Source organism: Nodosilinea sp. FACHB-141 (assembly GCF_014696135.1).
Taxonomy (GTDB): Bacteria; Cyanobacteriota; Cyanobacteriia; order Phormidesmidales; family Phormidesmidaceae; genus Nodosilinea.
In genome coordinates this window covers 1-41,026 of record NZ_JACJPP010000016.1, presented here as the reverse complement: position 1 = coordinate 41,026, position 41,026 = coordinate 1, and the positions used below count along the sequence as shown (strand labels likewise).

34 protein-coding genes, 1 tRNA gene, 1 rRNA gene, 2 pseudogenes and 1 CRISPR repeat array are annotated in these 41,026 nt (G+C 55.9%); of the genes and pseudogenes, 16 read left to right on the top strand and 22 right to left on the bottom strand.

The annotated features are described in order from the left end of the window. Window positions 1-179: 179 nt before the first annotated feature. Window positions 180-350: pseudogene (locus H6F59_RS27705) on the top strand (alpha/beta hydrolase); the annotation flags it as partial. Between the two features lie 220 nt (window positions 351-570). Here H6F59_RS27705 and H6F59_RS27700 read toward each other — a convergent pair. The 3 genes and pseudogenes from H6F59_RS27700 to H6F59_RS17940 all read right to left on the bottom strand — a co-directional run. Further along, a pseudogene (locus H6F59_RS27700) lies at window positions 571-975 on the bottom strand (acyltransferase); the annotation flags it as partial. A gap of 1,474 nt (window positions 976-2,449) precedes the next feature. Next, on the bottom strand, window positions 2,450-2,653 hold the full coding sequence (locus H6F59_RS17945) for a hypothetical protein (RefSeq protein WP_190703202.1): 204 nt from the start codon (window positions 2,651-2,653) through the stop codon (window positions 2,450-2,452). Between the two features lie 467 nt (window positions 2,654-3,120). Then, window positions 3,121-3,735: direct repeats of the CRISPR family, unit length 37 nt; unit sequence GTCACAATCAATCACCCTGGCCAGGGGAGGTTGAAAG. 275 nt (window positions 3,736-4,010) lie between these two features. Then, a tRNA-His gene (locus H6F59_RS17940) sits at window positions 4,011-4,083 on the bottom strand. Window positions 4,084-4,297: 214 nt separating this feature from the next. Here H6F59_RS17940 and H6F59_RS17935 point away from each other — a divergent pair. From H6F59_RS17935 to H6F59_RS17910, 6 genes are all read left to right on the top strand, one after another. Then, window positions 4,298-5,038: a TIGR04283 family arsenosugar biosynthesis glycosyltransferase gene (locus H6F59_RS17935; RefSeq protein ID WP_190703201.1), complete on the top strand. Its 741-nt coding sequence runs from the start codon at window positions 4,298-4,300 to the stop codon at window positions 5,036-5,038. Between the two features lie 386 nt (window positions 5,039-5,424). Further along, complete coding sequence (locus H6F59_RS17930; RefSeq protein ID WP_242021551.1) at window positions 5,425-7,224, top strand: DUF4394 domain-containing protein; 1,800 nt, start codon at window positions 5,425-5,427, stop codon at window positions 7,222-7,224. A 109-nt stretch (window positions 7,225-7,333) separates the two neighbouring features. Beyond that, complete coding sequence (locus H6F59_RS17925) at window positions 7,334-8,557, top strand: DUF4331 domain-containing protein (RefSeq protein WP_190703198.1); 1,224 nt, start codon at window positions 7,334-7,336, stop codon at window positions 8,555-8,557. Window positions 8,558-9,011: 454 nt separating this feature from the next. Beyond that, a complete protein-coding gene (locus H6F59_RS17920) occupies window positions 9,012-10,067 on the top strand; it encodes a lipopolysaccharide assembly protein LapB (RefSeq protein WP_190703196.1) in 1,056 nt (351 codons plus the stop codon). After that, window positions 10,064-11,554: a nickel/cobalt transporter gene (locus H6F59_RS17915; protein ID WP_190703191.1), complete on the top strand. Its 1,491-nt coding sequence runs from the start codon at window positions 10,064-10,066 to the stop codon at window positions 11,552-11,554. Before H6F59_RS17920 ends, H6F59_RS17915 begins: the two co-directional genes overlap by 4 nt. 75 nt (window positions 11,555-11,629) lie before the next feature. Continuing rightward, complete coding sequence (locus H6F59_RS17910) at window positions 11,630-11,911, top strand: hypothetical protein (RefSeq protein ID WP_190703188.1); 282 nt, start codon at window positions 11,630-11,632, stop codon at window positions 11,909-11,911. On the opposite strand, the gene H6F59_RS17905 is transcribed toward H6F59_RS17910, so the two are convergent. After that, a complete protein-coding gene (locus H6F59_RS17905; RefSeq protein WP_190703185.1) occupies window positions 11,901-12,608 on the bottom strand; it encodes a DUF547 domain-containing protein in 708 nt (235 codons plus the stop codon). The two genes, H6F59_RS17910 and H6F59_RS17905, sit on opposite strands and share 11 nt — an antisense overlap. Window positions 12,609-12,640: 32 nt before the next feature. Here H6F59_RS17905 and H6F59_RS17900 point away from each other — a divergent pair, with 32 nt between their 5' ends. Continuing rightward, entirely contained in the window at window positions 12,641-13,153 is a 513-nt protein-coding gene (locus H6F59_RS17900; protein ID WP_199325861.1) for a rhodanese-like domain-containing protein, read from the top strand. 16 nt (window positions 13,154-13,169) lie between these two features. Here the strand turns inward: H6F59_RS17900 and H6F59_RS17895 are convergent, their stop codons facing one another. The 7 genes from H6F59_RS17895 to H6F59_RS17865 all read right to left on the bottom strand — a co-directional run bounded on the left by H6F59_RS17895 (window position 13,170) and on the right by H6F59_RS17865 (window position 19,841). After that, on the bottom strand, window positions 13,170-13,820 hold the full coding sequence (locus H6F59_RS17895) for a TIGR04282 family arsenosugar biosynthesis glycosyltransferase (RefSeq protein ID WP_190703182.1): 651 nt from the start codon (window positions 13,818-13,820) through the stop codon (window positions 13,170-13,172). A gap of 307 nt (window positions 13,821-14,127) precedes the next feature. After that, the gene (locus tag H6F59_RS17890; RefSeq protein ID WP_199325860.1) at window positions 14,128-15,462 is read right to left on the bottom strand and encodes an HhoA/HhoB/HtrA family serine endopeptidase; all 1,335 of its coding nucleotides are present in this window, start codon (window positions 15,460-15,462) and stop codon (window positions 14,128-14,130) included. A 263-nt stretch (window positions 15,463-15,725) separates the two neighbouring features. Next, window positions 15,726-16,655, bottom strand: coding sequence for a 30S ribosomal protein S6--L-glutamate ligase (gene rimK, locus H6F59_RS17885; protein ID WP_190517925.1), 930 nt, complete (start codon window positions 16,653-16,655; stop codon window positions 15,726-15,728). A gap of 14 nt (window positions 16,656-16,669) precedes the next feature. Next, complete coding sequence (locus H6F59_RS17880; RefSeq protein WP_190703179.1) at window positions 16,670-17,161, bottom strand: ATP-dependent zinc protease; 492 nt, start codon at window positions 17,159-17,161, stop codon at window positions 16,670-16,672. A gap of 41 nt (window positions 17,162-17,202) precedes the next feature. Then, on the bottom strand, window positions 17,203-18,939 hold the full coding sequence (locus tag H6F59_RS17875; protein WP_190703176.1) for an alpha/beta hydrolase: 1,737 nt from the start codon (window positions 18,937-18,939) through the stop codon (window positions 17,203-17,205). Between the two features lie 50 nt (window positions 18,940-18,989). Next, entirely contained in the window at window positions 18,990-19,478 is a 489-nt protein-coding gene (locus tag H6F59_RS17870) for a low molecular weight protein-tyrosine-phosphatase (protein WP_190703172.1), read from the bottom strand. A gap of 18 nt (window positions 19,479-19,496) precedes the next feature. Next, entirely contained in the window at window positions 19,497-19,841 is a 345-nt protein-coding gene (locus tag H6F59_RS17865; RefSeq protein ID WP_073611026.1) for a YbaB/EbfC family nucleoid-associated protein, read from the bottom strand. A 413-nt stretch (window positions 19,842-20,254) separates the two neighbouring features. Between H6F59_RS17865 and H6F59_RS17860 the strand changes: the two genes are divergently transcribed. Together H6F59_RS17860 and H6F59_RS17855 are read left to right on the top strand one after the other, a co-directional pair. Then, window positions 20,255-20,572: a DUF1825 family protein gene (locus H6F59_RS17860; protein WP_190517934.1), complete on the top strand. Its 318-nt coding sequence runs from the start codon at window positions 20,255-20,257 to the stop codon at window positions 20,570-20,572. A gap of 177 nt (window positions 20,573-20,749) precedes the next feature. Then, window positions 20,750-22,057, top strand: a complete 1,308-nt coding sequence (locus H6F59_RS17855) for an ATP-binding protein (RefSeq protein WP_190703168.1) — start codon at window positions 20,750-20,752, stop codon at window positions 22,055-22,057. Window positions 22,058-22,140: 83 nt separating this feature from the next. Here the strand turns inward: H6F59_RS17855 and H6F59_RS17850 are convergent, their stop codons facing one another. The 8 genes from H6F59_RS17850 to ptsP form a co-directional block, all read right to left on the bottom strand. Beyond that, entirely contained in the window at window positions 22,141-22,575 is a 435-nt protein-coding gene (locus H6F59_RS17850) for a VOC family protein (protein ID WP_190703165.1), read from the bottom strand. Between the two features lie 87 nt (window positions 22,576-22,662). Beyond that, window positions 22,663-23,079, bottom strand: a complete 417-nt coding sequence (locus tag H6F59_RS17845) for a VOC family protein (protein WP_190703163.1) — start codon at window positions 23,077-23,079, stop codon at window positions 22,663-22,665. A 71-nt stretch (window positions 23,080-23,150) separates the two neighbouring features. Further along, entirely contained in the window at window positions 23,151-23,780 is a 630-nt protein-coding gene (locus tag H6F59_RS17840) for an N-methyl-D-aspartate receptor NMDAR2C subunit (RefSeq protein WP_190703149.1), read from the bottom strand. A 130-nt stretch (window positions 23,781-23,910) separates the two neighbouring features. Next, window positions 23,911-24,108 carry a hypothetical protein gene (locus H6F59_RS17835; protein ID WP_190703146.1) on the bottom strand — a complete coding sequence of 66 codons (198 nt, stop codon included), beginning with the start codon at window positions 24,106-24,108 and terminating at the stop codon, window positions 23,911-23,913. A 362-nt stretch (window positions 24,109-24,470) separates the two neighbouring features. Further along, a complete protein-coding gene (locus H6F59_RS17830) occupies window positions 24,471-26,159 on the bottom strand; it encodes a SulP family inorganic anion transporter (RefSeq protein ID WP_190703143.1) in 1,689 nt (562 codons plus the stop codon). Between the two features lie 232 nt (window positions 26,160-26,391). After that, window positions 26,392-28,227: a PTS fructose-like transporter subunit IIB gene (locus H6F59_RS17825; RefSeq protein WP_190703139.1), complete on the bottom strand. Its 1,836-nt coding sequence runs from the start codon at window positions 28,225-28,227 to the stop codon at window positions 26,392-26,394. A gap of 186 nt (window positions 28,228-28,413) precedes the next feature. Continuing rightward, entirely contained in the window at window positions 28,414-29,370 is a 957-nt protein-coding gene (gene pfkB / locus H6F59_RS17820; RefSeq protein WP_190703136.1) for a 1-phosphofructokinase, read from the bottom strand. Then, window positions 29,367-31,817, bottom strand: a complete 2,451-nt coding sequence (ptsP, locus tag H6F59_RS17815) for a phosphoenolpyruvate--protein phosphotransferase (RefSeq protein ID WP_190703132.1) — start codon at window positions 31,815-31,817, stop codon at window positions 29,367-29,369. The genes pfkB and ptsP overlap by 4 nt, the downstream gene beginning before the upstream one ends. A 481-nt stretch (window positions 31,818-32,298) precedes the next feature. Here ptsP and H6F59_RS17810 point away from each other — a divergent pair, with 481 nt between their 5' ends. The 5 genes from H6F59_RS17810 to H6F59_RS17790 all read left to right on the top strand — a co-directional run bounded on the left by H6F59_RS17810 (window position 32,299) and on the right by H6F59_RS17790 (window position 37,514). Continuing rightward, the gene (locus tag H6F59_RS17810; RefSeq protein WP_190703129.1) at window positions 32,299-33,474 is read left to right on the top strand and encodes an ABC transporter ATP-binding protein; all 1,176 of its coding nucleotides are present in this window, start codon (window positions 32,299-32,301) and stop codon (window positions 33,472-33,474) included. A gap of 72 nt (window positions 33,475-33,546) precedes the next feature. Then, window positions 33,547-34,851: a PotD/PotF family extracellular solute-binding protein gene (locus H6F59_RS17805; protein ID WP_190703125.1), complete on the top strand. Its 1,305-nt coding sequence runs from the start codon at window positions 33,547-33,549 to the stop codon at window positions 34,849-34,851. Window positions 34,852-34,986: 135 nt separating this feature from the next. Next, the gene (locus tag H6F59_RS17800) at window positions 34,987-35,841 is read left to right on the top strand and encodes an ABC transporter permease (protein ID WP_190517960.1); all 855 of its coding nucleotides are present in this window, start codon (window positions 34,987-34,989) and stop codon (window positions 35,839-35,841) included. Between the two features lie 145 nt (window positions 35,842-35,986). Further along, window positions 35,987-36,802, top strand: coding sequence for an ABC transporter permease (locus H6F59_RS17795; RefSeq protein WP_190703122.1), 816 nt, complete (start codon window positions 35,987-35,989; stop codon window positions 36,800-36,802). A 61-nt stretch (window positions 36,803-36,863) separates the two neighbouring features. After that, on the top strand, window positions 36,864-37,514 hold the full coding sequence (locus tag H6F59_RS17790; protein WP_190703118.1) for a bifunctional 4-hydroxy-2-oxoglutarate aldolase/2-dehydro-3-deoxy-phosphogluconate aldolase: 651 nt from the start codon (window positions 36,864-36,866) through the stop codon (window positions 37,512-37,514). Here H6F59_RS17790 and H6F59_RS17785 read toward each other — a convergent pair. Beyond that, complete coding sequence (locus H6F59_RS17785) at window positions 37,511-37,864, bottom strand: DUF565 domain-containing protein (protein ID WP_190703114.1); 354 nt, start codon at window positions 37,862-37,864, stop codon at window positions 37,511-37,513. The two genes, H6F59_RS17790 and H6F59_RS17785, sit on opposite strands and share 4 nt — an antisense overlap. Before the next feature lie 71 nt (window positions 37,865-37,935). After that, window positions 37,936-40,113, bottom strand: coding sequence for a pentapeptide repeat-containing protein (locus H6F59_RS17780; RefSeq protein WP_190703110.1), 2,178 nt, complete (start codon window positions 40,111-40,113; stop codon window positions 37,936-37,938). Between the two features lie 261 nt (window positions 40,114-40,374). On the opposite strand from H6F59_RS17780, the gene H6F59_RS17775 reads away from it, so the two are divergent. Next, window positions 40,375-40,782 (top strand): hypothetical protein, encoded by a 408-nt coding sequence (locus H6F59_RS17775; RefSeq protein WP_190703096.1) that lies wholly within the window; start codon window positions 40,375-40,377, stop codon window positions 40,780-40,782. Between the two features lie 138 nt (window positions 40,783-40,920). Here H6F59_RS17775 and rrf read toward each other — a convergent pair. Beyond that, window positions 40,921-41,026, bottom strand: a 5S ribosomal RNA gene (gene rrf / locus H6F59_RS17770); the annotation flags it as partial.

Sequence of the window (41,026 nt, the reverse complement as noted above, 5' to 3'; positions counted from 1 at the left end):
GCACCGATACCCTTCAAGCGATTGCCAAGAAGAACGCTTATGTAGAGCAAGAAACGGCACAATGGCGCGCGCTAGCTGAATCGACTGATTACAGATAACAGGCGCAGAAGGGTGACGAAGGAATGCTTTCAAGTTCTCGGTGGCGAGGTCGCATCCTACCGAGAACTTGGGCGTCCTAGTTCATCTATGGAGATCGCGACTTAAACATTCCGGCAGCTGCCCTCTCCTTCATGGCGGAGCGCGCCAACTCGAAGGAAACGGTGTTCGTCAGTGGCGTATCCTATGTTGTGATGGTGTCTCATCCAGATGCCGTCGCTAGACTCATCGAGCACGCTGCGATCGCAGCGTAGAAAGGTTGGCTGTGCCGCAAAAACTTTTGAATCTCCCTTGGCAGCTCTTCCGTGAAACGTTCCAAAATTTGTCCAACACTATCCTGGACTATTACCACTCAACTACTCTAAAACCTCTTGGTAGCACCGGTGAAATCCACCAAGGACCATCAGTGAGGACCACCAAACATCCGCACAAAACAAAGTCCTCCAGACACGATCTGAGGGGCTTTGCTTACAATCATCTTTCATCTACGACGCTTTTCGTGAGCAGGTCGCGATTACCTAACTCCGAATGAATTTTATCTCTATCCGCGCCAGTAGAGAGTTGTTTTTTACGGCTTTTAATTACTCTAGCGGGTATCCCTACAGCTACCGAGTATGGTGGGATATCACGGCTAACAACGGCACCAGCTCCAATCACACTCCCTGTGCCAATAGTTACTCCGTCAAGCACTTTAACTCCCGTGCCTAGCCAACAGTCATCTTCAATTGTTATTCCTACCGTAGTTAATGGTTGAGAATGTATAGGTCTTGTTAGATCGTCAAACCCACGATTGTTGGCATATATGCAGCAGTGCGATGCAATCATACAATTTCTGCCAATATTAATTGCTCCAGGACCTGCTAAGCAGCAGTAAGGCCCTAACCCCGAGTTTTCTTCCAATAACAATGCCACTTGACTGACCCTGATGGTCACAATCTCTAATGCTCACACCGAGGTCAATAGCTGCATTAGCTCGAATTTGAATGAGATTACCCCCACTATGAATCTCAGCATATTGATTAATCCAAACACCTTTCTCAATAGCGATTCAATTTGTGCCACTGAACCTATCTCTTGAGCCAACTGTTGCAGAACTATCTAATTGCCTAATAAGGGCCGAAATCCTATGACTCTCATTACCTTTCCAGCTTTTGTTGGAATAGCGCTTAAGCTCCCTGTCATAATTGATTCGAGGCCCCGTCTTAAATAATTCATGTTTCTAAATTCTCAGTTTCTTGATTTACTTAATTCGCAGATTCATCTTTTAAGGCAAGCTTATTCGCAATTTTCTTGCTCCCAGAGAACCTAGGCATACATCAGCTATATGCCAGCACTTCACGACGTAAATTTGTCCGCTGTCGCAAAGTCATTGCTTACCACAGGCGCGACGATAGTCGAAGAGATTTCGCCTTTAGAGTACTAGTTCTCGATGGCATAAACTATGCCGACCTAAGTTCAGCCTAGGCAAGGAGTTTAAGTCTCTTGTCTATCAATAACCAGATTTTTGCTGTACAGCACCAGAATGTTTATCCCTGTGCTACCGCATCCCTAAGAAGCAAATAATTTGCTACCACAAGTCAATTTGACTCTTAAGGATAGAGGTAGTTACAGCATTAGTAAGCTTGGCCAATGGCAAAAATAATATCAACAAGGCGAAAAGCTGATATTGCTTGACTTAGCTAGCTTTAGTCCTAAGCGGGATCAGAATTGGAACATCCTGGAATGCTGAAAATGCTGCTCTCAGTCCATGAGAGCATTCGCATTTCTTCTAGAAAATTCTTGTTTAAGGGGGAGTCAAGCCGCCTGGAATTCTCACCGGCATAACTTATAAGCATACTCGGTTTAAGCGGGCCAAGCGCAACCCTTTCAGCAAAGGCTGATATATATTTGTGTAGAAGTATGACTTGTTAAAGGTTGGCATAAACATACATCAACTTCATACATGCTTTACGTTGTTGTTAAGCTAACAATTAAACGTAAGGCAAAGGGTTTGGTTTAAGCTTACTGCTAAACTCTTTCAACGACAACCTATACCCCACGTCATCGCCCTATTTCTCCGGCAACGGCGAGAACAAGGTAAACAATTCCATAATCGCCATGAAGCTCAGCGCCAGGGCAAGAACACTCTAACCTGGGTGAGCATGTCGATCAGCTTCTAGCGAAGGCTGTGGTGGCCACTGCCCAGCAATACGGAGCGGGCAGTATTGCCGTTCCCAGGTAAGACAACATCCGTGAGATTCTCCAAGCCGAAATTGAGGCCAAAGCCGAGCAAAAGGCCTTAGGTTCAGTAGAAGGCCAGAAACGCTATGCCAAGCAGTACAAAAGCAGCATCCACAAGTGGAGCTACGGCAGACTACTGGCTCAAATCGAGAGCAAAGCCGCTCAGAACAGGCTTGTCGTAGAAGCCGTTAAACAGCCCTGGCAGCAGAATGCTGGTGAGATGGCCAAGGCAGTTGCGATCGCAGCCTATGAGTCCAGACAGACAGTAGTATCTTAGAACTAAAGCCTGTACTACAATGGGCCAAAAGCTTTGAACCTGGAAAACTGAATAGTTCAATAGCGCCGCGACTCATGCTTTAGCCTCTGAGTCGTGTGAAATAAGGGTTAGTTTGGCTGTTAGAAGACAGCCGTGCTTTCTGGCCCTGGTAGCTACTCGCCCTGATGCTGTCGGACGAGAGGCTTAGGCTTCTCCGAAGAGATTAAGTCGTAGTTGACGTGCTAGTAACCTCAATTATGGCGTAGGTGCGCTCCCAGCAATAGGGGTGCGGATGTACTGCTGTAGCGGCTACCGAATCACCTCCGAACAAGGAGGAACTCGCTCCAATACTGGGTTTGAGGGACTTTCTCAAGGTGCAATTCTCCTGAGCGATCCGCGTAAAGGCTGAAATGCTTATCAAACAGGCATTCCAGGTCTTTGTAGAGGTTAAAAGCTCCACTAATTAACCAGTACAGTCGGGATGGATGAGCCGATCCGCGCAAATGACTTCTGAAAGCCTTAATCTAAGAGCTTTTGAGAAGTCTGCGGTCACAATCAATCACCCTGGCCAGGGGAGGTTGAAAGAAATACAAAGTTCCCAGCAACCTACGCCCGCGGAGGTCACAATCAATCACCCTGGCCAGGGGAGGTTGAAAGTACCAGCGTGCTCGCTTGCGTGAGCGCTGCATAGGCCGTCACAATCAATCACCCTGGCCAGGGGAGGTTGAAAGATTGAGCAATTCACTGGCGGCGACATTACCCCTAAGTCACAATCAATCACCCTGGCCAGGGGAGGTTGAAAGCACGAGTAGTCCGCCGGTGAACCTACATCGGTATGTCACAATCAATCACCCTGGCCAGGGGAGGTTGAAAGACTAGCAAAGATGCCGGTCCATTAACGACTTCAGTCACAATCAATCACCCTGGCCAGGGGAGGTTGAAAGACAACTAACGGCGGCAGTGGAGGCCAACGAAATTCGTCACGATCAATCACCCTGGCCAGGGAAGGTTGAAAGGCCATCTGGTCGTCGCTGGCAAATATACAGGTGGCACAGGTCACAATCAATCACCCTAGCCAGGAGAGGTTGAAAGGGCTGTGCCCAGTTCCACGCGAGGTCTTCAGCTAGTCACAATCAATTACCCTAGCCAGGGGAAGTTAAAATTGTCCAAGTTTAGCGAGTTGAAAGAAGGCAGTGGATTGTGATTTCTACAGAAACCGGTCCCAAAAGCACTGCAAATCATAATATTGCTCAATAAAAATAAGCTCGTGTAAAGTCAGTGCTCTGCCTTAGCAGGGAAAAGTGGCTTTCATGGAAAGCCTCGCCCCTCTGTAACTCTTTACCAGCAAAGGTTACAGAAGGGCGAAGGACACTTAAACTGACGCTGTGACAGCTAAATTGTCGCCACGGACAGATAAACTGTCGTTCAACAAAACAAGGGCGGATGATGGGGCTCGAACCCACGAATGGTGGAATCACAATCCACTGCCTTAACCACTTGGCTACACCCGCCGTATTCGCGATACTTAATATAGCATCGATGATTACCTCAGTGCACGACTGAGCTAACTTTTGTTCTGATCGTTTCCAAAGCCGAGATACCGTAGCATATAGCAGACTAAAAACATTTGAGGGGACTGAGGTTCAGCCTGGTGAGGGTGGCTGTTTTTGCTTTTGGGCGGCAAAGTTATGCCGTATTGGGGTTTATTCATCTTTGGGGTGTACCATGCCGGTTTCTATCATCATCCCCACCTGGAATGAAGAGACCTGTCTGGGCCGTACCCTAAATGTGTTGCAAGGTCTCAACCCACCTCCGCGCGAAATTTTATTGGTGGACGGGGGCAGCCACGATCGCACCCTAGCGATCGCCCATGCCTGGACCGATCGCCTGCCATTAACGGTGCTCCAAGCTCCAGCTCCGGGGCGATCGGTACAGATGAACTGGGGAGCCGCTGCCGCCAAGGGCGACGTGCTGTGTTTTCTTCACGCCGACACCCTCATTCCCGACGACTTGGTACAGGTCGTAGAAAGCACCTTAGCCAACCCGACGGTATCTGGCGGCGGATTCATTTCTCTAATGACCGGACCGCAAAAAATTCGCTGGGGCATTTCGTTGCACAATGCTCTCAAAACCTACTACGCGCCGCTGCTGTTTCGGCCCCATTTATTTGTGCGTGGGCTGCGCTTGCTGTTTGGCGACCAGGTCATGTTTTGCCGCCGAGCTGACTTTATTGCCTGTGGCGGCTTCGACCCTGCCCTGCCGATTATGGAAGAAGCTGACCTATGCCTCAAGCTTTGCCGCCGGGGTCGCCTGTGCCAGCTTAGCCGGGTCGTTCAATCCTCGGACCGGCGGGTGGCTGCATGGGGAACTTTAAAGGCCAACGCCATTTATTTGATGATCGGTGTGCTGTGGGGCATTGGGGTACCTGCTACTACCCTAAATCGATTCTATGAGGAGGTTCGTTAGGTCGGCGACGGGTAAAACTCTCAAGCCGCTTCCATAAAAATGGCCTCATAGTGATGGCTGCTGCGCTTAAGCCATCCAGTCAGTACTACCAGCAAAAACTGAGGTAGTGCGTGGTGTACAGCGATCGCGATCAAAGGCAATGCAGACCGTTCTAGCTGCTCGGCGACGACCGTAAATTTTTAATAGCTAGACCAAAACCAACGACGCACAACCATTTCGACGGTTTAGCCAAGGCGAAAGAACTTCGCCACGGAAGATGTGTAAAGTTTCTTTACGTATTTCCGGGTTTAAATCTGCCTTACAAAGTTAAGCGTAGTTGCCATGAAAACCTTATCCAGCAGGGTTGACTTGAACCTTGTTCAAGTGCCCGGCATAGGAGCGTTTGCATGAGCCCCCTTGATGCTGAAGCCCCCAATTCTGAGACCCCCTCGGCCCCTCAGCCCCTTGCCTTTGTCGAAGCTAATGATGCTGGAGAACAGCCTGACGGGGCCTTCTCCGTCGTTGCTGATCTAGTACAGCCACTAGCGTCAATCTCTGGCAGCCTCTCTGGAGATGCCGATCTCTTTCAAATCTTCATTTCGGGCGAGCAGCCCTTTTCTGCAACGACGCTAAGTGCAGAAACCCTGCTTGGCCTGCCCATCGACAATGCGTTGGGGATTCCCAACAGCCTGCTGGAAGATCCCCAGCTCTTTTTGTTCGATGGCGCGGGCAAAGGCGTCTATGGCAACGACGATCTGTTTGGCTCGGCCCAGGCAACCTTGCCCTCCAAATCAGGCTTGCTCACTCCCGGCATTTACTACCTGGCCATTTCTGGGTTTGATTACGACCCTATCAGCACCGGTGGGGAAATCTTCCCCGACGAATCCTTGGATGGCGTTTTGTTGCCCACCGGATCGGGTGCAGGCTCCCCGCTAATGGGGTTTGCTGGCGAGGGTGCCTCTGGCGGTGCCTACACCATTGCCCTGACCGGTGCCCAAACCGTCGCGCCGACCCCGCCACCCCAAGAATTTGACCTGTTGGGGCTGACTGACGACAATCAGCTCGTGCTGTTTTCTACCGGAAATCTGGCTCAGACAACCTCGTTATCTGTGACTGGTCTTGAAGGCACCCTCATAGGCGTGGATGTGCGTCCGGCCAATGGATTACTCTACGGTCTCACGACCACCAACCAGCTCTACACTCTAGCCCTCAAGGGCGACGTGGCTGAAGCAACGCTGGTGAGCACCCTAGCTCAGCCCTTTGAAGGCGGGGCCGTTTCGGGCTTTGACTTTAACCCCGTGGCCGATCGCCTGCGTCTAGTGGGTGAGAACGATCAAAGCTTCCGCATCAATGTCGATACCGGCGCGGTAATTGTGGACGGAACCTTAGCCTTTGGCCCTGGAGATGCCAATGCTGGAGCTAACCCCAGGGTAACTGGGGCAGCCTACACCAACTCGTTTGCGGGTACTACAGCGACGCAGCTCTTTGACCTTGACGCTGAGCTCAACACTCTGGTGCTGCAAAACCCGCCCAACGATGGCACCTTGCAAACGGTAGGCGGGCTGGGTTTTGACCTTGACAGTTTGGGGGGGTTCGAAATTGTGGCTTCCTCGGCAGGAGACAATACAGCGTTTGCGGTGTCTGATGCAACCCTGTATGCCCTCAATCTTGAGTCTGGGGTAGCAACTAGTCTGGGAGCAATCGGCACCGACGACACGATCAATTTTCAGGGATTGACGGCCGCGCCCGCGATCGCCGACGTTGAGCCCTTGCCTGAATTGTTTGACCTGACCGGTTTTGACGGCAACGTGGCGGTCAACGTGATTCAACAGCTGTTCCGCGAGGCCTTCTTTGACAACGTGCTGGCTTTTTACGAGACCGATGCTCGAGGACAGGTGGATGGTCTGCTGCCTGGAGACGCTGGTTATGAGGTGGCTGTCGCCGCCAACCTGCTGGACGGCATCGAGCTAATGGTTGGCAACAATCAAAGCATTGATGTGACGCTAAACCTTCCTGGCGGAACCTACTATGCGCCAGCATTGCTGATCGACGGCAGCCTGCAAAACCTGGCAACGGTGGGCGACGCGGCCCTAGGGCAGGCGCGCATCAAGCGTGAGGGCAATACGTGGCTGTTTGAAGATGCCGGAGATTTTGACTTTAACGACCTAATCGTAACGCTCACCCCTGAGATCAGTGCGATCGCCTAGGCGATCGGTTCAACAGTCGCTTGACCAATCGAAAAGCCTAGGAACTACAGAGTAGATGTCTAGGCTCAAGCCTTGTAATTCCTATCAACAATTAAGGGTTATTTCTGCCATGAAGACCACGAACAAAGCCTTCAAAAAAGCCTTTTATGCCGCTGGGTTAGCCTTGGGGCTAGCGACCACTATTGGCGCTGGCGCAGTGTTTGTTAATGCGTCTGACCACGATGATGGTGAGTCAGAAATCAAAGGGCGCAACCTGAACCTGACCGACTTGTATGTGTTTCGGGAAGTGGATCAAAACACCACCGCTTCGCCAGAAAATTTGGTTTTGATTATGAATACCAACCCCCGGTCTGTGGCGGGGCAGCAGTATTATTTCAGCACCCGCGCGAAGTACAAGTTTAATATTTCTCGAATTAGCGACAATGATGCTACACCGACAGGATTGTCTGACGTTGTTCTAGAGTTTGAATTTGGCCCGCCGAAGGGCAACAATCGCCAAGACTATAAGCTGACGGTGACAAAAGACGGCAGCAAGGACGTGGTTGAAGGACAGACAACCGCGCTAAAAGAGCCGCCAGTTTTAAACACAGGCACCGTCGATGGCTCAAAAGTTCAAGTCTTTGCTGGACTGCGCGAAGATCCGTTCTTTTTTGATGTGGAGCAGTTCTTTCGGGTGCGGGCTGGGGCGCTAGGCAAAGGGCCTGCGGTTGGGTTTCGCCCTCCTGAAGAAGCAGTGGATTTCACCAAGGGGTATAACGTCAATGCGATCGCCGTTCAACTGCCGATCGAGCTGTTGCAGGGTTCAAGCAATGCTACGACCTTTGATGTGTGGATGACGGTGACACTGCCAGGGAGCAAAAAGTTTAGTCAGGTCGAGCGCCTAGCCCGCCCCGCGGTCAATGAAGGCCTGATTGTCACCAACGACTTTTTGAACACCCTCAACAGCGTTGACCCAGCCTTTGAGGCCGCGGCCCTGGCGGGTCAAGAACCAGCGGCCAGTGCGGCTGGCCCCATTGTCGGTGAGGCGAAACAAACGCTGCTGGCGCTCGGCAATAGCGATGCTAGAGCCGATGCCTTGCTCCAGGCGTTTTTGCCCGATGTTATGCGGATCGACACGACCGGGCCTAGCGGTTATGCCAATGCCCTAAATGCTAAGGGCAGCCCCATTGCCGGACGGCTGCTGACGGATGACGTTATCGATATCACGCTCGCCGTACTCACTAACGGCGCGGTTACAAGCGACAACGTTTCCTACAGCGGCACACCCGGCAACCCGGCCCAGGGCCACGATCCCCTAGAGGCCTCTTTCCCCTATCTAGCTCCTGCTAATTAGCATTCGCCCACTAGCTGATTAGCAAACACACCCAGAGCGGCAGAGCCTGTCTGTATCGTTCTGGTTCGCAGGTTGAAAGGTTTGAACGTTCACGCCTTTCAACCTGTATTTAGGTTCTTCCTATTTCGACAGTCTCTACCTGAAATGACCAGCGCAGAACGCGATCGCAATGGTATCCATTAAATCAATTACGTCAGTCTCGAAGCGAGCATCTGCGTCTCGAGCGTTGGGCCTGGGTCTGCTCGCGATTGGGACAGTCGCCCTAACGCAGGTTCCAAATTGGCAATGGCCGGGGTTCGGGCCTCGGACTGACTACAAATATGCATTTCCTGGCTTCCTAGATCGCCAAGATCAGCAAACCTTAGAGCAGTCGATTTCGTTCTACCAAGGCCAAGTTCAGAAGCATCCAACCGATGGGCTCGATCAAGCGACGCTAGCCAATCTTTACATTCAGATGGCTCGCGCCACGCGTAACGACAGCTGGTATTTGTTGGCAGAAAAATCGGCCCAGCAGTCGCTGGCAAATTTGCCTTTTGAGAATCAGGGAGCCGTCTTAGCCCTAGCTCAGATTGCTGAGGCCCAGCATGACTTCGCAACCGCCATTCGTTTAGCCGAAAGCGTCGGTACCCCCGACGCCCTGGGGCATGTGGTCACGACCAAGCTCGCCCTGGGAGAGGTTGAAGACGCTGTTGCCGAGGCGAGCAGGCTATCGGAGCAGTATCCGTCGTTGGGGAGCCTGACGCTCAAGGCATTGGCTCACGAGGCCCGGGGGCAGGATGACCAAGCCCTGGCGGCTTTTCAACAGGCGATCGCTGCGGAAGAACCTGATAACTCCGCCGCTTCGGCCCAGGCCCGCGTGTTTTTGGGGCGATTTCACGCTCAGCGGGGCGACCACAGCCTAGCTAAGGGCCTCTACCGGGAAGCGTTGCGGATCGTTCCTGACTACCCGCTGGTCCATCTCCAGCTGGCAGAGTTGGCTACGGTGAAAGGCCAGTACCGCACCGCCAAATACCATTACCAAGCGGTCGGAGGACCAACGGCTCTGCACGGTTTGGCTCGGCTGCAAGCCCTGCAGGGGCGATCGGCAACCGAGGCCTGGAAGGTGGCTGAAACCGAGCTGCGGCGCAATGTTGAGGGCAACGCCCTCGGGCACCGGCGCGATTTAGCCCATCTGCTGCTGGAACGGGGTGACCCCGCCGATGTGGCAGAGGCAGTGGCGCTGATGGAAACCGAAACCGCTAACCGCCGCGATGCCCAAACCCTCGACACTTTGGCCTGGGCGCTGGGGTCGGCGGGCCGGTTGCTTGAGGCCCAGCAGGCGCTTCAAGAAGCATTAGATCAAGGGGTGCGCAGTGCGGCGATCGCCTACCGAGCCGGAGAGATTGAGCTGGCCCTAAATCATCCCGTCCAGGCGGCAGAATTTTTTCGGCGGGCGACCGAGATAGATCCCACATTTACCCCCCAAACCCGGCAACGGTTAGGCCTAACCAAACAGGAGGAGCTTCGATGATTACCCAGCAGTTTCACCAGGATTTGCGCCGACTTCGCTGCCGCTGGTACAGTGCCTTGGGGCTGTTGGTTGCCCTCGGCTGCATTGTGGTTGGGCTGGCGATCGCCCCGCCTGCCGCTGCCCACTGGGGAGATTTAGCCGCTGCTGAAATTGCCACGAAGGGGGCGGAGACGCGCATCGCCCTGACCTACCCAACTGGGTTGACCGCCTTTGCCGATGACGACAGCAGCGGACAACTCTCTACTGGTGAACTAATTCGCCATCGAGAGGCGCTAACTCGACAGCTTGAATCCGCGATCGCCCTCAAAGACAGTCGTAACCAATCGCCCCGGCTAACCCTCCAGCCCACCGTAGACAGCGCCTCTGCCAACGCCAGGATTGCCCCCGGCAGCCACACCACGCTGCAACTGTTGTACTCCTGGGCAGAGCCACCCTCGGGGTTGGCGATCGCTTACACCTTGTTTCCACCCGATGCGCCCGAGGCCAGCTGTCTAGCCACCATTGCCCAAAACGGGCAGGTCACCAACCATGTCTTCACCCCACAAGACCCCACCTTTACCGTAAGAATCGCAGGCTCAGCCACTTTGGGCAGCAAAGCCTGGTTTGTCACGCTGCTCGGGGCATTCTTGTGGGGGGCTGTGCACTCGCTGTCGCCGGGGCACGGCAAAACCCTAGTGGGGGCCTACTTGGTGGGCGAACGGGCCACCTCTCGCCACGCCTTGTTTTTGGCGCTGACAACCACCGTGACCCACACCCTTGGCGTCTTTGCCCTAGGGCTGATCACTCTGGCGGCGGCCCGCTATGTGCTGCCCGAGCAAATCTATCCCTGGCTGAGCCTGCTCTCAGGGGCCATGATTGTTTGCATCGGCGCCAACTTGATTGCCCAGCGGCGTCGGCGCTCTAGCCATCAACCCAGTGCCCATGTCCACGGTGAACTGGCTCACGCCCACCACGGCACCCATGCCCACGCGCCTAGGGAAACCCACGTCCACGCCCACAACAATTCCCACGCCCACAAGCACCATACCCACACCAATCCACACCATTCTCATGGGCATCACCCCCACGCTCCCGAGCACCTCGGTCACGCTAACCCCCATGCTCATGCCCACGATCATCACCACGACGGACACTCCCACAGCCACTTGCCTATAACACCCGACGGCACCGCCATGTCTTGGCGCAGCCTGCTCATGCTGGGATTGTCGGCGGGGTTGGTGCCCTGCCCAGCGGCCCTGGTGTTGCTGCTGGGGGCGATCGCCTTTGGCAATCCGGTTTCGGGGTTGCTGCTAGTGGTGGCTTTTAGTCTGGGGCTGGCCAGCGTTTTAACAGGTTTGGGTCTACTGCTGGTTTCAGCCAGACAAGTGTTTAAGCAGGTGCCCGTGCCTCGCCTTCAGTCCTTGCAGTGGCTACCGCTGGCCAGCGCGATGGGCATCACCATTATCGGTCTGGGCATTTCGACCCGATCGCTCATGCAGCTGCTCTAGCGCCTGACCAAAGTTTCACCGTCAACGTTTTTGCTCACCGACCGATTTGCCCCTTTCAATTACAGGATGCACACCATGCCAACTCTCCTGCGCTGGACAATGACCCTGCCCCTGGCGATCGCCTTTGTCTCGCCCGTCCTAGCTAATCCGGCACCCCCCCGGCAGGCCGAATCCGTCGTGTCGCTCTTTTGCTACATGGTTACCACCGACGGCCAAGTGCGCGATCTGTCATCGCTCTGCGGCAGCTCTGCAGATACCACCCCTCAACCAGTGGTTCAAAACACCGAGCCTTGCTATTTCTTAGACAGCGATGGCAAACCCTGCACGGCCACGGGTAGACCCATCTTTAGCAATTAGCGCTGTTGGATTGCTCGTTTAGGCTCCAGTCGTAGGGTAGGTAGCGGATTTCGGTCAGAGCCGACAGGGGTGGACTCGGGCTCAGGTAAGTGCCGATGTAATCAGGCACCGAGGGGGCAACCCGCAAAAAGTCTTCGCCATACCACTTAAAGATCATGCTGCAGTAGAGCACTCCGGTCTCGGCGTCGTAGCGCACCTTGTCAGGATTGTGGATGAAGCGGTGGGCATCGGTTTCGAGCTGGGCCTCTACAATATCGGGCCAGTAGGCCTCGTTCCGCAGAATCGGGCATCCCCCTGAAGCACAGACCAGGGCAAAGTGTGTGCGTGGCTCTTTGAACTGGGGGCGCAGCAGGTCGTGTTCCAAATTGTTCAAGCTAACAGATTTACCATCGAGCCCGTAGAGAGAGCGGCTAAAAAATCGCCAGAAAGCCAACCAGTTGGGGATCCCCAGCACCTTGGGCAAAATCGAGTCGATGGGGTAGCGCGACAGCACCTGCTGAATGGCGAGGGCGTTGTAGAGGTTGATGATCAGAGCCAACGATTCTTCAGAGGTCAGGCCATCGCGGCTGTCGGGCAACGAAGTCAGCCAGGCGTCTAAATCGGGAGCAGCCTCGCGCTGCCAGCGGGCGTAGTCAACCCGGCCCTGGTCATCGACGTAGGTCTGAAGCAGCGTATTCCAGGGGGTAAAATTCACCATGCCCATCTCCTGCGCCTGACGCGTAATGCCTTATGTTCTCAATGCCAATCCCGACGGTGCCACTGCGGACCTTAGCGCAAGCCTTGGCCTGGTGGGCCGTAGGCCGCTGGGTGCAGCGGGCGTTTCCGGGAGTGCCAACTCTAACGACTCAACAGCTGGCCGAATGGTTAAGCCAGGGCAGAGCACCTTCCCCTATTCTGCTCGATGTGCGCGGAGACGACGAGTTTGCCGTTAGTCACTTGCCGGAAGCCCACCGCGTCACCAGTCTAGATGCGGCACTGGCTCTGGGGTTAAACCGCGATCGCCCCATTGTGGCCTACTGTTCAGTGGGCTATCGCTCGGCTCGGCTGGTGGAGCAACTGCAAGGGCTGGGCTATACCGAGGTCTATAACCTGGCGGGATCCATCTTTAAGTGGGCCAATGAAGGGCGATCGCTGGTCAGCCAAAATCAATCAAAGCCCAGAGTGCATCCCTACAACGCCATCTGGGGAATGTTGCTCAAGCCTGGCTTCGCCGCTCCCCTGAACAAAAACACTGGGGAGTAGCCTAAAACAGCATCCTCTAGACGCCCCCGCTGACGATGCGCTCCCACTGAGGGAGGTCAGCGGGATAGTCGATGTCGGTAAGCGGGGTCAGCTGCTCAACGGTGAGCCCTTGAGCCCTGGCGATCGCCAGGGTTTGCTTCAATACCCGGTCGGTGCCCCAGTCGATGTCTTTGAATAGAGCCATCTCTAGCTGCCGTAGCCCAATCAGGTAGTAGCCGCCGTCGGTAGCGGGGCCGATCGCTACATCAACCCGCTCTAGGGCCTGGAGCGCGGCGGCGAGGTGATCGGTACCTAGAGCGGGGCAGTCGCTGCCAATGGCGATCGCCCCAGAGCGGCCCAGATCAAAGCTTTGTCCAAAAGCAGCGATCAGGCGATCGCCCAGGGAACCCGAGCCTTGGGCGCAATAGGTGACAGCACTGCCCAGCCAGCCCTGCATTTGCGCCAAACTGCCCCCTGCAAAATGAACCTCCACCGCTAGGGGCAAACGTTGGGCAGCAGCGGTTACTTGAGCCAGCACATGCTCAGTCATTTGGCGCTGAAGCGTTGCCGCACCCTCTGGCCCCAGGTGAGGAATCAGGCGAGTTTTGGTGCGTCCAGGCTCTGGGTAGCGGGTAAATATTAGCAGGCCAAAGGGCCGCTCTTCAGCGCTGGCCTGTGGTTGAGCCATAGTGAAATTTCCCTGCGCTATCTGTGCTATTGCAAATGTCCATTGGGTTAGGACAGGTTCAACGTAGGGGCATTGCAGTGCAATGCCCCTACCAGAGGATTCCGCACTAAATCAACTGCTGCAATATCTATCATGGGTCAATGTTGCTCTACGGGCCAATCTGTGGCGATCGCAATGCAACAAGCCGTCAATGTTCCGCTACCCAACAACGACCTAACGCCCTAGTCTATCCCAACAAAAAAGGCGCGGCCTCGGCCGCGCCTTGATGCATCGGTTCCACCGTAGCGAGGGGAACCCGGTAGATGCATTAGCGAGTTGGCACATTGCCAGGACGAACCGTTATGGTCTGTTCGCGACCGTCACGCCGCAGGGTCAGAGCCAGATCTTGCCCGACGGTCGAGCCCTCCACAGCTTGCTGAACGGCGGCACTTTCCTTGACGGGCTGGCCCTCAACGGCCACAATCACGTCACCTGGGCGCAGACCGCCTTGGGCCGCTGGGGAGTTGCGCATTACCTGCACAATCAGCACACCTTCCTCTTCCTCTACGGTAAAAGGCCGATCGGGACTGTTGTTAATGTTTTCCTTCACCTCGGGCGACAGATTTGCCATTTGAATGCCGAGGTAGGCATGCTCCACCCGACCGGTTTCAATCAGCTGAGCGCTGATCCGCTGCACGGTGTTGATGGGAATGGCAAAACCAATCCCCTGCGCCCCTTGAATAATGGCAGTGTTGACGCCAATCACCTCGCCGTTGAGGTTGAGCAAGGGACCGCCAGAGTTACCGGGGTTAATGGCGGCATCGGTTTGAATAAACTCAACCCGCTTATCGGGTACGCCCACCTCGCGGCTAGAGCGACCGGTGGCACTGATGATCCCGGCGGTGACCGTGCTGTCGAGGCCTAGTGGGTTGCCAATGGCGATCGCCCACTCACCCGTCTGCAGCTGATCCGAGTCGCTGATGGCTACGGTAGGCAGGTTGTTGGCATCAATTTTGATCACGGCAACGTCGGTCACCTGGTCGGCCCCTAGCACCTCGCCAGTAAAGCTACGCCCGTCCGTCAGGGTGACCTCCACTTCATCGGCCCCAGCTACCACGTGGGCGTTGGTGATGATTTGCCCGTCAGCGGAGGTAATAAAACCAGAGCCCACGCCCCGCTGCACCTGCTCTCCTTGGGGCACCTGCATGTTGCCAAAGAACTGCCGGAAGAACGGGTCTTGGAACATCGGCGGCAGATTGGTTTGCACCGTGCGGGTCGCGTTAATGCGAACAACCGAGGGTTCTACCTGGCGCACAATGTCGGCGATGACGTTGGGACTGGACACCGAGGGGGCGATCGCCAGACCATTCTGAGCAACGCTGCCCTGGGGCTGGCTCTCTTGAGCTTCCGCCTCAGGGACGGCCGAATCCCGATCGCTATTCCAGAAGCCATTGTCCCAAAAGACGTCAGTCGTGATCGGCTGGCTATTATTCGAAGGCTGCACCAGGGCACTGATAGCCTGGCCACCGGCAGTGGCGATTCCTGCCCCCAACATCACTAGGGCTAACGACTTAACGGTGGGCCGCACACTGCGCCCAGAACCCCGCTCAGAACGCTCAGAACCATCCTTCTCCATTGCTGTTACCTCGTTTATGTGTCGCATGATGTCTACAACAATAGAGTCATGGTATGGCGCAGCAATGGCGGGTGGGTGGCGAAGCTGTGACACTTTGGCCCATTTGACTGTGACGATTCGGCGCAGGGGAGATGAGGTATGGGGCTAAGGGAATGGCTTTACATCAAATCCTGATGAATACACCCAATTTGTAGGGGCGTAGCATGCTACGCCCCTACGGGTTTTTGATCATGAGTCAGGGTTTACCAAATCGATTTGGTATTACACCTTAAACCTTGCTCTCCGGCCCTCTAGTATTTGATGCCGTCGCGCTCCTTATCCTTCTTGGGCACGTTGGGCACGTTGGGCGCGGCGTTTTTGACCACAAAGTCAATAATCTTGCCCGCCACATCCATGTCGGTAGCCTTTTCGATTCCTTCGAGGCCGGGCGACGAGTTGACCTCCATCACTACAGGGCCATGGTTAGAGCGCAGTAGATCTACCCCCGCCACTCGCAGGCCCATGGCCTTAGCAGCGCGAATGGCGGTGCTGCGTTCTTCGGGGGTGAGGCGCACGCGGCTGGCCGACCCACCTCGGTGCAGGTTAGAGCGAAACTCCCCCGGTGCCCCCTGGCGCTTCATGGCAGCTACCACCTTGTCGCCGACCACAAAGCAGCGAATATCCATGCCGCCCGCCTCTTTGATGAATTCCTGCACCAGAATGTTGGCGTCGAGGCCGCGAAAGGCCTCGATCACAGACTTGGCCGCTTGCTGGGTTTCGGCCAGCACCACGCCAATGCCCTGGGTGCCCTCCAGCAGCTTGATCACTAGGGGGGCACCGCCAACAATATCGACTAGGCCATCAATATCTTTGGTGGAGTGGGCAAAGCCGGTCACTGGCAGGCCGATGCCTCGACGGGCCATGATTTGCAGCGACCTGAGCTTGTCGCGCGACCTGGAGATCGCCATGGAGGTGTTGGCCGTAAACACCCCCATAATTTCAAACTGGCGCACCACCGCCGTGCCATAAAACGTGTTTGACGCTCCGATGCGGGGAATCACCGCATCAATATCGATCAGGGGTTGGCTTTGGTACATCACCTTGGGCTGATGGGAGGTGATGTTCATGTAGCAGCGCAGGTGGTCAATCACCTGCATTTCGTGGCCACGTTCTTCCCCCGCCTGCTTCAGCCGTCGAGTCGAGTAGAGGGTGGCATCCCTGGATAAGATCGCAATTTTCATGGCGCTTCTAGGAGTCATCCTTGGGGGTTGTGCTTAGGGGTAGATATCGGCAAATTGATCTGTTCGGGCAGGGGTTGCAGGTACGATCGCCCCGGATCCACCAAGTAGCGACGGCGCACCGCTTGGCGACCCAGCAGCATGCGAAAGCCCATCTCATCTCGGTTGGTCAGCGTTAGCTCAATGGCCCATACTGCGCCGCCCACCTGCACCAGGGTTTCAATCACCGGGCGCAGTTCCTCCTGCCCTCCTGAGTTACGCACCATGCGTTCCTCCAGCAGAGCGGCCTCGGCGGTAACAATATAATCGTCGTTGCGCTGGATTGGGTGGGCATTAAAGCGCACCATAGCCCTGCCTGTCCGCTCAAAGCGCTCCACAGCAAAAGCATGGAGAGCCGACGATCGCGCTCCGGTATCAACCTTGGCTTTGATGACCTGAACCCCCAGCGTTGGCAGGGCTATCCACTCTCGCCAACCAATAATTGCAGCCGTTGCAGCACCAGAACTCATACCACCTCTGAGAGCATAACAGGACAGGGGACGGTTTTAGCCTAGGGGTTCCCCGTCTGGGGAAGAGGGGTCAAAGGCTGGTCTGGCATCGGGTTTGGGGAGTCGCTCGCCGGTTCAGGATCGCGATCGGGTAGATCTCGCAGGCTCTCGGAGGTGAGGGTGGCCAGCAGGCTTAGCAGGTAGGGCTCACCGCCGAGAGCCGCCGCAAAGGCGGGGGTCAGAGCGGGCTGAAAACGCTGATCGCCCTCCAGAGTGAGCTTGAAGTAGGCCAATCCCAACACCTGCATGTAAGACCACACCTGCTCAGGGTTTAGCCCAACGAGCTCGGGCGGAATCGTAAGCGGCTGATCGCTTTGGGTAATATCCCCAATCGTTGAGAAATGGGTGCCTCGGTTGACCAGCAGCAGGTAGTGATCGCGGGCAGTCAGCCAAGTAAACGGCTCAATCTGTTCTGGAAAGGCGGGTGCCACCGTGTCGGCCGTGCCTGCCACCACCATGACGGGCACCTGGATCTGGCCGTAGCCAGTCGGCCCAAATAGGGCACTGCCAATGGGGTTCATAACAAACACCGACTTGACGCGGGGATCGCTCAGACCATTGCCTGGGTTGCCCAGCCGCGCCGCCTGACACTGCAACAGCAGCGATGGATTGAACGACAGCGTGCTGGGGGGGCAGGCCGTCGCTAGCCCCGCTTCATCAAAATTCGCCCCGGTTAGCGCCAGGGCCGTATAGCCCCCAAAGGACTGACCAATTACCCCTACCCGCTCCAGATCGAGCCGTCTGCGAATTGGGGAAGGGCTTTGGTTTAGCCGATCCAGGGTGTTGAGGGTTAGGGAAACATCCCGAGGTCGACGCAAAAACTCTTCGTCCTGCACTACCGCATCTGAGCGCCCCGCCAGTAGAGCGTAGAGCTGCTGGTCGTTGCTGCCAGGGTGCTCCAGGGTCGCTACTGCAATACCCCCGGTGGCTAAATACTCCGCCAGGTAGCTGTAGCTGTTGAGGGTGCCCCCTAGCCCGTGGGAGATCACCACCAGGGGAAACCCTGTGGCCGGTACCCCCTGTCGCCCCGGCAACACCTTGGGTAGGTAGAGCTGCACCGGGCTGGGCAACCCCGGCACCACCACCTGAATGCGATCGACGCTGTACTGACGCTCGCTCTGCACCAGTTGCAGCAGCGCGTCGGCATCGACTGGGTTAGCAGCAGCCTCAGCGCTGGCGATCGCCTGCACCTGATTAAAGGCCGCCTCCGACTGCAGAATTGTCTGGTTGATCTCCTGGGCGATCGCCAGCCCCTCGATCAGGTCAATGCGCATCGCCTCAGTGGGGTAGGTCTTGAGCACGTTGACCAGAGTAAATCCGCCCTCAGGATCTGCAGCGGCCAAAATCAGCGCCCCGCGTAGAGCTTGCACGTTGGCTTGGCGCACGGGGGTTTGAACCACCCGACCAATCTGCTCCAGCAGCAGCACTCCCTGCTCGGTGTAGAGAAACTGGGCCACCGCCACTGGGCTCAGCCCTGCTGGGGTGCTCAACACCTCTCGAATTTGGCCGAGCTGCTCATCCGATATCTGGAGCTGTCGTCGATAGGCTTGCAGCTGAGGAGTCAGCTCGCCTGTGGTCGCAAACCTTTCTAGATCAGCGATCGGAATGGAACGCTGCAAAATGCCGAAGGTCACAATCAGGTTTTCGGCAGCAGCGCTCGGCAAGGCCGTCGCCAGTGCCCCTAAAAGCCCTAGAGTCCAAGACAGCCAAAGCCGCCGCCAAGGGCACGCGGTTTTCATAAAAGAAAGCATGGCAGGGCCTTTGCAGGTCACGGTGCGTAGAGAAGCCGCTAACGGGAAATAGCCACAGGATGTGCTGAAATGTGGTCAAGCAACCCTTCGCAGGCATCTAGCAGGAGATCGATGACGTAGGTAAACCCTTCAGGGCCACCATAGTAGGGGTCAGGAACGTCTTTGTCGGGGTGAGTGCGGCAAAAATCACACATCAGTCGCACCCGATCGCGATGTTGGCCAGTGGGGTCAAGGGCCAAAATATCGCGATAATTTTGGCGATCCATCGCCAAAATGTAGTCAAAGCAGTCAAAGTCAACGGTGCCAAACTGGCGAGCGCGCCCCACCAGATCGATACCGTAGGCTTTAGCAGCTTGGGCCATGCGGCGATCGGGGGCACTGCCCACGTGGTAGCTAGCGGTGCCCGCCGAATCGCACACCACTTGATCGCCCAGCTGCCGCTGCTCAATCAGGTGATTCATAATGTTTTCTGCCGAGGGCGACCTACAAATGTTGCCCAGGCACACGAACAAAAGGCGCGTTGTCATAGCACTGGCAACCGAGCCTTACAGACCGGGCAGGTTGAGGCCACCGGTAAGCACCTCCATGCGATCGCGCATGGTGGCCGTCGATTTTTCGTAGGCGTCTTTCATGGCGGTGGCCACCAGGTCAGAGAGCACCTCGGCTCCTTCGTTGAGAGCTTCGGGGGCAATGGTGACGCCCTTAGGCTCCTGGTTACCGCTCATGGTGACCTTGACCAGGCCACCGCCCGATTCTCCTTGGATCTCCATTTGTTCCAGCTCTTCTTGCAGCTGCTTGGCCCCTTCTTGAATCTGCTGGGCTTTTTTGAAGGCCTCAGTGAGTTCCTTCATCTTGCCTAACCCAAACCCAAATCCTTGACCTTGTGACATGGAGTTTCTCTCGAACGTACAGCGCGCTGGCGGCGTGAATTCTGTGGTGCCAATCAGCTATTAGATTCTAGCGCCCAGCGGCAAAATCTTAGAGTTTCAGAGTATTTCGTCTAAAAAAACCTCCCATTGAGAGACGTAGGCTCAGCCCATTGAGTTAACGGTGGCAAGACTGTGAATAGGGATGGGGAGCGTCAGTTTGATTAGAGCGCTTGTGAGCCCAGTCAATATTGCATTTAGATACCAGCTGATGGCTTAAGCCGCCCAGCCAACGCAAGGCTAGCTGGAACACTCTAAGTAGGGTTATCTACCCTTGGCCGGGGGTTGAGCTAAACCTTAGGCTTTATAAATAGAGATACATTCGGTTGCCCGCGAGTGTGTCGCAAGTTGCTCACGCTAGGGCTAAGCGTAGAACCATGGGATTTTTTGACTCAGAGATTGTTCAGCAAGAGGCTATGCAGCTGTTTCAGGACTATCAGTCGCTGGTGCAGCTAGGGAGTGGCTACGGCAAGTTCGATCGCGAGGGCAAGAAGATGTACATTGCCCAGATGGAAGCCATGATGGAGCGCTACCACATCTTCATGAAGCGCTTTGAGCTTTCCGAAGACTTTCAGGCCCAAATGACGGTCGAACAGCTCAAGACGCAGCTAGGCCAGTTTGGCATGACCCCTGACATGATGTTTCAGCAAATGCATCAGACCCTAGAGCGCATGAAAGCTGAGATCGGGACATAGGCCCAGCTAAGCCCGACTTTGTTAGAATAGAGCATCTGGCGCCGTTACGCTGGTATGATGAGCCGCTTTGGCCTCGCGCAACCTGTCCGAAAGCCATATCCTGAGGAAAACTGGAGTTTAGAGTTCTTCGTCAGGTGAACTTTTCCAGGAAAATCATCTACGCAAAGCACGGTTAGAATGCGCGATCGCACCCCAGAGTTAGCCACCGTCCAGAGTAAGGTGCAGCAATACAGCCAGCTTATCGATGGGCTACTGCTTTACCGCTCGGCGTTTGATCCACCTGTGGGAGCTGCCTTTCTGGCGCTGCTAACGGCTCTAGAATCGGCAGATGCGGCCCTCAGCCTGCGCGCCTACGGCGCTTGGTTTCAAGCATTGGCTACCAGCGAGGCCAGTTGGAGTAGCTACCTGCTGCGACAAATTGCCTACGCCGAAAATCCGTTTACGCTACAATCCCAGCGCACCAATTTTGCCCAACTGCCCACCGCTTTGGTGGAAGCCGCCCGCCGCGATTTGAGCACCCTTCAGTCGCTTCATCAGCTCAGCGGCGACACCGTGGCGGGGTGGGTACAGGCGATCGCCCAGATCCCCCAAGCCCCCGTAGCCTGGGCCATTGATGAGACAACTCCACCGCCGCTGATGCTCCCCCAAGACGCTCCCTGGGCCGACACCGTAGAATTCCTAGCCAGTCACTATTGCCGCCATGGCGCAGGGTTGCTGGCCCAGTACCGCGCCTTTACCTGGTACCAGGACCAGCTCTGCGGCATTGCCAACCCCGACTCTATTCGCTTAGGGAACCTCACCGCCTACGACCACCCGCGACAGCAGCTGGTGCAAAACACCCTGGCGCTGCTCAAGGGCTACCCGGCACTCAACGTGCTGCTCTACGGCAGTCGCGGTGTGGGCAAGTCATCCTTGGTTAAAGCCCTGGTGAATGAGTACGCTGACCAGGGGCTGCGGCTGGTAGAGGTGGCCAAGGCCGATTTGCAAGCCCTGCCGCAAATTGTAGGCGAGGTGCGATCGCGTCCCCAAAAATTCATCATTTTCGTCGATGACCTCTCCTTTGAGGACGACGATGACACCTTTAAAGCACTCAAAGTCGTGCTTGAGGGCAGCACCACCGCCCGCCCCGCCAACGTGGTGGTCTACGCCACCTCCAACCGTCGCCACCTGGTGCGCGAATTTTTTAGCGATCGCCCCCGCCCCAAGGACCAAGACGAAGTGCAGTCGTGGGATACGATGCAGGAAAAGCTCTCCTTTAGCGATCGCTTTGGCCTTACCCTCACCTTTGAACCCGCCGACCAGCCCACCTATCTAGCCATCGTCTATCACCTGGCCCAGCAAGCCAACATTTCTCTCACCCAGGAAGACCTTACCGCCCGCGCCCTCCAGTGGGCCACCCGCCACAATGGGCGATCGGGCCGCACAGCACGGCAGTTTATCGACTGGCTCACCGCAGATCTGAGTCTGACTGAGCGGTCGCCCTAAAACTCCATTCGACTTGCTTTATTAGAGTGGGGAATAGGTTAGGTTCTGCCAACGCTTCGCCCATCTACCTATCCACCCCCTCCTCAACTCGGGGCAGGCTCCCCATAGAGTTCTTCAATCAGCGCCAGATCCCAGTAAGAGGCTTCAATTTTGTGGCCGTCGGGGTCGCGCACAAAACAGCCGTAGTAGGGCTCGCCGTAGTCAGGGCGGGGGCCAGGGGGGCCATCGTCCTGGGCTCCGGCGGCGATCGCCGCTTCGTAGAAAGCATGCACCGCTTCTTTTGTGGGGGCAACGAACCCGATGTGGGTGCCGTTGCCCACGGTGGCGGTCTGGTTGTCGTGGGGTACCCCAATCCAAAACTCAGGATAGACCTTGCCGTAAGCGATCGCCCCAGGGTGCTCCATAATTCGCTTGCAGCCCAGGGTAGGCAAGACGCGATCGTAAAAGGCCACGGCCTTTTCAAAATCGTTGGTGCCTAGGGAAATGTGGGACAGAATGCTTGGGTTATCGGTTGCCATAGGAAAACCTCAGAGTTCTGCGGGAGCAAATCACCATAATAGTTCAGATATACTAATTTCTTTGCAGAGTTAATTAACATTGAAGGTTCAGTCGGGGCAGCGATCGCAAATCGCGTCGTACCCCTGCCCTTCAAACTGAATGATGCAAAAGCCGTTGCCAAAGGGATCAGCCATGAGCGCAATTTTTCCCCAGGCGTTTTGCTGAATGGGCGACTCCTGCACTGCTCCTGCTTCAACGGCCCGGTTTGTGGTTGCCTCGATGTTCTCTACAACAAAATCTAAATGCACTGGGGTCCAATGGCGATTAAATTGGCGCCGTTCAGCGGTCTGCGGTGACGTCTGAGAACCCGCTTCTTTTTGCAGCAGAAAAATGCTCGATGGTCCGCCTACTAGCTCAACAATAGTGTCCCCCAAGCGGCGACTGGGCTTTAGACCGAAGGTATAGCCATAAAACTTTTCTGCAGCGGCCAGATCGTTAACATCTATGTTAATCAAAACATCCATAGCTGAATAACTCACGCATCAACAAGTGCATTGCGTAGCCAATGAATCCTGGGATCGGACAACCCCAAAAATTAACCGGAGTCTTTCCTCAGAACAGCCAACGACCGATGCAGGTTGCGCTGAGCCTGGTGTTCTAACCGTTCCCGAAAAAAATCAGTGGTAAAGATTGAAGGTCGATTCAGCAAGCTCTGGAGAATCTCAGCCCGCTTTTGACTAAATAAATTCTCAGGCACCCAGGCGTACTCCTGCCGAATTTGAGTCTCGTACTGCGCAAAGCGACCCACCTTCGCCCCCAAAATAGCCAGGTCAATATCCACAACGAAGCCCGTGTCTACTGTGCTTGGTACAGCATCGTGTTTTGTGGCCAGAACCAAGTCATGAATGGATCGTTGGAGCAAATCTCCACCGCCTACGCTATCGATCGCCTGCGTCGCAAGATCAGCACTTCGCGCTTCGTTGTCGGCCCTACGCGTATTGTAGACGGCATCGTGGAACCAGAGGGCAAGCTCTACCGCTGCTGGATTTTCGGCCAAATTGCCGGCCCGATCGCACCAGTCCAGGCATTCGCTTAAGTGTTGCAGGGTATGGTAAGCCCGCTGGGGTTCAGTGTAGCGATCGCACAAATCCCAAAGCACCTGCGGTGCGGGTGTGGGCAAATATAGCTTGCGCCAGAGGGCAGACCAACGAGTCAGTAGATTCACAGTTCTCAGCAGACCTAAGCTCAGCTTAGCTTAGCCGCCTATCCCATACCCCAAACGTAAAAGGGGGCGATCGCGCTAGCTGCGATCGCCCCCGGCGCTTTAGCCAGGATCAAGCCTCAAAGGCTCAGCTTTAGCGCTTTTCAGTACCCTGGTTAGGCGCACCCTCTGGGCCAGTCGCACTGGTGCCGCTTTCGGGCTTGGCATTTTCTCCGGCGTCGGTGGCTTCGTACATGCCGGTATGACGCTGGCTCTCATCAAGGGGGGTGTTATACCCATCGCTGGACTCATCAGTAGATTGAGCCTTTTGGTCACTTTCAGTATTAGCCATAGTGGCATTCTCCCAATGAAGTTATGTATGCATAGTAGTCAGCCCAGGCCCCAAATCTGATCTCCCCAGAGATAGGGGTAAGGTAACTCCACAGAGAGAGATCAATCAGGGATCAGCCGCTTTTGGACTTTTTAGACTCCTTGAAAAGCGTTGTGCTCAAAGCATTTGAGCCCTAAACAAACCTTGATATCGAATAATAAAGAAGCATGACGGTCCACGACCCCAGCGCCACCTTAAAAGCAACCAAAATATTCAAAACAAGGATATAGCAATACCACTAGCGTGATAAAAAACCTCTAGCTTGGCCCCTAAATTCGTTGCTCAAAGCACAGTCCCAGCCATGCAGCGCCATAGGTACGCTGCTACGAAGGCATCACCGTCCGGGTCGGCACAAATTCTCCCCTGTCGATCGCACCCAGCAGCGCCAGGGATAATTTGAGTGCTTCAGTGCGAGTGTCAACTCGGTGAGCGGCGGGCACGGCTTGGAGCGCCCCGAGTTTTTGCAATCGGCTCAGAGTTTTGCCTTGCGCCCCCACTAGAAATACTGACCGTCCAGCGTATTGAGCATTCTGAATGGCGCTTTCCAGGGCCAAAGCCGCCGTCACCCCTAGGTGAGGCACATCTTGTAAGTCGAGAATGAGCACATCGTGGTTGGCCATGGCCATCTGCTCATGGGAAATGGCCCGCGCCACGCCAAAAATCATTGGGCCGCTGAGGTGAAACACTAGAATTCTCCCCTTAGCCTGGTCCATCAGCTCCTGCTCTTCAGGGGTCATGGCCAGGTCATCGTCAAAGTCAGTGATAGTCTTCACATCAGACTGAAGCTTGCTGAGGCGATCGATGGTGAGAATATTGGCAATAAACACACCTACCCCCACCGCCACAATTAAATCTACAAAGACTGTAAGAAACATCACGCCATACATAATGGCCGTCCCCTTCCACGAGACCCGATGGGCTCGCTTTAGAAAGCTCCAATCCAAAATGTCGAAGCCGACTTTCACTGCGATCGCCGCCAGCACTACCAGGGGAATCATTTTGGTCAAGGGCGCGGCCCACAGCACCACCACCAGCAAAATGCCCGCGCGCACTATGCCCGACAGCGCCGTTTTGCCCCCAGCCTGAATGTTCACCACAGTGCCCATGGTGGCCCCTGCCCCAGGCATGCCCCCCAAAAAACCCGACACCATGTTGCCAATGCCCTGGCCCATCAGCTCTTTGTTGGAGTCGTGCTGGGTACGGGTAATGCTGTCGGCAATCATGGCTGTCAGCAGGGTGTCGATACAGCCCAGCATGCCGAGGGCCAGACCATTCACCAAAATGGTTTGCACCTGACTGGGCTGAATGGTGGGCCACCGCAGGCTCGGCAGCGCAGTAGGAAGTTCGCCAATCAGCCGCAGCCCAGCATCGGGAAATAGCACCAGAGCTAGCAGCGTGCCACCGACCAAGACCAACAGTTGAGGTGGCACCCAACGCTTAGACCGCTTGGGCATCAGAAACAGTACCGCCAGGGCAAATACCCCCAGCGCCACCTCCAACGGGTTGAAGGTGCTCACCATCGTAGGCAGGCTAACCAAAGTATTGATCACGCCGCCCTTAGGGGTGGCATGGCCCAACAACGGCCCTAGTTGCAGAATAATTAGAAGAATGCCAATCCCCGACATAAAGCCAGAGATGACGGTGTAGGGCATGATCGTGATGTAGCGACCCAGCTTGAGAAAACCAAACAGAATTTGGAACGCCCCGGCCAGCATCACTACGGTAAAGGCCATAGCCATGCCGTTTTCGGGGTCAGCGGCCATGAGCTGAGCGATGACGGCAGTAAACACCACGGTCACTGGCCCGGTAGGCTCTGAGATTAGCGTCGGCGTGCCCCCAAATAGCGCCGCAAAGAAGCCTACAATCACGGCTCCGTAGAGACCCGAGGCCGCCCCTGCCCCCGAGGCCACCCCAAAGGCCAGAGCCAGGGGCAGGGCAATCACCGCAGCGGTGACGCCGCCAAAGATATCTCCTCGCACATTGTGGAAGTGAATGTGATTGGTGATGCTCATCGCCAGCCCCTATTCCTTATTGAGTTTGGCTAAATGATATTTTTTCTCATCGATAAAAGTCTATAGAAAGAACTGCATCATCTCTATTTCAAAAAGTTTCATCCCGCCCGCTCTGCTTTTGCTTATGTTCTTAACAAAGCATGGCTAGATTTATGGGCTACAGCAAGAGCCAGGGAATCGACGGGTAGTTGCTGCGTCGATTCCCTGGCATCCATTTTGATTGGGCTGTAGTCTAAGCCTCAACCACCGCCACTTTTTTGCGGGGGAAGAAGTGCTTAAGCTGCACAGTCGCTAGGGCTGTGACCAAAGTGCCGGCGGCGATCGCCACAATATACAGCCCCACATGCTCCACTGCGTTGGGTATCGCCAGCACAAAAATACCGCCGTGGGGGGCCCGCAGGGTGCAGCCAAAGACCATCGACAGGGCTCCGGTCACCGCTGACCCGGCAACGCAGGCGGGCAAAATCCGCAGCGGATCGTTGGCCGCAAAAGGAATCGCCCCTTCAGTAATAAAGGAAATGCCCAACACCGAGGCCACTTTTCCGGCCTCCTGCTCCGCCTGGTTGAAGTGTTTTTTAGAAACAAAGGTGGCCAGAGCCAAGCCCAAGGGCGGGGTCATTCCGGCGGCCATCACCGCTGCCATCGGCGCGTAAAGGTTGCTGGCTAGTAGGCCCACCGCAAAGGTATAGGCAGCTTTGTTGACCGGGCCACCCATATCTACTGCCATCATCGCGCCTAGAATCAGGCCCAGCAGCAAGGCGTTGGTGCCGGTTAGCCCTTGGAGGTAGGTGGTCATACCCTCCATGATGAACCGCACCGGGCCACCAAAGACGTAGACCAGCAGCAGCCCCACCACCAGCGTCGCCAGCAGAGGGATCACCAACACCGGCTTGAGGCCCTCAAAGTTGGCGGGCAGGTTCACCTTGTCGCGCACAAACTTGGCGACATAACCGGCGAGAAAACCCGAGAGAATGCCGCCCAGAAAACCCATACCCAGGTTGGCCGCCAGCATACCGCCGATCAGGCCAGGGGCAATACCGGGGCGATCGGCAATGGAAAAGGCAATAAAGCCCGACAGCACCGGCACAATTAGCGAAAAGGCTGCGCCGCCGCCAATCTGCATCAGCGCGTCGCCAAAGGTGCCTTCAGCAGGATCAATCCCAAACACAAAGGACAGGGCGATGATCAAGCCGCCGGCCACAATCACCGGCAGCATATAGCTCACCCCTGTCAGCAGGTGCTTGTAGGGGCCAGAGCGGCTTTCGGAACGCTCGGCCTTAGCCCGGTTCACCTCGTCCACATAGCTGCCCGAGCCGCCACTGCCGCCTCCGGCCACTGGCGCATCCATCGCTGCGGTCACGACGTTTGCCCCATTGTGAATCGCCGCTTTAGTCGAGGTTTCGTACAGACGTTTACCGCCAAAGCGCGACAGATCGACGTGGGTATCAGCGGCAATAATCACCGCCTCAGCACGGGCGATTTCGTCATCGGTGAGGGCGTTTTGCGACCCAACAGAACCCTGGGTTTCCACCTTGATGTCGTGGCCCAGCTTGAGGGCTCCCTGTTTCAGAGCTTCGGCGGCCATAAAGGTGTGAGCGATGCCCGTGGGGCAGGAGGTAATGCCCACAAAAAATTTGCTGGCCGGGGCGGCTATTGGGGTAGCTACGGCTCCCGTCTCAACTTCCCTCTCAACCGTGGGCAATTCCCCTGGCAGCGGGTCGTGGGGGTGAGGGGTGGTTCTGATCGCCCCCAGGCTGGGAATCTGCCCTACTAAGGCTACAGCGCTCTGAACTACCATTTCGGTGTTGCGAATGGCTTCGCTGGTGGAGACGGCGTAGATGGGTTTGCCAGCGAAGCGATCGCGCTCCACCGCTCCGTCAGTCCCCACAATCACCACATCAGCCTGCTGAATGTCATTGGGGCTGAGGGCCGTGACGACAGCGCCACTCTGGGCCTCAGTCACAATCTCGTGGCCCATCGCTTGGGCGGTGCGCTTGAGGGCCTCTGCCGCCATCTGGGTATGGGCCTCGCCAGCGGTGCTAGCGGTAACGGCAACAATTTTTGTCATAGGTTTCCTACTGGTCTGTGAATACCTGATTCAAAAGCTTTTTTAGTAGGGTGCATTCGCGAAGCAATGCACCGTTTAGAGACCGTGCCACCGGCATTCCAAGGATGGTGTGCGTTGGTGCATTGTGGCTTCGAAGTTGCTTGGTGGATCCCTAGAGGATCTAGCCGCGAATGCACCCTACCGAGATCACCTCACCTCCTGCACGGTGACAAGTTTTCGCATCGCCTGAATGTTTTTCATGGGCGGCAGCCGCGGGCCGATTTGACCCAGCGCTCCCATGGAAAAGGCCGTGGCTAGGGTGGCGCAGTCTCGCAGCGGTTCGCCACCCAGCAATCCTGCTACCGTACCCGCCACCATGGCATCCCCCGCACCGACGGTGCTTTTAATCTCAACCGCTGGGGGCTGAGCGTGGAAGGCCTGGGTGCGATCGATAAACAACGCGCCCTCCCCCCCCATCGACACCACCACGTAGGGAATGCCCGAACCAATCAGCTCACGGGCAGCGGCGACGATCGCACCGTGGCTCTCCAGACGAGTGTTCAGCACCTCCTCCAGTTCCACCCGGTTGGGTTTGATCAAGTCGGGTTTGCCTGGCAGGCCAAAGCGCAGTGCATCGCCGCTGGTGTCGAGAATCACGGTTTTGCCCTGGGCTTTGAGGGGGCCAATCAGCTCGTCATAGATGTCGGTAGATAGCCCCGCTGGCACGCTGCCCGAAAAAACGAACCAGTCGCAGCTCTCGGCTAAAGCCTGCACTACCTTTCTTAAGCCGTCAACATCTTGGCGGGTAGGCGATTGGCCGGGGTAGTTGATGTCGGTGACTTGCCCCTGGGCATCGTCCACAATTTTGATGTTGACGCGGGTCTCACTGGGCAGGTAGACGAAGTGGTCGTCGATGCCCTTTTGGAGAAAAAGTGTCTTAAACAGGGTGCTGTTCTGGCGTCCTAAAAAGCCCGTAACCCTGACCCTATGGCCCGCCTCGGCAAGAAAGGAAGCCACATTCACCCCTTTGCCACCCGCGTCATCCTGCTTCCAATCGACCCGGTTTACCACATCGGCCTGAAAGTTGGGAATTGAGACGGTCTGGTCGATCGCAGGATTCAGCGTCACCGTAGCGATCCGTTGCGTTCTGGGGGGGTGGGTCATAGCGCTCTCACCTCCTCGGCGGTGCGACAGGCGATCGCTCGTTGAGCTAACCGCTTCATCTGCTTCATCGACGCGCCCCGAAGCCGGGCTTTAACTTTAGGAATGCTGGGGATATCCATGCTCAGCTCTTTCACCCCTAGTCCAGCAAGAATCATCGCGCCCTGGGGCTCTCCGGCCAGGCCGCCGCAGACGCCGACCCACTTACCGGCCAGCTTGGCCCCCTGCACAGTTTGATAGATCGCCCGCAGCACAGCGGGGTGCAGGGCATCGGCCTGCTTGGCCAACGTGGGGTGACCCCGATCCATCGCCAAGAGGTACTGGGTCAGGTCATTGGTGCCCACCGAGAAGAAGTCGACTTCTTGAGCAAACTCCGCCGCCATCAGCACGGCGCTGGGCACCTCGACCATCATGCCGACTTCCACGGGCGGGCCATCGATCGCCGCCCGCACTGACTCCAACACCGTCTTCGCAGCTCGAATATCTTCTAGCGTGGCAATCATGGGGAACATGATGCGGATGTATCCGCCACGAGCCGCCCGCAGAATTGCGCGTAGTTGAGTCTCAAACAAATCAGTGCGCTCTAGGCACAGCCGCACGCCGCGAATGCCGAGGAAGGGGTTTTCTTCCACCGGCTGGTTTAGGTAGGGCACATGCTTATCGCCGCCAATATCTAGCGTGCGCACGATCAGCGGCAGACTGTTGAGGGCCTGGGTCATCTGGCGGAGCGCGTCGTACTGCTCCTCTTCGGTAGGGGCAGCGCTGCGGTTCAAGAAGAGGAATTCCGTCCGCAGCAGCCCAATCCCTTCGCCCCCGGCATTCACGGCAGGACCGGCTTCCGCTGGCCCGCCGATGTTGGCGACCACCTCGACCCGATGGCCGTCGGTGGTGATAGCGGGCTGGAAGCGGGTTTGCTGCTCAACATCGCGGAGCTGAGCGCGGTCCAATTGGGCCTGCCTCGCCTTCGCCAGATCCGCTTCCGTTGGAGCGGCATAGAGCTGGCCCTTGTCGCCATCGAGAATGGCGATCGCACCCTCCCGCAACTCCATCACTCCATTACCTGCTCCAGCCACAGCGGGAATGTTCAGCGACCGCGCAATGATTGCCGTGTGCGAGGTCGCCCCACCCGCCGCCGTGCAGAATCCTTGAATCTTCTCTGGATCCAGCCCGGCAGTATCTGAAGGCGTCAGGTCATCAGCAATCAAAATTACAGGATGATCCGGCAGAGCTGATCCAGCCTCACCCCCGCCCACCAGCCGCGCCAGCACCCGCTGTCCCACATCCCGCACATCTGCTGCCCGACCCGACAAGACCGGATCGGCTAACGCCTCTAATTCTTTTGCCTTGGTTTCGATTACCTGCTGCCAAGCCCAAGGCGCGCTGTGGTTGGGCGGAATTTGGTTTAGCGCCTCTTGCTGAAGCTCTGGATCGGCCAAAAACTCGCGATGGGCCTGAAAGATTGCGGCCTTGGCCTTGCCCGATCGCTCTTTGATGGTGGTGTAGAGATCGGTTAAATCAATATCAGCGAGGGCGATCGCATCCCTTAGGCGATCCTGCTCTGAGGTTGGGTCACTAGCGGTTTCGGCAAACTCTAGCTTGGTACGGTGGAAGCGGTGCAAGGGCGCGATCGCCAGCCCTGGCGACGCCGCCACCCCAGACAGAGAACGACTTTCTAGCTCCAGCGCCGGTAGCTTCAAAGCCGGACTGGCCGCTACTTCCTCTTCTTCCTCCAACCCGTCTTCGACCGCCTGCTGCAAAGCGTTCAACGCCTGGGTGGCATCACTGCCCTTAGCTAACACCCGCACCATGCCATCTCGCTCAACCCCCAGTTTCAGCAGCGACATCAGGCTTTTGCCGTTGGCTACCTGGTCGCCATAGCGCACCCGCACCTCGGCACTAAAGGATTTCGCCAAATCCGCAAACACGGTGGCGGGGCGAGCATGCAGACCCGTCGGCGCGTCAATGGTGACATCGAAAAACTGGTCAAAGCCTTCGGTGTCGAGGCCTTTGCTGCTGGAGGATGACTTGCCGGTAAGGCGATCGCAAATTACCTGAGCATCCTCCGTATCCACCAACGCCTGCACCGCCGCTGGGTCATCCAGCACGTGGGTCAGGTTGGTGAGAATCTGCAAGTGCTCATCCGACTTCGCCGCAATACCCACTACCAAACGCACTACCTCGCCGGGGTTCCACTCGACCCCGGCGGGAATTTGCAGCACCGCAATGCCTGTCGTCACAATCAGGTCGCGCTGAGCAGGCTGTCCGTGGGGAATGGCGATGCTGTTACCCAGGTAGGTGTTGGCTTGGGTCTCCCGCATCTGCATGCTGTCCACGTAGCCCGGCTGAATGCGACCACGGTTAACCAACAGCTCTCCCACCTGCCGAATCGCGTCTTTTTTGCTGTGGGCCGTGGCCTTCAGCCGCACATCCTCCGGCGTTAGGTTAATCATTCAAACTTCTCTCTTCTCTATGGGGTATTAAAAAGTATCTGCAAAGAAATTTAAGCGGATTTAATGAAGTAATCTAAATGCACAAAACTCACCCAGAATCTCGACGTTCCGGGCCAGGGATCAATACCTACGAGGCGTTTTCCGATGTCTTAATTGTTGAAGACTAGAAGCAATCTGGGAGAGCTTCGTTATATTTCCTTAGACATTGCTTAAAGATTTGTATCGCCCAGAAGTCAGCTCAGCAGACTTCACAAAAATCCAGCGCTACTAGTCCTATAATTTGGCCACAAACCCTCCTTTAGGGATATGACATTAGCTCAAAACTACCTCCTGTCCCGCTGTTCTCCTAGCAGAATTGTATCCCTGCATACAGTACACAACCGGAGAGAATTTTATAAGTGGGTCTGGCTGACCGATGAGGTGAACTGACTTTTACCGCGCTGTTTTTTCGCTCCCTCCCGCTCTAAATAACGGCCCCACTATGCAAGACATTCAAATTGAACCTGTGCTTACCGTTGAAGCAGTGCCTGAGGTGCTTCAGGCAGACGCCAAGGGTGTTTCCCTGCGAGATGTGACTAAGAAATACGGCTCGTTTGCAGCGGTTCAAAACATTACTCTTGATATTCCCGCCGGTTCATATACCTGTTTGCTAGGCCCTAGCGGCTGTGGCAAAACCACCACCATGCGCATGATCGCGGGCCACGAAGATATTTCTGAGGGCGACATCTATATCGGTGAAACGCGCATCAACGACATTCCGGCCACCCAGCGCAACACCGCCATGATGTTTCAAAACTACGCGCTGTTCCCCCACAAAACCGTATGGGATAACGTCGATTTTGGCCTCAAAATGGGCGGCATGACCAAAGCCGAGCGGCAGCACCGCGTCGGAGAAATGTTGGAGGTGGTGGGGTTGAGTGGGTTTAGCGATCGCAAACCCGCTCAGCTCAGCGGCGGCCAACAGCAGCGAGTCGCCCTTGCCCGCGCCTTAGTCACTCGCCCCCAGGTGCTTATGCTCGACGAACCCCTCAGCGCCCTCGACGAATCGCTGCGGGTTAAAACTCGCGGCGAGCTGCGCAAGCTCCAGCGCCAGTTCGGCATGACCTTCATTCAGGTCACCCACAACCAGGACGAGGCCTACTCCCTCTCCGACCAAATTGTGGTGATGGATCACGGCCGCGTCGATCAAGTCGGCACCCCAGCCGAGATCTTCTCTAAGCCTCTGTCCAAGTTTGTGGCCCGCTTTACCGGCGACAACAACATCTTCCCCGGCACCGTCACCAGCGCCGTGCAAGACACCAACGGCCAGCTGATTCAGCTCGACATTCCCTCCCTAGGCACCCTGCTGTGCCTCGGCGACTACGCCCAGGTAGGAACTGAAGCCGCCTGCTGCATCCGCGCCGATCTCATGCAGATCAAATCCCTCGCCGACGCCGAAACGTCAGCCTGCAGCCCGGCCACCAACCGCCTCACCGCCCGCATTACCGCCGTAGAGTTCACTGGCTACGTCACCCGCGTTTCCCTAGTGCTCGAGCGCAGCGGTGTAGAAGTGCTGTACAAGGCCCGCACCCCCGACTGGCTCACCACCACCTTTACCGAAGGGCAGGTGGTCGTACTCGACTGGGCCGCCGCCGACTGCGTTTTTCTGCCCCACTAGCTTTGAGCTAGACACCTCCAGCGTTCTCCTCCTACGCTTTCTCAACCATTCGTCGTTACTGAATTGCTAACCATGGGTAAGTTTTCTCGCCGCCAAGTGATTCGCACCAGCCTCGCCGCTGGCGCTTTCCTGACCGCCACCCGCTGCGCCGCGCCCTCAGGCACCCCCAATAACCCGGCCACCGGCCCCCAGGTCAACACCAACCAAAGCAAGGATGTAACCCTGCGGCTAATCGGTACCGGCGTGTCGCAAATCAATGACATTCGAGACAAGGCCCAGGAAGACCTGGGCTTTAAGTTCGACATGCGGGCCCTCAGCACTGAAGAAAACAACCAGATTGCCATCACCCAGCCCGGCCAATACGACATCTTTGATGGTGAGTACTTCAGCCTGCCCTTAGTAGTGCCCTCGGGTAATCTTCAGCCCATCGACATTAAGCGCATCACCAACTACGACAAGATTGTGTCCTTTTTCAGAACCGGCGAGTTCAAAGGCATGCCGGTCGAAAAATCTCAGGGTACCGCTCCTTTCAAGGTGCAATACCTTGCGGGTGCCGACTCCAAAGAGTTTTCTGACACCCCCACCGACTACGCCACCCTGATTCCCTTCCAGTACAACGCCGACACCTTGGGCTATCGCCCTGACCTGGTAGGTCGAACCATTGAGAGCTGGGGCGAGCTGTTCAACGAAGAATTTAAGGGCAAAACCTCCATTCTCGACATTCCGCAAATCGGCATTATGGATGCGGCTATGGTGGCCGAGTCACTCGGCCTCATGACCTTTGCCGACAAGGGCAACATGACCAAGGCCGAAATTGACCAAATCATCGAGATTCTCAAAGAGCAAAAGGCCAACGGCCAATTCCGCGCTTTTTGGAAGACCTTTGACGAATCAGTCAACCTGATGAGCTCTGGGGAAGTGGTGCTGCAATCGATGTGGTCGCCAGCGGTGACAGCGGTGCAGTCCCAGGGCACTGAGTGCATCTACGCTCCCCTCAAGGAGGGCTATCGGGGCTGGGGCGGCGGCATTGGCCTCTCCAAAAACCTGGAGGGTGTAAACCTCGATGCCGCTTACGAGTACATCAACTGGATGCTCGACGGCTGGGTGGGCGCTTTCCTCGGACGCCAAGGCTATTACAGCGCCGCCCCCGAGACCGCCCGCAAGTTCATGTCTACCTCGGAATGGGATTTTTGGTACGAAGGCAAGCCCGCCGCCGAAGACATCGTTGACCCCTTTGGTAAAACCCTTGCCAAGGCCGGTGCGGCCCGCGACGGTGGCTCCTTCGACGAGCGCTTTGGCAACATCGTCTGCTGGAACTCGACCATGGAAGAAAACACCTATCTGGTGCAGAAGTGGAACGAGTTTATCGCGTCGTAGAAGAGTAGGGGGGGGATGGAGTGAGGGGGTAGGGGAGTAAGGATTTTCCCCGTCCCCCATTTTCTCTATTTCTCCATCCCCCCTACCTTCCTGATGTCCATCACTCTCCACTCCATCACCCCCCTTCCCCTCCCCATGTCTGAAACCTGGAAAGCCCTCAAGCCCTACGCGCTAATTACGCCTCAGACGTTGGTATTTCTGCTGTTTCTAGTGTTCCCCATTCTCATGATTGGGGTAGTAAGTTTTTGGGAGTTCAACGGCTACTCAATGACTCCAGCCTTTACCCTGGCTAACTACCAGGGCATTTTGACCGACGTTACCTTTAAGACCTATCTAAATACGTTTAAGTTTTTGGGAATGGTGTGGCTAGCAACGCTCTTGATTGGCTACCCAGTGGCCTATTTCTTGGCGTTCCATGTGCCTAAGCTAGAGTGGCAAATTTTGCTGTTCCTGGTCTGCACGATTCCGTTTTGGACCTCAAACATCATTCGGATGATCTCGTGGGTGCCGCTGCTGGGGCGGGAGGGATTGGTCAACCAAATGTTTATGGGTGTTGGACTGATTCAGCAGCCGATGGAGTTTCTGCTCTACTCCGATTTTGCGGTGGTGCTGGGTATGGTGCACCTCTACATCATTTTTATGATTGCGCCCATTTTTAACAGTTTGATGCGAATCGAGCGCTCCTTAGTAACTGCAGCTGAAGACCTCGGCGCTTCTGGCCTGCAGGTTTTTAAGGAAGTGATTTTGCCGCTATCGGCACCGGGCATTGCGATCGGCTCAATCTTCATTGTCACGTTAGTAATGGGCGAGTTTGTGACCGTTCGCCTCATGGGGGGCGGGCAGTCAGCATCGGTTGGCAAGCTGATTCAGACCCAGATTGGTAGTTTGCAGTATCCCTTGGCGGCGGCTAATGCGATCGTGCTGTTAGCCGTGACCATGCTGATCATCGTCTCGATTCTACGCGTGCTAGATATTCGTAAGGAGCTGTAGAACAGAGGTTGTGCGCCCTCACCGCAGCCAAGCTACTTTCCCGGTTCTCTCTCCCTGAGGGAGAGGGCTAAGGTGAGAGCTTCTAGGATTGAGCTAAGCAGTTTTGTCAGTCAATTAGCCCACCGACAACTCCCGATAAAAACCCATGCAAAAACGTTCACTGACTTATTACCTGCTGCTAGCGTTCTTCTGCCTATTCGTGCTGTTTCTCTACGGCCCGATGATCACCATTTTTATGTTGTCCATGCAGGGGCCAGATGGCGGGCTGACCTTCCCGATGAGAGGCTTGAGTTTTTATTGGCTGGGGCAGGTGTTTCAAGAGCAGCGAGTGGGCAATTTTATTGAGCCCTTTGTGCGATCGCTCATTCTAGGCGCAGCCGTCATGGCGATCACCATTGCCGCCTCGGTGCTTGCCAGCATGGGCTTTCGCCAGCGGTTTAAGGGCTCTACGGTGATTTTCTACATGACCATCGCCAGTCTGATCGTGCCAAGCATCCTCGTTTCCCTGGGTATTGGGGTCGTGTTTCAGGTAATGGGTTGGCCCACCAACTGGTTTACCTCCGGCCTGGGGGCCCACCTAACCTGGACTTTGCCCATTGCCTTTTTGATTATGTTGGGCATCTTCAACCGCTTTAACCCCTCCTACGAAGAGGCTGCCCGTGATCTGGGAGCTACCGACTCTAAGACCTTCTGGGAAATTGTGATGCCCTTGATTGCCCCCAGCTTGCTGGGAGTAGGGCTGCTCACCTTCACCCTCTCCTACGACGAATTTACCCGAACATCACTGGTGTCGGGTCAGAGCAACACTCTGCCGCTGGAAATCTTCGGGATGACCACCAACGTTACCTCGCCTGCCCTTTACGCTTTGGGCACGTTGACGACCATCTTCTCGGCGTCGCTGATTTTGATTGCCTTCTTTGCCTACAACGCTGTGGTCAGGCGGCAGCGGGGCAAGGCCTAGGCTACGTTACAAAAGTTGCTGCCCCCGCCCCATCCTCTGCCGACACCTTTAGGATGGGCCAATGGACAGAAATGCTTTTTTGGCCCTGTTGCGACAGCACCGGGCGATCGCCGTTATCCGCTCCCCTGATCTCAATCAGGGACTGGCTATGGCAGAAGCCGCCGTCACCGGAGGTATCCGCCTGATCGAGATTACCTGGAATAGCTGGCGTCCTGAGGACCTAGTCAGCAAGCTCAGATACCGATTACCCCACTGCACCATCGGTATCGGCACTGCCCTATCTCAAGCCGATCTAAAAGCCGCTATGGACGCTGGGGCGCAGTTTTGCTTTTGTCCTCATACCGATTCGGCAATTATTGAGCTGGCCCAAGAGATGAAAATTCCTATTGTGCCAGGTGCTCTCACGCCTAACGAAGTTGTCACCGCCTGGCAGGCCGGAGCAACAGCCGTAAAGGTGTTTCCGATCAACGCCGTGGGGGGGGCCAGCTACATCTGTAGCTTCCAGGGTCCGCTGGCTCACATTCCGCTCATTCCTACCGGTGGGGTAACCGTTGAAAATGCCAGGGATATGCTGAGGGCAGGAGCGATCGCCGTAGGCCTTTCCACCAGCCTGTTCCCCAAAGCTGCCGTAGCTGAGCAAGACTGGGCGGCAATTACAACTCTGGCAGCTCAGTTGGTGGATACCCTAGCCATTACAGACTCCTCGTTCTAACTAGCCAGCTTAAAGGCCTCCACGCTCACGGCATAAATTGCTCCAATTTTGAAGCCGTTGATGCAGTCTAACCAAACTGGTTTAGGCACTGGTTTTACTAAGGCCGGGTCGCGCCAGCGACGACTATACACGAGCCAGCTGATCAGCTCTGCCGCCAGCACTAAAAACGCTGAGACAACGGTATCTTGCGCAGCGGCTTGACCGGCGATCGCCGCCAGAGACACCGTAAAGAAGTAGCCTAGCAGCAGGCTCAGCAACACTAGTGATACCCGCCGCCAGGGGTTAATTAGCCACTGACTAAACTGATCACCCAGGTCGTCAATCAGGGTACTTAAACGGGTGCGCTGCATGGGTTTACCCCTAAAATGCCTCTGCCATATCTAGACCGTTCGCGAGTGATGTTTTATCGTTCTACCAAAAACTAAAACTCAGACCGGCACGCAGGGTGAATGCCCCCCTGACCACAGATATACTCTAGCTGCTCACCCTCAAGATTTAATGCTTGAGAAAAGTCTACTCCCACCAGCAGTTCGGTGGTTTCTGGCGCCACGATGGTGGTCACAAACGCATCTTCCTGCGATCGCTCCGGCGTAAAAAATTGTGCCCCAGCCAGATTTACCCCAGCCAGGTTCGCCTTTTTCAAAACCGCGCCCTCCAAGTTAGCCCCTGCCAGATTTGCTCCCTCCAGGTTGGCCTGGCTCAGGTCAGCCCCTTGCAGTTGGCCCTGGGTAAGGTTAGCCTGGCGCAGATCAGCTGCCGTTAGGTCTGCCTCGCTCAGATTAGCGTCGGCCAAATCCGCTCGGGTTAGATCCGCAGAGGTTAGCGTAGCCCCAGCCAGATAAGCCTGCCGCAGGCGAGCATCTACAAGGCTGGCCTGGGTCAAGTTGGCGTCGGTCAAATCTGCCCCTACCAAACTGGTGCCGTCAAACTTGCCGTGGCTAACATCCGCAGCAATAAACCAGGCGCTACTCGCATTGGCCCCAGAGAAATCGGCATAGGTCGCCAGGGAGTTGCTCAAGTTGGCCCGCAGCAGGCTGGTATTGCGAAACACCGTATGGCGCAGATGAGCAGCCACTAGACTGACTTCTGTTAGATCTGAGCCACTAAAGTCAGTTGTCCAATCGTCAAAGGTGTCTTGGCGACCATCCGCCCCCACATCGAAAAGCTTGGCCTTGCGCATTCTCGCCCCCGAAAGCACGGCGTTGCGCCAGGTAATCCCCGCCAAATGCTGCTGCTCCAACACCATGGTAAACGCGTCGGGGCTTTCAATTATGTAACTCAAACTGGTGCCGCTGAGGTCAATTTGGTTGAGATTGCCGCTGTGTAGCACCAAAATTTTAGTCAAAGTTTGCTTCACCGTGCGCTGTCGCAGCTGTGGCAGCAGCCGTTGCTCAGGCGGTAGCGATAACAGATCGTTGGCTAGAGCTAGGTTGAGCCGCTGCAGGTGAGGAATAGCCGGTGGTCCCAGGGTAATTAAAGCCTGCTGCAAGGTATTGAGTAAGTCAGGGTCACTAGTCTGAGCTAGCATGTCCACTAGTAGCGGTATGGCACGGCTATCCTGGCTGCTGGCTAGCGCCAAGGCGGCTGCCTGGCGATCGCTAAACGAGGTGGCATTGCGGCTGAGGTTTTCCACCAGGGCCAAAAATAACGCATCTCCTTGATTGGCCTCAGGTAACCGTCGATCTAGCCATACAGCTCCCAAACCACCCAGCACAACCACCCCAGCCAGGGCGCTAATCACAGGTATATGCCGCCGCCAGCCTTGGCTCCACAATACCGCTGCTGACTCAGCCGGAGACAGCACAATGGCCCTGAGACCGCTATATTCTTCTGGAGTCAGTCTCGCTAGGGACAACGACATCGGCGAGGCTGAAGCATCTCCATTCAAGGAACCGTTGTTTTGGCTATCAGATGCAGGATGATACCGAGTCGGTATCTGCCCGCCCCGCAACAGCACAACCCGAGTGCGCGCCAGGCAGTCATACCAGGTCCACCGCGAACGGCTAGTCTGCCCAATAGCCCCTGCCCCCAATCCACAGACAAGAGTCAGCCCACCGAGCCAAGGCAAACTAGGAAACGCTCCGCTACCAAGCCAAATTCCATAGGCCACTACTGTGGGCAACCCCCAGCGACCTAGCTCTCGCACTAAGACCTTGCGGGCACTGGGTAAGGGGCGATCGTTCGCCACCACCTGTATTCCTAACCAGCCCTTCGGCCAAGTTTTACCCCGGGTCGCCAGACCATAGAGTTGAGTGCCCACAAAGACCCCTGGCAACACCAATGTGCTAAACCACAGCACATTGGTCAGAGGCGGCACCTCCGTCACTAAACGCTGGCGCGATAGTCCCAATGGACGGGCAATCGCGCTTTGGGTCACCGTTACCGCCGAATTTACAGGCACTAGCTCTGCGGTAGAATGCCGACGGACCAACTCTCCTGCTCCCCAGGGAAGCGCTATACTCCCCACCAGCAGCCCCACCTCTAGCCCCCAAGCCGCCAGTCGCCGCAGCAACAAACTGTGAGGTACTGATAACCGCCCCTGTACCCGAGCGACAGACACCTGAGCTGAAATCGGCTGAGAAGGAGAAGTCTGCGCCATAGAAAGCCCGATACAGTCCAGGTTTTGAATTTACTAAGGAATACTAAGCAAGCAACGCCCGGAAACTAGCCCTAGTTTTCCACCACAGTTGCCCTTCATAATAGCGAAGGCCTCCCATTTCGGCGGATTTTAACCCTCAACATTTCAACCGTTTATACAAGGTCTAGGCACCTTGTAATCTGGCACATTTACTGTCACATCCGCCTGTATCTTTGAATACGATAGAAACATAGACAAATGCTCCTAATTGGAGGACACGCCATGAAAGCTATGCTCAAATCCTTTTCTCTGCCCGCCGCCGCCCTTGCTTTGGCTTTGGGCACAGGCGTGGCCTCAGCCCAATCCGTTGCTCAAACTCCTCTCAGTCAGCCCATACAAACCAGCGGTTCTGTTAATCCCAGCCGCCCTTCCAGCTGTGGTGTTCTTGGCGATGGTGCAGTCCAAGTTTTGCAGGTCAACCAAGACTTTGCCGCCGTCGATATTGCTGTAAACGGCACCAGTGGTCTAACCCTACTTATCCAAGGCAGCAACGGCTTCAGCGAATGCCATACTGGTGGCGGCGGTACCATCAATGCACCGGGGCTACTAAACCAGGGTACCTACTCCTTCTTCATTGGCAATAGTAGCCCTACCTCTACCAGCTATAGCCTCACTATCCGAGAAAACTGATCTCGCGATTTACACACAACCAAAACCGCCTGAATCAATTGATTCAGGCGGTTTTGGTTGTATAAATGGGGATCAAATGTCTTCAAATGAGAACCCCTCCAAGCACTCCGAGGAGCAGTTGAAGGGGTTCAAGTAAGGACCTGGCATCGAGCTATTTTGACAAGGGGCAACCCCCTCACTATCTTCGCCGCAGCTGCGTTTCACGACTGAGTTCGGGATGGGTCAGAGTGGGACCACAGCGCCA

Coding starts and splice junctions, on each gene's coding strand:
- H6F59_RS17935 (WP_190703201.1), top strand. CDS start 4,298: ATGCCGGTTTCTATCATCATCCCCACCTGGAATGAAGAGACCTGTCTG.
- H6F59_RS17930 (WP_242021551.1), top strand. CDS start 5,425: ATGAGCCCCCTTGATGCTGAAGCCCCCAATTCTGAGACCCCCTCGGCC.
- H6F59_RS17925 (WP_190703198.1), top strand. CDS start 7,334: ATGAAGACCACGAACAAAGCCTTCAAAAAAGCCTTTTATGCCGCTGGG.
- H6F59_RS17920 (WP_190703196.1), top strand. CDS start 9,012: ATGGCTCGCGCCACGCGTAACGACAGCTGGTATTTGTTGGCAGAAAAA.
- H6F59_RS17915 (WP_190703191.1), top strand. CDS start 10,064: ATGATTACCCAGCAGTTTCACCAGGATTTGCGCCGACTTCGCTGCCGC.
- H6F59_RS17910 (WP_190703188.1), top strand. CDS start 11,630: ATGCCAACTCTCCTGCGCTGGACAATGACCCTGCCCCTGGCGATCGCC.
- H6F59_RS17905 (WP_190703185.1), bottom strand. CDS start 12,608: ATGGTGAATTTTACCCCCTGGAATACGCTGCTTCAGACCTACGTCGAT.
- H6F59_RS17900 (WP_199325861.1), top strand. CDS start 12,641: ATGTTCTCAATGCCAATCCCGACGGTGCCACTGCGGACCTTAGCGCAA.
- H6F59_RS17895 (WP_190703182.1), bottom strand. CDS start 13,820: ATGGCTCAACCACAGGCCAGCGCTGAAGAGCGGCCCTTTGGCCTGCTA.
- H6F59_RS17890 (WP_199325860.1), bottom strand. CDS start 15,462: ATGCGACACATAAACGAGGTAACAGCAATGGAGAAGGATGGTTCTGAG.
- rimK (WP_190517925.1), bottom strand. CDS start 16,655: ATGAAAATTGCGATCTTATCCAGGGATGCCACCCTCTACTCGACTCGA.
- H6F59_RS17880 (WP_190703179.1), bottom strand. CDS start 17,161: ATGAGTTCTGGTGCTGCAACGGCTGCAATTATTGGTTGGCGAGAGTGG.
- H6F59_RS17875 (WP_190703176.1), bottom strand. CDS start 18,939: ATGAAAACCGCGTGCCCTTGGCGGCGGCTTTGGCTGTCTTGGACTCTA.
- H6F59_RS17870 (WP_190703172.1), bottom strand. CDS start 19,478: ATGACAACGCGCCTTTTGTTCGTGTGCCTGGGCAACATTTGTAGGTCG.
- H6F59_RS17865 (WP_073611026.1), bottom strand. CDS start 19,841: ATGTCACAAGGTCAAGGATTTGGGTTTGGGTTAGGCAAGATGAAGGAA.
- H6F59_RS17860 (WP_190517934.1), top strand. CDS start 20,255: ATGGGATTTTTTGACTCAGAGATTGTTCAGCAAGAGGCTATGCAGCTG.
- H6F59_RS17855 (WP_190703168.1), top strand. CDS start 20,750: ATGCGCGATCGCACCCCAGAGTTAGCCACCGTCCAGAGTAAGGTGCAG.
- H6F59_RS17850 (WP_190703165.1), bottom strand. CDS start 22,575: ATGGCAACCGATAACCCAAGCATTCTGTCCCACATTTCCCTAGGCACC.
- H6F59_RS17845 (WP_190703163.1), bottom strand. CDS start 23,079: ATGGATGTTTTGATTAACATAGATGTTAACGATCTGGCCGCTGCAGAA.
- H6F59_RS17835 (WP_190703146.1), bottom strand. CDS start 24,108: ATGGCTAATACTGAAAGTGACCAAAAGGCTCAATCTACTGATGAGTCC.
- H6F59_RS17830 (WP_190703143.1), bottom strand. CDS start 26,159: ATGAGCATCACCAATCACATTCACTTCCACAATGTGCGAGGAGATATC.
- H6F59_RS17825 (WP_190703139.1), bottom strand. CDS start 28,227: ATGACAAAAATTGTTGCCGTTACCGCTAGCACCGCTGGCGAGGCCCAT.
- pfkB (WP_190703136.1), bottom strand. CDS start 29,370: ATGACCCACCCCCCCAGAACGCAACGGATCGCTACGGTGACGCTGAAT.
- ptsP (WP_190703132.1), bottom strand. CDS start 31,817: ATGATTAACCTAACGCCGGAGGATGTGCGGCTGAAGGCCACGGCCCAC.
- H6F59_RS17810 (WP_190703129.1), top strand. CDS start 32,299: ATGCAAGACATTCAAATTGAACCTGTGCTTACCGTTGAAGCAGTGCCT.
- H6F59_RS17805 (WP_190703125.1), top strand. CDS start 33,547: ATGGGTAAGTTTTCTCGCCGCCAAGTGATTCGCACCAGCCTCGCCGCT.
- H6F59_RS17800 (WP_190517960.1), top strand. CDS start 34,987: ATGTCTGAAACCTGGAAAGCCCTCAAGCCCTACGCGCTAATTACGCCT.
- H6F59_RS17795 (WP_190703122.1), top strand. CDS start 35,987: ATGCAAAAACGTTCACTGACTTATTACCTGCTGCTAGCGTTCTTCTGC.
- H6F59_RS17790 (WP_190703118.1), top strand. CDS start 36,864: ATGGACAGAAATGCTTTTTTGGCCCTGTTGCGACAGCACCGGGCGATC.
- H6F59_RS17785 (WP_190703114.1), bottom strand. CDS start 37,864: ATGCAGCGCACCCGTTTAAGTACCCTGATTGACGACCTGGGTGATCAG.
- H6F59_RS17780 (WP_190703110.1), bottom strand. CDS start 40,113: ATGGCGCAGACTTCTCCTTCTCAGCCGATTTCAGCTCAGGTGTCTGTC.
- H6F59_RS17775 (WP_190703096.1), top strand. CDS start 40,375: ATGAAAGCTATGCTCAAATCCTTTTCTCTGCCCGCCGCCGCCCTTGCT.